Below are 56,610 nucleotides of genomic sequence, written 5' to 3' on the forward strand. Positions count from 1 at the left end.
GTCGGTTTGTATCAACGTTCGTATGTGCAACCTGGGAGCGGTTTCGGCCGTCTCCCTGTGTGCGGTGCGCCAGATCGTCCGGGGCGTCGCTTCCGTCGGTGAAAGGTACGCGCATGTCAGGTCAGTGGGGCGAGGGCCCGGCTCGGGGTGAGAACGAGCCCGGCGCGCTCACGACGGAGGGCGGCGGAGCCGTGCCGCCGCCGCGCACTGGCGGCCGGGCGGAGGCCCGGCGTGCCGCTCAGGGCAAGGGCGGCGGCCGGGGCGGCAAGGACGGCGGCCGGGACGGCGGCAAGAGCGGCAAGGACGGCAAGGACGGCGGCCGGTCGGAGGCGGCGGCCGGCGGCGGCCGGGCGGCGGCGCGCAACAGCCGCAAGCCGAAGCGGAACGTGAAGAAGATCGTGGCGTGGTCGGCGGCCGGTGTGCTGGTGCTGATCGCGGGCGCCGGCGGGGCGATCTACTTCAAGCTGAACGCCAACATCAAGTCCTTCGACGGCGACGCGATAGCCACCGACCGCCCGCCGGAGGCGCAGGCGGACGCGGACGGCAACAAGCCGGTCAACGTGCTGCTGATCGGCTCGGACAGCCGCGGCAAGAACAACGCCGACCTCGGCGGCGGCGAGGACGGCGGCGCCCGCTCGGACACCACGATCCTGCTGCACGTCTACGCCGACCACAAGCACGCGGTGGGCATCTCGATCCCGCGCAACGCGATGGTCCAGATACCGTCCTGCAAGCTCCCCAACGGCAAGTGGACCAAGGGCGGCACCGACCTGTTCAACGCGGCGTTCTCGACCGGCGGCAGCGACGACGGCAACCCGGCCTGCACCCAGAACACGATCGAGAAGCTCACCGGGATCCGGGTCGACCACACCATCGTGGTCGACTTCAACGGCTTCGCCTCGATGACCAAGGCCGTGAACGGCGTCGACGTCTGCCTCCCGAAGGCGATCTACGAGGGGGACATCAACCCCAACCTGAAGAAGAAGGGCGACCTCGTCCTGCCGCAGGGCAAGCAGACCGTGGAGGGCCAGAAGGCGCTCGACTACGTGCGCCTGCGGCACGGCATCGGCGACGGCTCCGACATCGGCCGGATGAAGCGCCAGCAGGCCTTCCTCAGCTCGCTCGCCACCAAGGTCAAGAAGGACGGGCTGAGCCCCACCAACCTGCTGCCGCTGGCCGACGCCGCCACCAAGTCGCTGACCGTGGACCCGGGGCTGGCCTCCGCGGACAAGCTGCTCTCGTTCGGCCTGTCGCTGAAGAACATCGACATGCACGACCTCAAGTTCGTGACGGCGCCCTGGCGTTACCGCACCCAGGACGCCAACATCGACCTGATCCAGCCGGACTCCAACAAGCTCTGGGAGACCCTCAAGGCGGACCGGACGATCGACGGGCAGAACGCCACCGGACAGCAGCCGGACGCCCCCGCCAGCCCGGACGCACAGACCGCGCCGCAGCAGGCCGCGCCCAGCACGCCCGCCGCACCGGCCTCGGACGCCGGCAACGCGTCGATCAAGGTGGCGGTCTACAACGGGACGCTCGGCAACGGCCTGGCCGGCAAGGCGACCGAGCAGCTGAAGGCCGCCAAGTTCGCCGCCACCACGGCGGGCCAGGCGGCGAGCACCAAGTACAGGACCACCATGGTCGAGTACGGGGCCGGGCAGAAGGCGAACGCCGAGAAGGTCGCCGCGCTGTTCCCGGGCGCCAGCGTCGAGGCCGGCAACTCGCCGGGCGTGACCCTGATCGTCGGCAAGGACTTCGCCGCGGCCAACGGCGTCACGGCCCCCGGCGCGGGCGGCACGACCGGCGCGGCGGCGAGCGGTACGGCCACGGGCGCCCCGACGCCCCCGGCGCCGCTGCCCACCACCGTCACCAACGACGCCCGCTCGGCGGACGACGACATCTGCGCGAACACCACCTACGGCAGCGGCGGCTGACCGCACCGTGACACGGGGACGACCCCCGGGCCGGCGCCCTCCAGGGCGCGGGGGCCCGGGGGTCGTGCCATGGTGGCCGGGAGGACCCGGGAGGGGCCCGACACGGGGACGAGGGGGCGCGCGCACCGAAAGGCGGACCCCATGCCCGAGATCGCCCTGCAGATCGACGTCGCCGCACCCCGGGACGTCGTCCTCGCCGCGCTCAACACGCACGACGGGCTGACCAGCTGGTGGACCACCGCCGTGGACCGGGAGGGCGACGTCCTGCTGTTCGACTTCCCCGACGTCCCGGAGCCGTTCCGGCTGCGCCGCGAGCGGGCCGACCAGGACCGGGTGGTGTGGACCAACGCCGGGGCCTTCCCGCCGCACTGGGCCGGCACCTGGATCAGCTGGGACCTCGCCGACCAGCCCGGCGAGCCCGGGCGCACCCGGCTGCTGTTCCGGCACGGCGGCTGGCAGCCGGGCAGCGAGGAGGGCGTCCCGATGGTCGCCGGCACCTGGGCCGAACTGCTGGTGCGGCTCAAGGACTACGCGCAGAGCGGCAAGGCGCAGCCGTACTTCGTCACGGCCCGGCGGCACGACGAGGCGTGAGCGGACGGTGACCGTCGCCCGCCAGGGCGCCGTCCGGTGGCGGGATCGCGGCGGCGGGCCGATGGTGGCGGTGTACCGCCGTTCGCGCCGACGGCGGGCACCGGACGCCCGGCACCGGGCGGCCCCGGATCCGCCCGCCCCGGCGGCCACGCCGGCGACCACTGCCTTCGGGAGGCCCAGCAATGCCCGTAGTGACCGCTCCGTACAAGCCCGGCACCCCGTGCTGGATCGATCTGATGGCGAGCGACCAGCAGGCCGCGCTCGACTTCTACCGCGACCTGTTCGGCTGGCAGGGCGAGGTCGGGCCGGCCGAGTTCGGCGGCTACGCCGTGTGCATGCTCAACGGCAGGCCGGTCGCCGGGATCATGGCGCGGTCCGCGCCCGAGGGCCAGCCGCTGCCGCCCGTCGGCTGGACCACCTACCTCGCCTCGGACGACGCCGAGGCGACCGGCGCCGCCATCGCCGAGCAGGGCGGCACGATCCTCTACCCGGCGATGGACGTCGGCGTGATCGGCCGGATGCTGGTCGCCGCCGACCCGACCGGCGCGGTGTTCGGCGTCTGGCAGGCGATGGACTTCATCGGCGCGGGCGTGGTGAACGAGCCCGGCGCGCTGGTCTGGAACGAGCTCAACACCGCCGACACCGACGCCGCCGGCCGTTTCTACCTGCCGGCGCTGGGGCTGCGCCCGGCGACCATCCAGGGCATGGACGGCTACTTCTCGCTCAACGTCGGCGACCGCACGGTGGGCGGCATGCAGCCGATCCCCGGGTACCTGCCGGCGGGCACGCCCTCGCACTGGATGCCGTACTTCTCGGTGGACGACACCGACTCCACCGTGGACGCCCTGGTCAAGGCGGGCGGCTCGGTGATCCAGCCGCCGTTCGACATGCAGTCCGGCCGGATGGCGGTCGTCCAGGACCCGCAGGGCGCCGTGTTCGCGGTGGCGGAGGCCGCCGAGGCGCAGATGCCCGACTCGCCCTGACACCGGGGGCACCCCGAGGGTGACCGGAAGCCGCCCTTCCCGCGACGCGCCGCCGGGAAATGGGCGGCTTCCCCGCGTTCGCGGGTAAGACTGCACCCATGCTGGGGCTACCGGACGACATCCGCGCTTTCCTCTTCGACCTCGACGGGGTCCTCACCCAGACCGCCAAGGTGCACGCCGCGGCCTGGAAGGACACCTTCGACACCTTCCTGCGCGCCGAAGCCGCCCGCACCGGCGGGCAGTTCGTCCCCTTCGACGCCGTCACCGAGTACGACGCCTACGTGGACGGCCGCCCGAGACTCGACGGCACCCGGGCGTTCCTGCACAGCCGGGGCGTCGACCTGCCCGAGGGCACCGAGGCCGATCCGCCCAACGCCCGTACCGTGCACGGGATCAGCCGTGCCAAGAACGACACCGTGCTGCGGATGATCCGCGAGCAGGGCGTCCAGCCGTACGACGGCTCGGTGGCGTACGTGCGCCGGCTGCGCGCGCTCGGGCTGCCCAGCGCCGTGGTGTCCTCCAGCGCCAACTGCCGGGACGTGCTGCGGGCGGCGGGCATCGCGGAGCTGTTCGACGTGATCGTGGACGGCATCGTCGCCCGGCGCGAGGGCCTGCCGGGCAAACCCGCCCCCGACACCTACCTGTACGCCGCCCGCACCCTCGGCGTGGAGCCCGCGCACGCCGCCGTGTTCGAGGACGCGCTCGCCGGGGTGGCGTCCGGCCGGGCCGGCGGCTTCGGGGCCGTCGTCGGGGTGAACCGCACCGGCCAGGCCGCCGAACTGCGCCGGGACGGCGCCACCGTGGTCGTCGACGACCTCGCCGAACTGCTGCAGGAGGACGACGTCCGATGACCGGCGTGGACAACTTCACCGTCGACCCCTGGCAGATCGCCGAGCACGGCCTGGACCTCACCTCGATGGCCCGCGCCGAGTCGGTGCTCGCGCTCTCCAACGGCCACATCGGGCTGCGCGCCAACCTGGACGAGGGCGAGCCGCACGGCCTGCCCGGCACCTACCTGAACGGCGTCTTCGAGCTCCGCCCGCTGCCGTACGGCGAGGGCGGCTACGGCTACCCGGAGTCCAGCCAGAGCGTCATCAACGTGACCAACGGCAAGATCATCCGGCTGCTGGTCGACGACGAGCCCTTCGACCTGCGCTACGGCGAACTCGTCCGCCACAAGCGCTGGTTGGACTTCCGGGACGGGCTGCTGCACCGGGAGGCCGAGTGGACCTCCCCGGCCGGCCGGACCATCCGGGTGCGCTCCACCCGGCTGGTCTCGCTCACCCAGCGCGCGATCTCCGCCGTCGAGTACAGCGTCGAGGCGGTGGACGGGCCGGTGCGGATCGTGCTCCAGTCCGAGCTGGTCGCCAACGAGCAGCTGCCCGGCGGCCCCGAGGGCGACCCGCGGGCCTCGGCAGTCCTGGAGGCGCCGCTGCTGCCCGAGGCGCACCACGCGAGCGGCAGCAAGGCCGTCCTGGTGCACCGCACCCGCTACAGCGGTATCCGGGTCGCCGCCGGGATGGACCACGTCATCGAGGGCCCGGAGGAGCTCGACACCGTCGCCGAGGCCGAGGCCGACCACTGCCGGATCAGCATCACCACCGTGCTCCGGCCCGGACAGCGGCTGCGGCTGGTCAAGCTGATGGCCTACGGCTGGTCCGCGACCCGCTCGCTGCCCGCCGTCCGGGACCAGGTGGAGGCCGCGCTGACCGCCGCCCGGTACACCGGCTGGGACGGCCTCGTCACCGAACAGGCCGACTACCTCAAGGAGTTCTGGGAGACCAGCGACATCGAGATCGAAGGCGACGTCGAGCTCCAGCAGGCCGTCCGGTTCGCCGTCTTCCACGTCCTGCAGGCCGGCGCCCGCAGTGAGGAACGGGCCATCCCCGCCAAGGGGTTGACCGGCCCGGGCTATGACGGGCACAGCTTCTGGGACACCGAGACCTTCGTCCTGCCGGTGCTCACCTACTGCCTGCCCGGCGCCGTCAACCAGGCCCTGCGCTGGCGGCACACCACGCTCCCGCTGGCCCGCGAGCGGGCCTCCCAACTCGGCCTGGCCGGTGCGGTGTTCCCCTGGCGGACCATCCGCGGCGAGGAGTGCTCCGGGTACTGGCCGGCCGGCACCGCCGCCTTCCACATCGGCGCCGACATCGCCGCCGCCGTCGTCCGCTACGTCAGGGCCACCGGGGACGCCGAGTTCGAGCGCGCGTACGGGCTCGAACTGCTCGTGGAGACCGCCCGGATGTGGCGTTCGCTCGGCCACCACGACGTCGCCGGGAAGTTCCGCATCGAGGGCGTCACCGGCCCGGACGAGTACAGCGCCGTCGCCGACAACAACGTGTACACCAACCTGATGGCGCAGGCGAACCTGCGAGCCGCCGCCGAGGCCGCCGCCCGCCACCCGCACGAGGCCGGCGAACTCGGCGTCGACACCGAGGAGACCGCCGCCTGGCGGGACGCCGCCGCCGCGATGTACGTCCCCTACGACGAGGACCTCGGCGTCCACCCGCAGGCCGACGGCTTCACCCACCACCAGGTCTGGGACTTCGAGCACACCCCGCCCGAGAAGTACCCGCTGCTGCTGCATTACCCGTACTTCGACCTGTACCGCAAGCAGGTGGTGAAGCAGGCGGACCTGGTACTCGCCATGCAGGTCCGCGGCGACGCCTTCACCGACGAGCAGAAGGCTCGCAACTTCACCTACTACGAGCGCCTCACCGTCCGCGACTCCTCGCTCTCCGCGTGCACCCAGGCGGTGATCGCCGCCGAGGTCGGCCAGCTCGACCTCGCGTACGACTACACGGCCGAGGCGGCGCTGATGGACCTGCAGGACCTGGGCGGCAACACCCGCGACGGGCTGCACATGGCCTCGCTCGCCGGTGCCTGCATCGCCCTGGTGGCCGGCTTCGGCGGGCTGCGCGACCACGGCGAGACGCTGTCCTTCCGGCCCCGGCTGCCGGCCGGGCTGATGAAGCTCGGCTTCTCGCTGATGGTCCACGGGCAGCTGCTCGGCGTCCAGATCACCCACGAGGGGACGACGTACACGCTGCGCCGCGGCGAGGTGCTCCACCTGCGGCACGACGGCGAGGAGGTGCAGGTGAAGGCCGGGGCGCCGGTCACCCTGCCGACCACGATGCCGCCGGCGCAGGAGCGGTGCGGCCAGCCGCCCGGCCGCGAGCCCGCGCGGCGGCAGGCGCAGGCGGGCCTGGTCAGCGGCAAGGTCGGGCAGGGGGCGGATCACCTGGCGGCGGAGTAGCCGTTCACCTGTTCGGGCCCGCTCCGGGTGCGGAGCGGGCCCGGGCGCCGGAGGGTGCAGGTGTCCTGCGGCAGCCGGCGGCCTCGGTCCTGAGCGCCCGGCGGCGAGCGGCGAGCGGCCGGCGAATGGAGAGCACCCGTGGCGAGCGTGGCCGAACAGATGGTGGAGGTGCTCCGGCAGGCCGGGGTCGAGCGGGTCTACGGGGTGGTCGGCGACAGCCTCAACCCGGTCGTGGACGCGATCCGGCGGGCCGAGGGCATCAGCTGGGTGCACGTGCGCAACGAGGAGGCCGGTGCCTTCGCGGCCGCCGCCGAGGCCGAACTCAGCGGTCGGCTCGCGGTCTGCGCCGGGTCCTGCGGGCCCGGCAACACCCACCTCATCCAGGGCCTGTACGACGCCCAGCGCAGTGGCCTGCCGGTGCTGGCGCTCGCCTCGCACATCCCGTCCGGGCAGATCGGCACCGGCTTCTTCCAGGAGACCCACCCGGAGCGGGTGTTCACCGACTGCAGCACCTGGTGCGAGATGCTCTCCACCCCCGCCCAACTGCCCCGGCTGCTGCGGATCGCCATCCAGCACGCGCTCGGCTCGCACGGCGTCTCGGTGTTCGCCTTCCCCGGGGACGTCGCCGCGCTCTCCGCCGCCGGGCCGACCGGAACGAGCCACTTCCTCACCGAGCAGGCCGTCGCCGCGCCGCCCTGGTCCCAGGTGCAGGAGCTGGCCCGGCTGCTCAACGCGGCCCGCAAGGTGGCACTGTTCTGCGGCGCGGGGGTGCGCGGGGCGCACACCGAGGTGATGGCGGCCGCGCAGGCGCTGAACGCGCCGGTCGGGCACTCGCTGCGCGGCAAGGAGTGGATCCAGTACGACAACCCGTACGACGTCGGCATGAGCGGCCTGCTCGGCTACGGCTCCTGCCACGAGGCCCTGCACTCCGCCGACCTGGTGCTGCTGCTCGGCACCGACTTCCCGTACGACTCCTTCCTGCCGCAGGTGCACACCGTCCAGGTCGACCACGACGCCACCCGGCTCGGCCGCCGCACCGCGCTGGAGCTGGCCGTCCACGGCGACGTCGCCGCCACCCTGCGGGCCGTCCTGCCGCTGCTGGACGCCCGGCAGGACCGCTCCTTCCTCGACGAGATGCTGCGCAAGCACTGCCGGGCACTGGAGGGCGTGGTCGGCGCCTACACCCGGGACATCGAGAAGCACCTGCCGATCCACCCCGAGTACGTCGCCTCGGTGCTCGACGAGGTGGCCGCCGACGACGCGGTGTTCACCGTGGACACCGGCATGAACAACGTCTGGGCCGCCCGCTACCTCCAGCCCAACGGCCGCCGCCGGGTGATCGGCTCCTTCCTGCACGGCTCGATGGCCAACGCCCTGCCGCACGCCATCGGTGCCCAACTGGCCTGCCCCGGTCGGCAGGTGATCGCGATGGCCGGTGACGGCGGGATCGGCATGCTGCTCGGCGAACTGCTGACGGTGGCCAAGCACCGGCTGCCGGTGAAGACCGTCGTCTTCAACAACGGGGCGCTCGGCATGATCAAGCTGGAGATGCTGGTCTCCGGCTACCCGGAGTTCGAGATCGACAACGGGGACGTCGACTACGCGGGGATCGCGCGGGCGATGGGCATCCCGGCCAAGCGGGTCACCGAGCCGGCGAGGGTCCGGGAGGTGCTGGCGGAGGCGCTGGAACAGCCCGGGCCCGCCCTGGTGGACGTGGTCACCGACCCCAACGCGCTGTCCATCCCGCCGCGCATCACGGCCGCCCAGCTGAAGGGCTTCGCGCTGGCGGCCGGGCGGACGGTGCTCTCCGGCGGGGTCGGGCGGATGGTCGATCTGGCCCGCAGCAACCTGCGCAACATCCCGCGCCCGTGAGGCCCGCTGACGGTTCTCTTGCCTCTGAGGCAAATTTCTTGCCCGAGCGGCACGGCGGGTGTCCACTGGTCACATGACCACCAGCCCGACCGGGGACGCCGCCCCGGGAGACCGCCTCGACGACCAGGAGGTGGCCGGCCTCGCCGCCCGCCTCCGGGAACACCGGCTCAGCAGTCGCCTGACTCTCGAAGTCGCCTCCGCGCGGGTCGGACTCTCCCCAGCCTATCTGTCCCGGCTGGAGACCGGCCGCCGCCAGCCCTCCCTGCCCGTCCTGCTCGGCCTCGCCCGGGCCTACGGCACCTCCGTCTCCGGCCTGCTCGGCGAGACCATGGCCGAACCCGACCCGGTCGTCCGCGGCGGCGCCATCGAGCCCGGCCGCGCCGGCGGCTGGGGCTACCGCCGCGCCGGCGCCCCCGGCCGCGCCATGCAGGCGCTGCGCGTCCACGTGCCCCCGGGCGTGCAGGACGCGGTGGTCCGGGTCCACCCCGGCGAGGAGTGGCTGTACGTCCTGCAGGGCCGGCTCAGGCTGACCCTCGGCGACCGGGTCCACCACCTCGACGTCGGAGACTCCGCCCACTTCGACTCGCTCACCCCGCACTGCATCGCCGCGGACGCGCCGGACGGCGTCGAACTGCTCTTCGTCCACACCCTGCTGCAGAGCCCCGGCGGTGAACTCTGCCTCGGCGGCCCCGCCGCGAACCACTGACCCGTCGTCAGAAACCTTGGAGGAGATCCCTCATGGCCGATCCCACCACCCCCGTCCAGGCCGCCGCCGTGGCCGCTGAGGCCGACGCCCCGGCCCCCGCCGCGAAGCCCGTCGCGAAGACCATCGACGCGGGCAAGTGGGCCAACCGCCGCGTCGGCATCCGCCTGGTCATCTACACCGCCGGCATCCACGCCTTCGCCGGCTTCATCATGCTGCTGTTCGAGCTGGGCAACCGCAACAAGTAGCCGCTCACCGCCCGGCGTTCACCTCTCGCCGCTCACCTCTCGCGCAGCAGCTCGCACAGGGCGTCCAGCGCGGCCTGGAAGGCGTGCTCGGGCGGGGTGGCGTAGCCGATCACCAGGGCCGGGGCGGCGTCCGGAGCGGGCGCGGACCGGTCCGCGAGGTGCCAGGACAGGCCGTTGACGGCCAGCCCGGCGGCCCCGGCGCGGGCCAGCAGCTCGGTCTCCGGCGTGGAGCCGGGCGGCAGTTGGAGCACGGCGTGCAGCCCGGCGGCGATACCGGTGACCCGGACGTGCGGGGCGTGCTCGGCGAGGGCGGCGACCAGCCGGTCGCGCCGGCGCCGGTAGTGCAGCCGGCAGCGGCGGACGTGCCGGTCGTACGTCCCGGACGTGATCAGCTCGGCGAGGGTCAGCTGGTCGAACACCGGGGACATCGTGTCGGCCAGCGACTTCAGCCGGGCCACCGGCTCGACCAGCGCGTCCGGCAGTGCCAGCCAGGCCAGCCGCAGGCCCGGCGCGAGGCTCTTGGCGGCCGTCCCCGCGTACACCACCCGCTCCGGGTCGAGCGCCTGCATCGCGCCGAGCGGCTGCCGGTCGTAGCGGAACTCGCCGTCGTAGTCGTCCTCGACGACGTACCGGTCCTGCTCGCGCGCCCAGCGCACGGCGGCGGCCCGGCGGTCGGCGGCCAGCGGCGCGCCGGTGGGGAACTGGTGGGCGGGGGTGAGCAGCACGGCGCCGCAGCGGGCGTCGAGCCGCTCGACCCGGGCACCCGCCCCGTCCAGCGGCAGCGGGACGGTGGTCAGCCCGGCCGCCCGGGCGACGTCGTGCTGCGGCGGCAGCCCGTACTCCTCGACCGCGAGGGCGTGGGCGCCGCGCTCCCGCAGGGCGGCGCAGAGCAGGCCCAGGCCCTGGGCGACGCCGGTGCAGATCAGCAGGTGGTCGGGGTCGGTGCGGACGCCGCGGACCCGCGCCAGGTAGTCGGTGAGTGCCTGCCGCAGCTCGATCCGGCCGAGCGGGTCGCCGTAGCCGAGGGCCTCGTGCGGCGCGGTGGCGAGGGCGCGCCGGGCGGCGGCGAGCCAGGCGGTGCGGGGGAAGAGCGAGAGGTCGGGCCGGCCGGCCATCAGGTCGTGCCGGACGGTCCGGCGCTCCGCCGCCGGACGGGCGGTCCGCCGCCCCGGGCCGGGCGCGGTCCGTTGGGCGACGGTGGTGCCGGAGCCCTGCCGGGAGGTGAGCCAGCCCTCCGCGGTGAGCTGCCCGTACGCCTCGACCACGGTGTTGCGGGCGATCCCGAGGTCCTCGCCGAGGGCCCGCGAGGACGGCAGCCGGGTGCCGGGCGCGAGCCGCCCGTCCTGGACGGCCTCGCGCAGCGCGTCCTCCAGGGCGGCCCGCAGCCCGGTACCGGCGGCGCGCCGCTCGGTGAGGTCCAGGTGCAGGTCGCCGCCGAAGGAGGTCCAGGAGCTGCTCATGGGGGCCGTTCTGTACGGGGGCGGTCGCGGGTCCGTCCCCCGGATTATCCCGCGGGCGGCGGTCCGGCCGCCGGGCGGTGGTCACGGTCCGCGCCGCTTCGTCGGCTAGCGTCCGTCACTGAACCGACGGATCCCGACGCGAGGATGTGACAGGTGAGCGAGGAAAGTCTTCTGGCCGAGCGCTTCGAGGCGGAACGGGCCCAACTGCGGGCGGTGGCCTACCGGATGCTGGGTTCACTCGCCGAGGCGGAGGACGCGGTGCAGGAGGCCTGGCTGAAGCTGAGCCGCACCGACGTGAGCGGGGTGCGGAACCTCGGGGCCTGGCTCACCACGGTCGTCGGCCGGGTCTGCCTGGACCAGCTGCGCTCCCGCACCTCGCGCCGGGAGGACCCGCTGCCCGAGCAGGAGGGGCAGGTCCGGCTGCCGGACCCGGTGGTCAGCGGGCTGTCGACGCTGGACCCGGTGCACGAGGTCCTGGTCGCGGACTCGGTCGGGATCGCGCTGATGGTCGTCCTGGACACCCTCGGCCCGGTCGAGCGACTGGCCTTCGTCCTGCACGACCTGTTCGAGGTGCCCTTCGACGAGATCGCGCCGATCCTCGGACGCACCTCCGCCGCCACCCGGCAGCTGGCCAGGCGCGCCCGCCGCCGGGTCCAGGGCGCGACCCCGGCCGCCGACTCCGACGTCGCCCGCAAGCGCGAGGTGGTGGACGCCTTCCTGCGCGCCGCGCGCGGCGGCGACTTCGAGGCGCTGCTCGCCGTCCTCGACCCCGAGGTGGTGGCCCGCTCCGACGGCGGGGCGCTCGTGCCGAGCGCGCTGCGCCGCGGCGCGGCCGAGGTGGCCGGCCAGGCGATCGCCTTCGCCCGCTTCGCCGCCGACGGCCGGCCGGTCCTGGTCAACGGCTCGCCCGGCGTGGTCTCCTTCGCCGACGGCCGCCCGCTCTCGGTCATGTCCTTCACGATCCACGACGGCCGCATCACCGCCCTGGACGTCCTCACCGACCCGACCCGGCTGGCCGCCCTGGGCCTCACCGGCTGACCGTCCGACCCGGGCTCCCGGCCCGGCCGTCCCGATCGGGCCCGTCCGGCACCCCGCCGGACGGGCCCGGTTGTCACGCCCGCGCGCTACCGTGCCGCCCATGGCGAACTTTGTACTGGTCGCAGGTGCGTGGCTCGGCGGGTGGGCGTGGGACGAGGTCGCGGCGGAGCTGCGGGCGGCGGGGCACGCGGTGCATCCGCTGACGCTGTCCGGGCTGGCGGAGAAGCGGGGAGGGCCGGCCGGGCAGCACACGCACGTGGCGGACATCGTGTCCGAGGTGGAGCGGCTCGACCTGCGGGACGTCGTCCTGGTCGGGCACAGCTACGCGGGCATCCCGGCGGGGCAGGCCGCGGAGCGGATCGGGGCCCGGCTGACCAGGGTGGTCTTCGTGGACGCCAACGTGCCGGTGGACGGCGAGTCCTTCGCCGACCAGGGGGCGGAGCCCACCGCGCTGGCGGCGGCGGTCGCGGCGAACGGCGGGTTCTGGGCGCCGCTGCCCGCCGCCGAGTTCGCCGACCAGGGGCTGACGACGGGGCAGATCGCCCGGATCGTCGCCGGGATGACCCCGCACCCGGGCGCCTCGCTGACCGAACCGGCCGCGCTGGCGCGCCCGTTGGGGGAGCTCCCGGCGACGTACGTGAAGTGCCTGCTGGACTGGCCGGAGCCGCCGCCGGTGGTGGTCGAGCTGCTCGGGAGCGAGCGGTGGCGGTTGGTGGAGCTCGCCACCGGGCACTGGCCGATGTTCTCGCAGCCGGTGGAGCTCGCCCGCGTCCTGGCGCAGTCGTGAGAGCCGGTCAGACCGACAGGTAGACCGCGCTGCCGACGCCGGCCAGGAAGCAGTAGACCGCGAACGGCGTCAGGCTGCGGGTCTCGAAGTACTTGGTGAGGAAGCGCACCGAGACGTAGCCGGCCACGAAGGCGGCGATGCTGCCGGCGACGACCGGGCCGAGGACGGTGGAGTTCTCCGGCTTGAACAGCTCGGGGACCTTCAGCACCGAGGCGGCCAGGATGACCGGGGTGGCGAGCAGGAAGGAGAACCGGGCGGCGTCCTCGTGGTGCAGGCCGCGCAGGATGCCGGCGCTCATGGTGACGCCGGAGCGGCTGATGCCGGGGAAGAGCGCGAGGATCTGGGCGGCGCCGATCCAGGCGCCCTGGACGAAGCTGAGCCGGGCCAGTCGGTGGTCGGAGGCGATCGCCGGGTCCAGTCCCGGTTCCTCGCCCGCCGGGGCGGCGCGCCCGGCGCGTCGGCGGCCGGTGCCGCCGCGCTTGAGCCGCTCGGCGCCGAGCAGCACCAGCCCGTTGAGGGCGAGGAAGATCGCGGCCGGGACGGGCTTGCCGAGCGCGGCCCGCAGCGCCTTCTCCAGGGCGAGGCCCGCCACGCCGACCGGGATGGTGGAGATCACGAGCAGCCAGGCCAGCTTCTCGTCCCGGCTCTGCACCCGGCGGTGGCGGAGCGAGCTGAGCAGGCCGCCGATCACCCGGACCCAGTCCTTGCGGAAGAACGCCACCAGCGCGAGCGCGGTGGCCAGGTGCAGGCCGACCAGGACGGCGAGGTACGAGGAGCCCTCGGCGGTCATGTCGAGGTCCTGCTGGATCTTCCCGCCGATGAGGGCGGGGAGCAGGATGCTGTGGCCCAGGCTGGAGACCGGGAAGAGTTCCGTCACACCCTGCAGCAGGCCGACGCCTATCGCTTCCGGGTAGGTCAGGGTGGACATCGCGCACCTTCGCTCGGGGGTCTGAATCCGGGGGGAGCCCCCGCGAAGCTACTACGGGCATGTAGACGCCCGGCAGCCCCGCCGCCAGAAGTTCATCGAGCGGACGTCTGGCCGCCACTGCCACCGCCACCGCCACCGGCCCCGGCACCGGCCCCGGCCAGTCGCCGTCAGCCGCCCGGCGCGTGCACGATCCGGGCGTACGCGATCAGCAGGTGCACCCCGGCGGCCAGCAGCGTCGTGGACGACACCGTCCAGTGCGCGGCGCCGCTGAGCAGCAGGACGGCGGTGGCGGCCAGCGCGGTGCCGATCACCGGCACGGCGGCCGACACCAGTACGGCCAGGCGGGAGCGGTTCATCATGGGCCTCCTCGGGCGTCGACGGATGCCCACGATGCCGCCTCCCGCTGCGTCAGGTTCAAGTGCTTCTACGACACCCCGCCGGCTCGGCCGAGCGCCACCCGCCGCCACGCCCCGCCGTCGGCGGGCACCGGCGCGGGGGTGAAGTCGTACCGCAGCCCCTCCGGTCCGAGGGCGAGCAGGGAGATCGAGGAGGAGCCCCAGATCCGCCCGTCGCCGAAGTCCCGCCGCTGGATCAGCGCCGCGTCGTGGTCCAGCGCCAGCCCGTCGCCCGCGACGATCGGCAGCCACGCGCCCCAGGCCTGCCCGGCCGGCCCGTCGCCGGTCGGCTCCGGCCGGGGCGCGGCCGCGAGGCGGGCCCGGAAGTGGTCGGCACGGGCGGCCATCAGCGAACGGACCCGCTCGGAGGCGGTCCGGTTCGCGGCCATGCCCTCCAGCCCGTCGTTGAGCACCACGCTGAGGCCGGGCGGCAGTTCGCGCTCCTCCAGCCGGCCGCCGTCCCAGCCGGCGACCCGGGCGCCGTCCGGCCGGACCAGGACGAGGTGGAAGGGGTCGTAGGGGGTGAGGTCGAGGTGGCCGATCCCGCCGTCCCGGACGGCGGTGAGCGGCAGTTCGCCGCGGGAGAGCCGGGCGTGGGCGGGGGCGGGCGGGCCGAAGCCGTTCAGCAGGCAGGCGGCGACCCGCCGGGCGGGGTCGGCGGCCAGCCAGGTGCCGCCGGCGGCGAGGTCCAGTCCGCCGACCAGGCCGGGCAGGTCCGGCCAGTGGTGCTCCGGCGGCAGCCAGGCCCGCCCGAGGTACTCGTCCCGGACGGAGAGGAGCAGCACCGGCACGGCCGCCCCCGGTTCGATGCTGACGAACGCCGTACACACGATCCTGGCCCCCTGAGCTCGCCCGGCGGGGACGCTCGCGGTGGTGCCCCCGCCGTCGATCCTCGCACTCCTGTTTGCGTGCCGGGAGTGCGGGTCCGCGCCCGGGGCCTCCCTTTTCCGCGCCCGCCGTGCCACACTCGGCGGACGGTCGGGCGCGGGCCGAAGTGGCCCAGGGTTTCGCGGCCCGAATGCACCAGGGCAGAGGTCCACCCGGCTCCTAGGCTGGTCTCATGACGACGAACGAGCATGTGACGACCGAAGCCACCGTCCCGGCCCCCGACCAGCGCCTCTCGCTGTTCAGCCTGGCCCCCGACTACTACCAGGCCATGGTCGCGGTGGACCGCACCTCCCGGCAGGGCATCGACCCCACGATCGCCGAGCTGGTCAAGGTGCACGCCTCCATGATCAACGGCTGCGCCTTCTGCATCGACATGCACTCCACCGACGCCGTGAAGAACGGCGAGCGGGACCACCGGCTGCTCTCCCTCCCGGCCTGGCGCGAGACCTCCTGGTTCACCGCCCGGGAGCGGGCCGCGCTGGCCCTCACCGAGTCGGTCACCCTGCTGACCCAGGGCCACGTGCCGGACGCCGTCTACGCCGAGGCGGCCGCCCAGTTCGACGAGACCGAGCTGGCCCAGCTGATCGCGCTGATCGCCACCATCAACGCCTGGAACCGGATCGGCGTGGCCTCCCGGCTCAGCCCGGCCGCGAAGTGAGGCGCGCGGACGTGGGCACCCAGCAGGAGCGGGCCCGGCTGCTCCGGGACCTGCACCGCCCGGGCGACCCGCTGGTGCTGGCGAACGTGTGGGACGCGGCGAGCGCCCGCCTGGTGGCGGCCGCCGGGGCCCGGGCGGTGGCGACGGCCAGCGCGAGCGTCTCCTGGTCGCTCGGCAGCCCGGACGGCGGCGGCGGCGACCGCGAACAGGTGCTGGCGCGGACCGCGCAGGTGGTCCGCGCGGTGGACCTGCCGGTCACCGCGGACCTGGAGAGCGGCTACGCGGCGACCGCCGCCGGGGTCGGCGAGACCGTCACCGCGCTGCTCGCCACCGGTGCGGTCGGGGTGAACCTGGAGGACGAGGAGCGCCCGCTGGAGGAGGCCGCCGAGCGGATCGCGGCGGCCCGGGCGGCGGCGGACGCCTTCGGCGTCCCGGCCTTCGTCAACGGCCGCACGGACGTGTTCCTGCGCGGGCTGGGCGCGCCGGAGGGCCGGCTGGACGAGGCCGTCCGCCGGCTGCGGGCGTACGTCGAGGCGGGCGCGGACGGCGTGTTCGTGCCCGGCGTGGCCGACCCGGAGACGATCGCCGCCCTGGTCGCGGCCGTCCCGGCGCCGCTGAACGTGCTGGCCGCCCCGGGCAGCCCGTCGGTCGCCGAGCTGGCCGAGCTCGGGGTGGCCCGGATCAGCCTCGGACCGGGTCTGGCCAAGGTGGCGTACGCGGCGGTCCGCCGGGCCGCCGAGGAGGTGTACGCGAGCGGCACGTACACCGCCCTCGACGGCGGGTTGACCTACCAGGAGCTGAACGGACTCTTCCCGGGCTGACCCGGGCCGACCTGGGACGGCCGGACGGCTGACCGTACGGGGGTCGGTCGGCCCGGTCCGGTCGCCCAGGCCCCGGCCTCAGCCGATCTGCCCGCTGAGGCCCGGGTGGCTCATCTGGTTGGTGCCGACGGCCTCCACCCCCTGGGCGGCGTGGCCGACCACCGGCAGCTCGCCGGCGGCGTGGATGGCGAGGTCGGCCGGGGAGAGGTTGAGGCCGTCGGTGAGGCCCCCGGTGGCGTCCGGGGAGCTCGCGGTCTGCGTGGTGGCGGACGCCGCCGGGGCGGCGAGCGCGAGGCCCGCCATGGTGAGGGCGGCCAGGGTGGCGAGTTTCTTCATGCACTGCCGAACGACCCGGGCCGCCTTCAGGTAACCGGACGGCTCAGACCGTCACCCGCAGGGTTCGCACGCTGTTGCTGATGAAGGAGCCGATCGGCTCCGGATTCTCGCCCTCGGCGAGGGCCAGCCCGGGGAACCGCCCGAACAGGTGCCGCAGCGCGGTCTCGGCCTCCAGTCGGGCCAGCCCGGAGCCGAGGCAGAAGTGCGGGCCGTGGCCGAGCGACAGGTGCCGGTTGGGCTGCCGGGTGATGTCGAAGCGGTCGGCGTCCGGGTAGTGCGCGGCGTCCCGGCCGACCGCCGCGTACGAGGCGAGCAGCGCCTCGCCGCGCCGGATCACCACGTCCCCGACCTCGATGTCCTCGGTCGCGTAGCGCAGCGGGAACTGGCCGACCGGCGAGTCGTAGCGCAGCGTCTCCTCGACGACCGCCGACCACGACTGCTCGCCGGACAGCACCAGCCGCAGCTGGTCGGGGTGGGCGAGCAGGGCCCGGACGGCGTTGGTGATCAGGTTGAGCGTGGTCTCGTGCCCGGCGACCAGCATCAGCAGCAGGGTGCCGACCAGTTCGGCCTCGCTGAGCCGGTCCCCGGCCTCGCGGGCGGAGATCAGGTCGGTGGTGAGGTCGTCCCCGGGCTCGGCCCGCTTGGCCGCCACCACGGAGGCCAGCAGCGCGTACAGGGCCTGCTGCGCGGCGGCGGCCGCGGCCGGCGTGGCCGAGCTGGAGACCAGGGTGTCGGACAGCTCGTGCAGTTCGTCCTGCTGCTCCAGCGCCAGGCCGAGCAGTTCGCCGATCACCTGCATCGGCAGCGGGTAGGCGAAGTGCTCGCGCAGGTCGAACTCGCCGTCCAGCTCGGCGACCTCGTCGAGCAGCGCGACGGTGCGGGCCTCGATCGCGGGCGCCAGGTCGGCTATGCGGCGCGGGGTGAAGGCCTGGCTGACCAGACCGCGCAGCCGCCGGTGGTCCTCGCCGTCGGCGGTGACCATGCCGGGCACGGTGACGAAGTTGAGCAGCGGCCAGCCCTCGGGCAGCCGGCCCTCCCGGAAGGCCGTCCACAACTGGGCGTTCTTGCCCACCCGGGGGTCGGCGAGCAGCGCCTGCAGGGTGTCGTGGTGGGTTATCGCCCAGACCACCACCCCGCCAGGGAGCTCCACCAGGACCGCGGGGCCGGCCGCCCGGAGGAGGGCGTTCTCGCGGTGCTGGTCGCGTCCGAAGGGGTCGAGTCTGACGGGCTCGGGTCGGGGGTCGACGGCGGTGTCCATGCGGGCCTCTCGGGGGCTGGCGGGCGGGGCGGGGTGAAGGCGCTGTACAGCACGGGCAGACCGAGCAGGGCCCGCGACCAGGGGGACGGACGCCAGCCCAGATCGTTCGGCGGGACGGCGAGTTGGAGGTCGGGCAGGCGGTGCAGCAGGGTCTCGACGGCGGTCTCGACGATGATCCGGGCCGGGTGCTGGGCCGGGCAGACGTGCCGTCCGGCACCCCAGGCGAGGTGGGCCCGGTTGCCGCCGAGCGAGCCCTGCGCGGCCGAGGCGAGGCCCTGGGCGGCCGGGTCGGCGTTGGCCGCGGCCAGGCCGAGGACGAGCATGTCGCCGGCGCTGATGTACTGGCCGCCGAGGACGGTGTCGCCGGTGGCCCAGCGGCCCGGGAAGTTCTGCGTCGGCGGGTCGCGCCAGAGCACCTCCTCCAGCGCGTCGGAGACGGTGAGCCGCCCGCCGGTGAGGGTGGCCCGGAACCGGCGGTCGGTGAGCAGCAGCCGCAGCGTGTTGCCGGTCCAGTTGATGGAGGTCTCGTTGCCCGCGACCAGCATCACCACCAGGTGGTGCACCGCCTCCTCGTCGGTGAGCGCGGCCGGGTGGGCGAGCAGCCAGGACGTGAGGTCGGCGCTGGGGGCGGCCCGGCGGCGCCGGACCAGGTCGACCAGGATCGCCTGGAACTCGGCGCTGGCGCGCACCGACTTCGGGCCGCTGTCCACGAAGTGGCTGATCAGCTCGACCAGGTGGGGCCCGGCCTCGCGGGGCAGGCCGACCAGCTGGGTGAAGACCAGCAGCGGCAGCGGGCGGGCGTACTGGGCGATCAGGTCGGCGGTGCCGTCCGGGCCCCAGCTGTCGATGAGGTCGTTGGCACAGGCCTCGGTGGTCTCGCGCAGCTGCCGGTGGTCGATCTGGGCGAGGGTGTCCGAGACGGCGGCACGCAGCCGCTGGTGCTCGGCGCCGTCCAGGCTGAGCAGCGTCGGCCGCCAGGAGGTCATCGGCAGCAGCCGGGAGTCGGCGGCCAGCCGGCCCTCGGCGGGCACCCGCCAGCGGCGCGAGTCCTTGGAGAACAGCGCCTCGTTGCGGGTGAGTTCGAGCAGTTCGGAGTAGCCGAGGACGAGCCAGGCCTCGACCCCGGGCTCCAGCTCGATCGGCGCGACCGGGCCGTAGCGCCGGCGCAGCTCGGCGTACAGGCCGTGCGGGTCCTCCGCCACGGCGGCGCCGTACAGCGGGGTCAGCGGGACGCCGACGGGCAGACCGCCGCCGTGCGGGACCGGGCAGCCGGGGGAGGCGGTGCCGGGTTCGGGCGCGGTCATCCCTGGAGCTCCAGGAGCGAGCTGCGGTGCAGGTGGTCCACGAAGTCGATCAGCAGGTCGTAGGACTGCCGCCGGTCGCGGGCGTCGCAGTGCAGGATCGGTACCTCCGGCAGCAGGTCGAGCGCCGAGCGCAGCTCGTCCTCGGGGTAACTCGGCGTGTCCGGGAAGGTGTTGACCGCCACGGCGAAGGGGATGCGCTGCTCCTCCAGGCGGCCGAGCACGTCGAAGCTCTCGTCCGGGCGGCGCAGGTCGACCATGGCGATGGCGCCGAGCGCGCCGCGCGACAGGTCGTCCCAGAGCGGCCGGAACCGCTGCTGCCCGGGCGTGCCGAACAGGTACAGCGCGAGCCGGGGGTTGAGCGTGATCCGGCCGAAGTCCAGCGCGACCGTGGTGGTGGTCTTGTCGCCGCGGCCGGTGAGGTCGTCGATGCCGCTGCTGGCGGCGGTCATCGTCTCCTCGGTGCGCAGCGGGGTGATCTCGCTGAGCGAGCCGACCAGCGTGGTCTTGCCGACCCCGAACGGGCCGGTGACCAGGATCTTCACCGCGCCCTGGACCGAGGACGGCAGGTACCTCGGCTCGGCGGGCAGGCCGGAGGTGGCCTCGGGGGCGGCTTCAGCGGAGTTGGCGGAGGCCAACGAGCACCTCTTCCAGAAGGGTTGCGGGCAGGCGTTCGGCCTGCGGAACGGGCGGGAGCACCTGGACGGCGCCGAGGTCCCAGAGGTCGCCGACCAGCACCTTGACGACGCCGAGCGGCAGCCCCAGGTGGGCGGCCACCTCGGCGATGGACAGCAGGCTGTGGCAGAGCGCGAGGATGCGCCGGTGCTCCCGGTTGAGCAGCGCGTGCTCGGGCAGTTCCGGTGCCTCGGCCAACGCGCTGACCAGGCTTTCGATGGCCAGCTCGGCTCGGGTGGACCGGCTGCGGCCGCCGGTGATGACGTAGGGCCGGACGGGCCCGCTCACCGGTGGCCCCCCGCCGCGTGGTCGACCCGCGGCGGGCTGGTGAGGTGGCTGCCGATCCGTTCGACCAGGACCTGCATCTGGTACGCGACCAGACCGGCGTCCACCGACTCGCTGGTCACCACGGCCAGGTGCGCGCCGGCCCCGGCGGCGACGATGAACAGGTAGCCGCCGCCGTACTCGATGATGATCTGGCGGGTGGCGCTGCCCGGGCCGCCGAAGCCGGTCGCGACGCCGCGGGCCAGCGACTGGAGTCCGGAGCAGGCGGCGGCGAGCCGTTCGGCGTCCTCGCGCGCGATGTTCGCGCTGCGGCCGATCTCCAGGCCGTCGTTGGAGACGACGACGGCGTGCTGGACCTGGGGGACGTTGACGATGTCTGCGAGCAGCCAGCCGAGATCAGGGGTGGTGGTCATGGAACTCTCCGGAGCGCTGGGGAAGTCGGGGGGAAGCGGGCAGGGAAGGGTCGGGCTGGGCCTGGGCCCGGGCGGCCGATCGGCCGCTGGCGGTCCCGGCCTGGAACATCGCCATGAACGCCTGCGCATCCTGGGCCGAGCGGTACGGCGGTTCGGGCGGCGGTGCGGGAGAGGCGTGCTGGGCGGGGCGGTTGGCGCGGTCGCGCCGGTGGCTCCGGCGGGGCAGCGGCGGCGGGGTGTCGGCGGCCGCAGGGGGTCGGCCGGTCGGCGGGGTCTCCACCAGGGGGTGTTCGGCGGCGTGTCCGGTCGGCCGGGGGCCGGCGCCGAACGCCCGGTCGTCCAGGCCGAAGCCGAGGCCGGGGACGGTCGGCGGCAGCGGTTCGGTGAGCAGGGCGTTCGGCAGCAGCACGACGACGCGGACGCCCCCGTACGGCGAGGGCGCCGAGCTGAGGGTGACCCGGAACCCGTACTGCTCGGCCAGCCGGCCGACCGCGGCCAGGCCCAACTGCGGCACCTCGCCGAGCCGGGAGACCTCCAGGCTGGTGCCGCCGGCCAGCGCGGCGGCGGCCTTGGCGACGGCCTGTTCCGGCATGCCGACGCCGCCGTCGTCGATCTCGATGACGGCGCCGTTGTGCACCGGCATCAGGGTGACGAACACCTGGGTGCTGGGCGGGGAGTAGCGGGTGGCGTTGTCCAGCAGCTCGGCGATGGCGTGGATCAGCGCCTCGGCGGCCGCGCCGACCACCGCGGTCTCGATCCGGCTGCGCACCACCACCCGCTGGAACGGCAGGATGCGGGACTGGGCGCCGCGCACGACGTCCTCCAGCGAGACCGGCTCGGGCCAGTGCCGTCCGGCCCGGGCGCCGCACAGGACGGCCAGGGTCTGGGCCAGCCGGGCCTGTTGGGCGGCGGCGTGGTCGGCCTTGAGCAGGCCCTCCAACAGCGCCGGGTCGTCGTGGGTGCGCTCCATCTCGTCGAGCAGGGCCTGCTGGTCGTGGGCCATGACGAGGATGCGGCGGGCGACGCTGAGGAAGGCCCGCTGGGTGGAGGCGGTGAGCTCCTGCTCCTGCTGGACGGCGGCCAGTTCGGCGCCGCGGCGGGAGAGTTCGGCGCCGAGCTGCTCCTGGAGTCGGGCGAGGTCGCGCTGCAGCCGGTCGGCGCGGCGGCGCTGGGTGACGGACACGGCGCGGTACCGCGCGGTGGCCACGAGGGCGAGGGCGGCGAGCACGCCGGTTGCCGTTGCGCACCACTGAGTCATCGTCACGCCGCGAATTCTAGGGTGATGATCCTACGAAGGTGTGAACGGATCTCGCCAAGTGACCGGATCTCGTCAATATCCAGTCAATACGGCGTCAAACCGGCGCCGTTCGACCGCGATCCGGACGGCCTGCGGGTCTTTGGTCCCGGTGGGGGCCCTGCGGCCCGAGGCCCGGGAGGGACGGGGGATGGTCGAGTCCCGTCCTGGGATGTGTGGGGCGCGTGTGCACCGTGTCACGGAAGGGGCGACGTCCGGTGCAGGAGCAGCAGCGCCACGTCGTCCGGCCGGGACCGCCGCTCGGTCACGTTCAGTGTGAGCAGGTCGGCCAGCCGCTCCAGCGCGGGCGCCGCACCGATCCGGGCCGGGCCGGTCTGCCGGGCCCACAGCTCCAGCCCGCCGAGCATCCGCTGCACCGACTCGTCGTAGTCCTCCTCGCGGTCCTCGACCAGGCCGTCGGTGTACACCAGCAGCGTCTCGCCGACCGCCAGCCGGTCGACCGCCAGCGGGTACGGCTGCCCCGGGTCCACGCCCAGCGGCGGCCCGCCCGGCAGGTCCAGCTCGGCGGCCTTGGCGTCCGCGATCCGCACCGGCGCCGGATGCCCGGCCCGGGCCGCGGTCAGCGCGCCGTCGGTCGGGTCCAGGGTCAGGTAGAGGCAGGTCGCGAACAGGTCGGTGTCCAGCTCGGTCAGCAGCCGGCTGGTCCGGGCCAGCGTGGCGGCCGGATCGTGCCCGTCCGTCGCGTACGCCCGCAGGCCGCTGCGCAGCTGGCCCATCACCGCCGTCGCCTCCGCGTTGTGGCCCTGGACGTCGCCGATCACCAGCCCGATCCGGTCGTCCGGCAGCTTCAGCAGGTCGTACCAGTCGCCGCCGATCTGCATGCCCTCGGTGCTCGGCAGGTAGCGGGCGGCGCTGGCGATGCCGGACAGCCGGGGCAGGGTGCGCGGCAGCATCGCGCGCTGCAGCTCGGTGGCGCGGTGCACGTGGGTGTCGTACAGCCGGGCCCGCTCCAGGGACTGCGCGAGGATCCCGGCGAAGGCCGAGTACAGGGTGCGGTCCTCCCGGCTGAACACCCGCTCGGTGGCGAAGGTGATCAGGCAGGAGCCCACCTGCCGCCCGGAGGCGACCAGCGGCAGCACCGCCCAGGCGGCCGGGGTGAGCGGGCCGTGCCGGCCCCGGCCCGCGCCGGGCTTGCTGAACAGCGGGGCGGAGCGGGTCAGCGCGTGCTGCATCACGTCCTCGGAGAGGTCCGCGAGGCGGGTCAGCTCGGTGCGGCGCGGCCCGCCGTACACGGTGTGCGAGACGGGCAGCAGCCGGCCCTCGTCCACCAGGTCCAGCACGATGCTGGCGGCGCCGAAGGTGGGGCGGGCGACGTCGGTGACGGCGGTGGTGACGTCCCGGACGGTCACCGCCCGCGACAGCGCCCGGGTGAGCGCGAGCAGCAGCGCCGTCCGGGCCCCGGCGGGGGTGCCGCGCCGCTCTCGGTTCTGCTCGTGGGCCTGCTCCCGGCCCTGCGCGCGGCTCTGTTCCCGGTCGGTGAGGAGCCCGGCGACCCGGACCGGCCGGTCGTGGACGTCCAGCATCACCTCGCCGGTCTCCTCGATCCGCGCCACCTTGCCGCCTCGGCGCAGCACCCGGTACTCGATCCGGTACCGCCCGCCGGTGGCGAGCGCCTCGGCGAGCGCGGCCTGGACGTCCGGCAGGTCCTCGGGGTGGACGATCCGGTCCAGCTCCGGGGCGGAGCCGTCGGCGGTGGCGGGCTGGCCGGTGACCTGGAACGCCGCGGCGTCCCAGTAGCTCTCCCCGGTGACCAGGTCGCGTTCGAAGGCACCGTGCCCGGCGGCCCGGACGGCGAGCGACAGCATCGGGTGGGCCAGCCCGGCGGGGCGGCTCCCGTCCCCGTCCTGCGGCGCCTCGGCCGGGCCCTGGGGTATTCGGGCGTCCGCGTGGTCGAGCAGGTGGGACAGCCGGTGGGCGCAGGCCTCGCCGATGGTCTCCAGGACGTCCAGGTCGCGGCGGGGGACGGTGCCCCGGTGGGCCAGCGCGAGGGAGAGGACGCCGACCGGCCGCTCGTCGACGATCATCGGCAGGGTGATCACGGCGACCATTCCGGTGCCCATGCCGGCGTTCTTGTTCGGGTAGTCGATGCTGGTGTGCTCGGGGCTGAGCAGGTACGGGCGGCGCAGCCGCAGGGCCATCGCGGCGGGCAGGTCACTGGCCGGATCGACGGTGCTGTAGCGCTCGTGGGCCCAGTCCGGAAGCCCGTGCGAGGCGGTCAGCCGGAGCATTCCGGCGGAATCCAGCAGGTAGAGCGCGGATCCCTCGCCGGTGATCCAGCCCGGGCCCTCGGCAAGGACGGTGCCGAGCAGTTCGGCGGCGGTGGTGCAGCCGAGTAATAAGCGCACACAACGCATGGCGGTGCGGGCGGTGGGACTGCTGCGCGGCGTCCGGCTCTCGTCCTCGGAGGAGGAGGCCCACGGCGAGGTCAGGTCCATCGGGATACCCGGCCTTTCCGCTCCGAGGGGGTGGGTGCCCTACGGGTGCCCGAACGGGCACTTAATTCTTAATACCTTATTTCTCAAGCGGGCGCTGAAGCGGCCGAACGGGGGCCCAGGCGTCTCACCAGCACCAGCGTCCGGTCGTCCGCCGAGTCCGGCGCCACCGTCCGGACCAGCCGCTCCGCGGCACCCCGGGTGAGCTGCTGCTGCGTCCGCCAGGTCCGCACCACCGGTTCGGCCGCGGCCAGCAGCCGGCCCACCCCCTCGTCCAGATCCCGGCCCGGCACCTCCACCAGGCCGTCGCTGAACAGCAGCAGCGAGTCGCCGCGCCGCAGCCGTCCCGACACCGCCGGATACGGCGCGCCCGACACCAGGCCCAGCGCCGGGCCGCCGTGGCCCGACCGCTCCCAGCCGCCGCCGTCCGCCCGGCAGTACTGCGCGGGCGCCGGATGGCCGGCGTTGAACAGCCGGTAGTCGCCCGTCGCCGGACGCAGCGCGAGGTGGACGGCCGTCGCGAAGTCGTCCTCCCAGCCCATCCGCATCAGGTGGTCGTTGGCCGCCGGCAGGAACGCCTCCGGCGGCACCCGGCCCAGCAGCATCGCGAACGCGCCCGACAGGTGCGTCGAGCGGGCCGCCGCCCGGCTGCCCTTGCCCGACACGTCCACCAGCACCAGCTCCAGCAGGTCCTCCTCCGGACGGTGGGCGCACAGCAGGAAGTCCCCCGAGAACGAGGTGCCGCCGGCCGGTGCCAGCGCACTGTCGAAGTGCCAGTCCAGCAGCCGCTCCGGAAGCCGGGCCAGTGCCCGGGTGTGCTCGGCCAGCTCCAGCAGCATCGAATCGCCCTGCGTCCCGCGCAGGCCCAGCTGGTGCCGGAACCGGTTCGCGGCCAGCACCGTCACCCCGGTCGCGGCCAGCACCAGGGTCACCCCGATCCGCACCCCGCGCGGGTCCTGCACCACCGCGCCCAGCGCACCACCCGCCAGCGCCACGCACACCAGCACCAGCAGCTGCCCGCGCCGCAGCAGCAGCCCGCCGACCACCAGCGGCAGCACCAGCGCGGACGGCGGCCAGCTGTACGGCAGCGCGATCGGCAGCAGGCCCAGCACCGCCGTCAGCCCGAGCAGCACACCCAGCGCGTTCCGTTCCGCCCGCGCGTCCCCGTCCAGCAGTCGCCGGTACCACCGCCGCGCCCTCGCCATCAGTGCGGGCACGTGGACCTCCGCCAAGGGGTCGGCGGTCCCCGGTCATGACCACCAGTCAGCCCGGCCACACTAACCCGTCCACCCCCACCACTCCCGACAACCAGTTCGACACCACCCCGCCATCCCACCCCCACCCGCCACCAGAAGTCGGCCGGTCCGACTTCCCGCGTGCGCGCCGCTTCCTCGCACTGCCGGTCTCGAAAGTCGGCCGCCTCGACTTCTCGTGCCGGCCCGATCGTGCGCGTGGGCCCGCCAGCCGTTTCAGGTGCGGTTCGCGCTTGCCTTGCGCGAGAAGTCGGCGAGTCCGACTTCCTACGCTCCGCTGGCGATCCTGCCTCGGGCGTGTCGGGCCGGGTCATCGGGGCCGCGTTCCTCGCGTGCTCCTCGCGTGCCCCGCGCAGGAAGTCGGTGGGTCCGACGTCTCGGTCTGTTGCGCCGGCCGGGGAAGTCGGTGGGTCAGGGGGTGGGCCAGGTGCGGAGGCCGGTGGTGAGGATGGTGATGAGGCGGTTCTGGGTGGTGGCCAGGTCTTCGGCGAGTTGGAAGCCGCCGCCGATGGAGAGGGAGGCGAAGCCGTGGGCGACGGAGCGGACGGTGCGGGCGGCGTGGATCGCCTCTGCGCCGTCGAGGCCGTACTCCCGCAGGACGGCGATGATCACCCCGACCAGCCGGGCCGCCGCGTGGGTGAGGTCGTCGTCGGGCTGCGGGGCCTGGGGGAGGGCGGTGTAGCGGTGCGGGTGCTCGGTGGCGTACGCGTGGTAGGCGCGCAGGACGGCGGCGACGGCGTCGTCCCCGCTGCGGCCGACGGCGGCCTCGGCGAGCCGGTCGGCCAGTTCCTCGGTGACCCGGACGGCGATCAGCCGCCGCAGTTCGGCGAGGCCGCCGCTGACGTGCTTGTACAGCGACGGGGTGGCGACCCCGGCCCGGGCGGCGACGGCGGCCAGGGTGAGGGCGTCGAGGCCCTGCTCGTCGATGAGGGCGAGGGCGTGGCCGACGACCTGTTCGGGGGTCAGTCCTACTCGGGGCATGGGTGCGGTCTCTCCGGTGGAAGGGGCGGCGGGGCCGGGCCGGCTCAGGCGAGTTCGGCGAGGAAGGACAGCAGGGCGTCGGCCGTGGCCTGCGGGTTGTCGGCCATCGGGTAGTGCCCGGACCCCTCGATCATCACCTTCCGTGCGCCCAGTGCGGCGGCCTGCCGGTCGGCGACGACCTCCGGCTTGGGGAAGTCGGGGTCCTTGCTGCCCATGACGACGAGCGCCGGGCAGCGGACGGCCTCGGTCCAGCCGACCGGTGCGGAGTCGCCGGCGACCTGCCCGCGGGTGGCGGTCTTGCGGCCGGGGGTGCGCAGCGCGGCGACGAGTCCGTCGACGTACGCGTCGAAGTCGGCGGGCTTGGCGCCGGGGAAGGCGAGCTTGCGGTGGTACAGGCCCCAGAAGGCGGGCCAGTGGACGAGTGCGGCGCCCATGGCACGGACGACGCCGCGCATCAGGGCGTTCGGCGGCGGGTTCTCGATGAAGGCGTCCAGCAGGGTGATGCCGGCGACGCGGTCGGGGGCGTCCCCGGCGACCTTGACGACCGTCGCGCCGGTGTAGGAGTTGCCGACCAGGACGGCGCGCTCGATGCCGAGGTGGTCGAGCAGGGCGAGGACGTCGGTGGCGATGGCGGCGGGGGAGTAGTCGTCCCAGACGATCGAGGATGCGCCGAAGCCGCGCAGGTCCATGGTGACGACCCGGTGGCCGGCGGCGGTCAGCAGGGGGTGGAGGTGCCGGTACGCGGCGCGGGTGTCGAGCATCCCGGGGAGCAGGACGACGGGGGTGCCGTCGCCGTGCCGGGTGTCGTCGTAGGCGATCCGGCCGCCGGGGACGTCGACGTACTGGGTGCTGGGGGCGCTGGTGGCGTTCATGGTGGGCCTCCTGGGACCGCCGGTGCGGGTCATCGACTGTTCTGCCGATAGCCATAAAGCTAAGGCTAATAGCCTTAGCCGTCAAGCTCTCGGCGGGCGGTCGGAGTGTCGACCCTCGGAGTCCGCCCCTCAGGCCCCCTCGACCTTGAACGGGTCGTGCTCGCTGAGCAGCTTCTCCAGCCGGGCCTGGTCCACCCGGGTGACGATCTCGTTCGTCTCCTGCCGGTCGCGGATCACCTTGGCCAGCGTGAAGGAGGAGGTGACGGTGTAGAGGAAGCCGATTCCGAGGAAGGCCCGGGTCCAGCCGCCGACCGGCAGGTAGGCGATCCCGACGGCGAGGGCGCTGCCGGACAGCGCGAAGGACAGCACGGCCTGGAGGTGGTACGCGGCCGTCGTGCGTGACTGCATCGGTGCGTTCATGGCGCCAGAATGCGGCGGCGCGGACGGGCCGCACATGAGTAGGAGTACTCAGATGGGGGGTCGTTCGTTGACGTCCGATCACGTTAGGTGGCGTCAATGGTGGCCAAGGGGCGCAAAACGCCCATCGTGTCCCAGATTGCCCCACCCGCCCCCGGTCGTCCCGAGCGAACGGCTTGGAATCAGGGCCTCCTAGGATTAACGTTTGATAACGCAGCGCGGTCGTCAACGCCGTACCCAGACGGCACCGTGCGCCGTCGCCTAATCCCGCCGGCCGGCCTCCGGGCAGGTCAGAGAGCCGGGGAACCACGTTCCTTGGGGTGAATCGGCAGGGCTCCGGCCCGGCCGTAGGAGACCTTCCTGCTCCGAACCCGTCAGCTAACCCGGTAGGCGCGAAGGAAGGAAAGGAGCGCGCCTCCGTGGCGTCGACGCACACCCCGGCACACCCGGCCGGCCCCGCAGCCGGTACCCAGCTCCTCGACCACCCCGGCCCGGACAGCCCCGAACACTCCGGCCCGGACGTCGAGACCAACCGGCACCGGATGCCGCGTCAGACCCGTGGGGCCTCCCCGCTGCTCGGCGTCACCGCCGTCGCCGCGACCCTTGGCGCCACCGGCTTCGCCTCCGCCACCCCGGCTGCCGCCCCCGCCATCGAGGCCCCGGACGAGACCCCGGTCGCGCTCTCCGCCGACCCCGGCCTCGCGCTCGCCGCCCGCATCCAGCAGCAGGCCGACAGCCAGCGCACCGCCGCCGAGGAGGGCGCCCGCGTGCAGGCCGCGAAGGAGGCGGAGGCCAAGGCCGCCGCCAAGGAGGCCGAGGCCAAGCGGGTCGCCGACGAGGCCGAGCGGGCCAAGGCCGCCGCCCTCACCCTGCCGGTGCGCGACTACAACCTCTCCGCCCACTACGGCCAGAGCGCCCGCTACTGGGCCCACCTGCACACCGGCCTGGACTTCGCCGCCGACACCGGCACCCCCGTCTACGCGGTCGGCCAGGGCACCATCACCTCGGCCGGCTGGTCCGGCTCGTACGGCTACCGGATCGTCGAGACGCTGCCCGACGGCACCGAGATCTGGTACTGCCACCTCTCCTCGATCATCAAGGGCTCCGGCAAGGTCGGCTCCGGCCAGCAGATCGGCAAGGTCGGTGCGACCGGCAACGTGACCGGCCCGCACCTGCACCTGGAGGTCCGCCCCGGCGGCGGCGCCCCGGTCGACCCGGAGACCTGGCTCCAGCAGCGCGGCCTCAACCCCTGACGCACCCGCGAAGCCCCGGCCGCACACCGCGCGGCCGGGGCTCCGTCACCTCACGCCCGGGCGCGCCGCGTCCGCCCGCGTCACTCCTGCGCCAGCCCCGCCAGGTACGCGTCGATCTCCTCCTGCCCTGGCTCCGGCGCGAGGTCCGGGAACTCCGTCACCAGCAGCCGCGGCAGCCCGGGCACCGTCCACTCCCCGTACAGGTCGAGCGCCGCCTCCGCCGCCGCGTCCTCGAACTCCCCGAAGTCCCCGGCGAGTTCGTCCGGCATCGGCCGGCCCAGTGCGGTCAGCTCGGCCAGGTTGCGGTAGCTGCGCCGCATCAGGCCCTGCTCCAGCAGCCGGCGCGCGCCATCGGTGGCCATGCCGACCGACAACACCCGGGCCGGGCCCCAGCCCTGCTCGTCCACCTCGTCCAGCCAGCCGGCCTGCCCCAGCGCGGCGAACGCGGCCAGCCGCTCGTCCTGCGTCAGCTCCCGGAATCCGGCCAGCCAGGCCCGGACCCCGGCCTCGTCCGCGACGTCCACCCCGTGCGCGTGCAGCAGCAGCGCGTACAGCCGGGGCCAGGTCACCAGGTCGGCGCGGCGCAGCAGCCCGGCCGCGACCTCGCCCTGCCACTCGGCCTCGGCGTGCAGCCGCTCCTGGCGCTTGGCGTTGAGGCGCTTGGCCGCCCGCTGGTGGTCGACCAGCAGCCGCACGGCGGCGCCGTACGCCAGCGGGTCCGCCTCCGGCTCGGGTTGGACGTACAGGTAGAGCCGCTCGTACAGCAGGTGTTCCATCGCGGTCGAGGTCAGTTCGGGCCAGCCGTCGTGCATCCTGCCCTCGCCCAGCTCCAGCAGGGCCAGCACCGCGCGCAGCGGCGCCTCGGCCACCGGGGCGCGGTCCTGCGCCGCCGCCCAGGCGAGCAGGTCGGCGGCCCTGGTGAGCGGGGCGAGTCGCAGGTCTTCGTCGTTCATAGCTCGAACGGTAGCCGCTGGTCGGGGGTAGGGTCGGCTGCCATGGTCCCCGTCCGACTCACCGGCCCCCGCCTGGCCATCCGCGAGTACCACCACACCCCCGGTGACGTGGACGCGCTGTACGCGCTGTTCGGCGACCCGGAGGTCACCCGGTACCTCCCCTTCGATCCGCGCGACCGCGAGACCTGCGCCGACCAGATCGAGCTCTACCTGGAGGAGGCGATGGCGCCGGAGCGGGACACCTACCGGCTCGCCGTCACCCGGCTCGCCGACGCCGAGGACCCGGCGGACGCCGCGCCGATCGCCCACGCCTCCCTCACCCTCGGCGGGTACCGCTCCGCCCACCTCGGCTACGTGCTGGACCGCGAGGTCTGGGGCCGCGGCTACGCGGGCGAGATCGCCGGGCTGCTCTGCGACCTCGCCTTCGGCCCCCTCGGGCTGCACCGGCTGGCCGCCCGGGTCGACGTGGACAACGCGGCCTCCACCAAGGTGCTCACCCGGCTCGGGTTCCAGTGGGAGGGGCGGGTCCGGCACGACCTGTGCAAGGGCGGCGTCTGGTCCGACTCCCACCTGTACTCGCTGCTCGCCGACGAGTGGCCCGGCGCGGACGGCTGACGACCCGCCCGAGGCGGACCCGGGACCGGCCCGGGGGTTAACCCCACCCCTGATCCGCCAGGCCTCCGGATCCTCCCCGGCTCGCCGTCCGGCCAGACTGGGAGCATCAGCCACCGAGAACGAGGGACCGAGGCCGGGACATGATCAGCAGCCGAAGCACGCTGGACCGCGAGTGGGACGTCCTCGGCGGTTACGGCGACGACCAGCGCTCCACCCGGGCCCACCGGACCGAGCAGCCGCCGGCCGTCTGGCGGGCGCCGTTCTCCGCCCTCTACTACCGCGAGATCGGCTACACGCTCACCGGTCTGCCGGTGGCGATCGTCGGCTTCGCCCTCGCGACCACCCTGTTCTGCCTGGGGATCGGCACCTTCGTCACCGTCCTCGGCGTGCCCGTGCTGGCCGCCCTGACCTCCGCCGCCCGCGGCATGGGCCGGCTGGAGCGTGCCCGGGCCCGCGGCATGCTGGCGCTGGACGTGCCCGGCCCGGCGCCGGTGCGCCGGGTCCGCCAGGGCGCCTGGGGGGCGGTCACCGCGCGTCTGGCGGACGCGGCCGGGTGGAAGGCCGTGCTGTACCAGGTGGTGATGCTCCCGTGGGCGATCTTCAGCTTCGCCCTGTCGCTGGTGTTCCTGGTGCTCGGCTGGGCGATGGCGCTGTACCCGCTCTACCACTGGGTGTTCCCGACCTTCACGCCCTGGCGCGGGTACCGGCTCTTCGACTTCTACGACAGCGACCACGTCCGGCACGTCTACTACGTCGAGGGGGCCTGGCAGATCGCCGCGTTCTCGCTGACCGGGATCCTGCTCGTGCTCTTCACCGCGCAGCTGGTCCGGGGCCTGACCAACGTGAACCGGGCCGCCGCCCGTGGCCTGCTCGGCCGCTGAACCCGCTGAACCCGCTGAACCCGAAGGCCTCACCGGCCCCACCGGCCCCACCGGCCCCGCCGGCTCCGCCCGCGCCCCGGACGTACTCCGGATGCGGGCGGGGCCGGCCCGTGTTCGGATGGCCGGGTGGTCGCCGTACACACCCCCGCCGACCCGAGCGCCGTGGGCCGGGACATCCTGGTCACCTCCCGTCCACTGGACGAGTACTGCGCCCTGTTCGACCTCACCCGCTCCCAACTCGCCGCGCTGCCAGGGCCGTTGCTGGACTGTCCGGGCGGCGCGGCCGGCCTGGCCGCCGAGGCGCGCCAACTCGGCTGCCGGGTCATAGCCGCCGACCCGGCGTACGCGCTCCCCGCGCCCGAGGTCGCGGTCCACGCGCTGGCCGCCCGGGCGTCGATGGCCGCCGCGCTGGCCGCCCGCCCGCACCTGTACCCGACGCCGCGCCCCTGCCGGTCGGACCGCTACCTGCGCAGCTGGGACCGCGCCCGCCGCCTGTTCGCCGCCGACTCGGCCGCGCACCCCCAGCAGTACGTGGCCGCCGCGCTGCCCCGACTGCCGTTCGCGGACGGCGCCTTCGCGCTCACCCTGAGCGGCTACCTGATCTTCGCCTACCCCGAAGTGTTCGGCCCCGAGAGGCAGTTGGAAGCCCTGCTGGAACTGGTCCGGGTCACCTCCCCGGACGGCGAGGTCCGCGTCCAGCCGCTGCACGACGGCCGTGGCCGCCGCTGCGGCCACCTCGACCCACTGCGGTACGCGCTCGGCGAGCGCTGTGTCACCAGCGAGATCCGCCGCTTCCCCCGCCCCGAGGACGGCCGCACCCGCTGCGTCCTGGTCCTGCGGGCAGCCGATCGCCGACGTCGGGACACCCTCGGAATGTAATGGCTGCTGGGGCATTTCACCCCTATACTCGAACGCATGATCGAGACGACTGTCGGGCGCGCCCGAGCGGCCGACGCCGACCGGCTCACCGCGCTGATCCAGGCCTCCACCACCTACCACGGTGACTACGCGGCGATGATCGACGGCTACCGGGTCACCCCCGAGTACATCGCCCGGCACGAGGTGTCCCTGGCCTCGGACCCGGCCACCGGCGACCTGCTCGGCTTCTACGCCCTGATCCGCGAACCGGCCGAACTCGACCTGATGTTCGTCGCCGACCCGGCCCAGGGGCGAGGCGTCGGGCAGCAGCTGATCGCGCACATGCTGGAGCGCGCCCGCGAGGCCGGCATCACCACCGTCAAGGTGGTCTCCCACCCGCCCGCCGAGCGCTTCTACCTGCGGATGGGCGCCGAGCGCGTCGGCACCTTCCCCGCCCGGGCCCGGATCACCTGGGACCGGCCCGAACTGCGCTTCACCGTCTAGCCGTTCGCCACCGGAGGCGCCGCCGAAGGCGTCTCCACCGGGGGCTTCTCCGTCGGAGGCACCGCCACCGGGGGCGTCTGCGCGGTGGCCGTCCCCGCAGGGTCCGGCGCCGTCGACTGCACCGGAACGAAGGCCGTCGCCTCCAGCCGGGACAGTATCTTCTCCGCCAGCCAGCTGCGGTCCGACCCGTACGGGATCCCCTCCGGCAGCATCAACTGCCTGGCCACGGCCTCCCGCAGCCGCTGCGCCTCGGCGCCGGGCAGCCGGGAGAGCAGACCCCGGGCGGCCAGCAGCGCGTGGTACTGCTCGAAGCCGGAGCGCGGCCGCTCGATCGCGTCCAGCACGCTCGGCAGGTCGGCCAGCGACGGGTCGCCCTGCATCAGCGCGAGCGCCTGGATCCGCCGGCCCTCGGAGCCGTCCGCGTAGAGTGCCCGCACCTGGTCGGCGTTCAGCGCCGAGCGGCGCGCGGTCGAGCGGACCTCGGCCACCACACCGTCCGGCCCGGACGACGGCGAGGACGCGGGCGGCAGCTGCGCGGCCAGCGCGCCCGGCTGCTCCGCGCTGCCGCCCAGCAGCCCGAGGTGCTGCATCGCCCGGACCCGCAGGTCGTCGGCGCCCACCTTGTCGCCCCGCCGGTCGCGGTCCTGCCCGGCGAGGAAGAGGTCCAGCGCCTGGTCGGCGTCGTTCAGCACCTGCGGCAGCGCGAGCCGGGTCACCAGCCAGCCGGCCAGGAAGCCGAAGACCAGGAAGTACAGCACCAGCGCCGCCGCGAACGGCACCGCGGGGCCCTCCCCGCCGAGCGCGGGCGCCAGCGCCGTACCGAGCTGGTGCAGCCGCTGGCCGAGCGAGCCCAGCTGGGTCAGCCCGACGCCCAGCAGCACCTTGGTCAGCCAGTCCGACACCTGCTCCAGGTTGGTGTTCGGCGCGTACGAGCCCTGCGGCTCCTCGGCACCACCGCGCACCCGGGGCACCCCGAACAGGAAGCCGAGCGCGCCGCCGAGCACCGCCGCGGCCCCGGCCACCACCAGCCCGCCGCCGAGCGCCTGCCAGGCCTGCTCCTGGCCGAGCGAGAACAGCAGCAGCCCGAGCAGGCCCGTCCCGGCCAGCACCCCGGCCGCAGCCCACTGCGCCGTCCGCTGCGCCGCCGTGCCGCCCCGCCGCCGCGCCTTCGCCATCGCCTACCCCCTGTGCCCGCACCGCTCCGCTCCGGAACCCGCGCCGACTCTAGCGCCGCGCTCCCACCACGGGAACGACTCGGGGCGGGCCCGGGTACGACGAGGAAGACGACGAAACCGGCGGAGAGCGCGGCGGGAGAACGCGGGCCGCTCCTCCGCGTCGGCCCTGCCCCGACCCGACCGGCCTCGCGCCGATGGGCGCACGCCCGTCGCCGGCACTGATCAGCACGGATGAATTACCGGTGGTCCCGGACCGCCTCCGGTATGTGCGGCCGACCGATCGGGTACCGCTGCCTCGTCCGTCTGCCAATCCGGCCCGCACAGCCCAGACCCGGAGGTCCACATGTCCACCGGCTCCAGCGCACGGAACTGCCCATTCGACTTCGCCGAGGCCCTCGAGTTCGACCCGACGCTCCGGCAGCTCATGAACGAAGCACCGGTCAGCCGCATCCGCCTCCCCTACGGCGAGGGGGAGGCCTGGCTCGTCACGGGGTACGACGACGTGCGCACCGTGACCACCGACCGGCGTTTCAGCCGGCACGCCATCGTCGGCCGGGACTTCCCGCGCATGACTCCCGAGCCGATCGTCCAGGCCGAGGCGATCAACGTCATGGACCCGCCTGCCAGCAGCCGCCTGCGCAGCCTGGTGTCCAAGGGCTTCACGCCCGACCGCATCGAGCGGATGCGGGACCGTACCCAGCACGTGGTGAACGAGCTGCTGGACCGCATGCGGGACCAGGGGCCCCAGGCCGACGTCATGGAGCACCTGGCCCACCCGCTCCCGCTGATCACGATCTGCGAGGTCCTGGAGATCCCCGAGGCCGATCGCGCACAGCTGCGCGCCCACGCCCGGACGATGATGGACGTCAGCCTGGACAACAAGCCGAACGCGGTGCAGGCCAAGGCCGACCTGCGGGCGTACTTCGCCCGGCTGACGGCCGAGCGGCGCAGGAACCCCGGCGAGGACCTGATCAGCGCACTGGCCACGGCCCGTGACGGCGACCAGGTCCTCGACGAGAAGGAACTGACCGTGATGGCCATGGTCCTCCTGATCACCGGCCAGGACACCACGACCTACCAGCTCGGCAACCTCTCGTACACCATCCTCACGCGGCCCGACGCGCTGGCCGTACTGCGCGAGCAGCCCGAGAGCCTCCCTCAGGTGATCCAGGAGATGCTCCGCTTCATCCCCTTCCGCAAGGGCGTCGGCATCCCCCGGGTGGCCCTTGAGGACGTGGAGTTGAGCGGGGTGATGATCCCGGCGGGGGACATCGTGCACGTCTCCTACCTGACCGCCAACCGGGACGGTGACAAGTTCGACCGGCCCGACGAGCTGGACCTGGCGCGGACCAGCCCGTCCCACATGACCTTCGGCTGGGGTGCGCACCACTGCCTCGGCGCGCCGCTCGCCATCACCGAGCTCGAAGTCGCCCTCGGGACACTGCTGGAGCGTTTCCCCGGGATCGCCCTGGCGAAGCCCGCCGCGGAAGTGCAGTGGAACACCACGTCGATCTGGCGCTATCCGCTCGCGCTGCCGGTCACCTGGTGACGGTGTTCCGCACGAGCGGATGACCAGGCTGCTGGTCGAGATGCCGGTCGGCCCGCACACCTCGGGGTGTGCGGGCCGACGTGCGTGATCGACCCGCCTCCCGTAGATTGAGTTGGCGTGGCCCGAACCGGCTCGCGGCCGGCGCCACTGCCCGCACGGCGAGCATCCGATCCTCAAACTGCCGGCCCGTCTGATCCTCCGGTGAGTCCCATTCGGTGACCCCCCGTCGCGCCACCTCCGCGCGTCCGGCCGGCAGCGGCTGCCGCCGAGTGGTGAATTCCCCGCCCCTTCCGGGTCGCACTGGGAACACCGCCCGTCAGGAGGAACCCCCATGGCAGTTCTGTGCAAACCGGCAATAGCCGTACCCGAGCACGTCATCACCAACGAGGAGACCCTCGACCTGGCTCGCATGCTTCACCACAACCACCCGCAGATCGACCTGGCATTACGTCTGATCAAGAACACCGGGGTGCAGAAGCGGCATCTGATCCAACCCATCGAGGCGGTGCTGGAACACCCCGGGCTGGACGCCCGCAGTGCCGTCTACGAGGCGGAGTCCAAGGCCCGCGTTCCGGCCGTGGTGTCCAAGGCCCTCGAAAACGCCGAAGTGGAGCCGTCGCAGATCGACTTGATCGTGTACGTGTCGTGCACCGGCTTCATGATGCCGTCGCTCACGGCGTGGCTGATCAACAAGATGGGCTTCCGGTCGGACACCCGGCAGCTGCCGATCGCCCAACTGGGCTGTGCGGCCGGCGGCGCGGCGGTGAACCGGGCCCACGACTTCTGCCTGGCCTACCCCGACGCCAACGTGCTGATCGTGGCCTGCGAGTTCTGCTCCCTCTGCTACCAGCCCACCGACCTGGGCGTGGGGTCGCTGCTGTCCAACGGCCTGTTCGGCGACGGGATCGCCGCCGCGGTGGTCCGGGGCGAGGGCGGCACCGGGATCCGGTTGGAGCGCAACAGCTCGTACCTCATCCCGAACACCGAGGACTGGATCTCCTACGCGGTCCGCTCCACCGGTTTCCACTTCCAACTGGACAAACGGGTGCCGGGGACGATGGAGCCCCTCAGCCCGGCTCTGCGCGCGCTGGCGGAGCAACACCAGTGGAACGTGGGCAAGCTGGACTTCTACATCGTCCACGCCGGCGGTCCGCGAATCCTGGACGACCTGAGCCACTTCCTGGAGGTGCCGCCCGTGGCGTTCCGCTTCAGCCGGGCCACCCTCACCGAGTACGGCAACATCGCCAGTGCGGTGGTGCTCGACGCCCTGGCCCGGATGTTCGACGAGCAGTCCGTGCTCGACGGCCACCACGGGCTGCTGGCCGGGTTCGGCCCGGGGATCACCGCCGAGATGTCCCTGGGGACCTGGGCGTCCCCCGAATCCTGACCCCGGGCCGCCGCCTCCCCGTGCCGCGGCCTCCCCCGATCGGCCGATCCGGACGGGAGAGGGCAGGGCTTCCGTGGTTGCATCGAGCTCTGGAGGTGATCCTGTGGAGACCGAGGACGGGACCCCGGGGAACCGCGCTCTGCCCGCCATAGCGCGGAGGCCCTTGCTGGCGGCGGCCGGTCTGATGTCGGTGTTGGCCGGCCTGGGAGCGGATTCCGCTACCGGGCGGGCCACCGCCCGTCATCCCGGCGCTATGGCGCACGGCGCCATGGAGCCCGGCACCATGGAGCCGGTCAAGCCGGTGCACACCACCGAGGACCACTGGGGCGACATCGTGCGCGCCCTCGGTCGGCCGGGCAACCTCATCCGCGGGACCTACCACCACACGCCCTTCCCGCGACACGACCTGAGCGTGCTCTGTCGCGGTGTCGCCGTCACCCCGGGGCTCGCGCTCGGCTCGCACGTCTCCTTCGTCCGCTACGACGACGGCAGCACGCTGATGATGGGCGATCTGGTGATGACCGAGGACGAACTTCCGGCGATGACCGACGCGTTCCAGGCCCATGGGATCGCCCAGACCGCCATCCACAAGCACCTGCCGTCGCACGAGCCCAACGTCTGGTGGACCCATGTCTGCGCCCACGGCCCCGACGCCGTGCAACTGGCCCGCGGGCTGCGGAGCGCGCTCGACCGCACCGGCACGCCGCCGCCGGCGCAGGGGCCTCGGCCGCAACAACCCCTCGATCTGGACACCGCCGGCATCGACGCCGCGCTGGGCGCCAAGGGCGCGGGCAGTGGCGAGGTCTATACCTGCCTCTTCGCCCGTCGCGAGACCATCATCGACGAGGGGCACGTCCTGCCGGCCGGCCTGGGCGCGACCTCGGCCTTCAACTTCCAACCGCTCGGCGGGGGGCGGGCCGCACTCAGCGGAGACCTCGCCATGATCGCCACCGAGGTCCAGGACGTGCTCGCGGCGCTGCGGCGGGGCGGCATCGAACTCGTCGAACTCCACAACCACGGTCTGACGGACGAACCGCGCCTCTTCTTCACCCACGTCTGGGCCGTGGGCGACGCCGTGGACCTGGCCAAGGCGGCCCGTCCCGCGGTCGCCGCCACCAATGCCGCGCCGGTCGCCGCGTGATCCGGCCGGCGGCCGGAACGAATCCTCCGGCGAAACCACGGGGGACATGCCGAACCCCCGGGGCCTCGCGTTGAGGGTGTCCCGGGGGCACGACAACTTCTGCGCGTTCCCGTCCGCAGGGCTACGACTAGGCCGTGAGCTCCACGGAGGCGCGCCCGAGCGAGTCAGACGCGCACGCGCGCGCAGTTGCGTTGGTACTCAACTCAGGATCACCTCCTTTCGATGTGTCTCCACGATAGGCAGCCGGTCGGACGGAGGGCAACGGATTATCGGCGGCCGCCGTTCAGGCCGCCGGTCGGGCCGCTATTCGGGCTGCTGCTCGGGCGATCGTCCAGGCCGCCGGTCGGGCCGTCGCGAGCTGGTCCTCGAGTCGGCGGCGCCGCGCTCGGAGTCGCCCGTGCCGGTCCCGGTGTCGGGGGAACGCGAAGGGCCCGGAGGACGAATCCTCCGGGCCCTTCGGCTACTGAGTAGCGGGGACAGGATTTGAACCTGCGACCTCTGGGTTATGAGCCCAGCGAGCTACCGAGCTGCTCCACCCCGCGTCGGTGAACACAACAATACGGGGAAGTCGCCGAGATGGGAAATCGGTTCTTCAGGCCACCACGGCGGAGCGCTCGGCGGCCCGTCTCCCGCGCCGGGTGGCGTGCCGGACGGACCGGGTTCTGGCCCAGGCGGCGAAGCAGACCAGCGCGGCGAAGCAGGGCACCATCAGCGCCCCGTAGACGACCAGGAAGCCGTCCGTGCCCAGGTCGGCGGCGGCGTTCCAGGTGCCGTGCAGCGCCATCGCCAGCAGCAGCCCGGTCGGCGCGGCCAGCCGGGCCAGCCAGCGCCGCCCGGTGGTCAGGGCGACGGCCAGGCCGATCCCGGTGAGCGCGGTGAACAGCGGGTGCGCGAAGGGGGAGAGCAGGGCGCGCAGCACGAAGGTCTGCACGGTGCTGTCGAAGTCGCGCAGGCTGGGCGGATCGCCGAGGCCGATGCTGTCCAGCCGCTGCCGCTGGTCGCTGGTGAACGCCCGGCCCAGGTAGAGGGCGTTCTCGGTGAAGGCGAAGCCGCAGGCGGTCATCCCGCCGAGCACCACGCCGGCGGTCAGGGTGCGCGGCCGGGAGCGGCGGTGCGGGCCGCCGCCGGACGGCGGGGCCGGGCACAGGTACGGCAGTGGGCGCAGGTACGGGCGCAACCGCAGCCGGCCACGGGCGTGCGGACCGGTCGGCCGGCGGGCGTACGTCCGGGGGCGGCGGGGGGTCGGGAGCCGGCGCAGCAGCGGTGCGCAGGGGCGGCCGGTGCGGCGGCCGTGGCAGCGCAGCCGCTGGCCGAGCGGCAGCAGCAGCACCAGCAGGGCGGTGGCCTTGGCGGTCTCCTCGATCACCGGGGTGGCGATGCCGGCGCCCAGCACTTCGCCGAGCGGGCCCTGGTGCGAGGTCAGGTAGCTGGCGGTCCAGTTGTTGGCGACGATGGCGACGGTGGTGGCCGCGCAGGCGCCCCAGCCGAGGCAGAACACGGTGTGCCGCAGTGGCACCCGGGCGGTCAGGTTGAGCCAGGCCAGGGCGCCGAGCACGAACGGCAGCGGCACCATCGCCAGGCCGATGCCGACCAGCAGCCCGACGGTGCCGGTCTGCCGCTGCACCAGGCGCAGGATCAGCACCCCGCAGCCGGCCAGGGTCAGCACGGCGGTGGCGGTGACCGAGGAGACCGCCACCGAGCGGCCGGGTCGGGCCGGCGCCGCGGTCGGAGCCGGCGGTGGTGACGCGACGCCAGGCCAGGGCACGAGGCGGTGGACCCGGCGCCTCCGGGGCCCCGGGATGGTCCGGGTGTCGCCGGTGCGCGGGACCGTCTCCGGTACGTCAGCGGCGGCCTGGACGGTGGCCCGGGACCCGCCGCCGGCCGGGCTGCCCATGCGGCACAGGGTAGGCCACCGCACCCGTCCATCGGGAGGTCTCGGGACGAACCGTCTCCCCCGGGCAGGACCGCTCGGTCATCGTGCGGTGGCCTGTTCGAACCGTCGTCGGCGGCTCAGCGGCGGCGGAACAGCAGGTCGTGGACGACGTGGCCCTTGGCCAGCCCGGCCCGCTCGAACTTGGTGACCGGACGCCAGTCCGGTCGCGGCGCGTAGCCGGGGATGCTGCCGTCCGGGTGGTCCGCGGGCTCCAGCCAGCCGCTGCCGTCACCCTCGGGGTGCAGGTTCTCCAGCTCCGGCGAGGCGGACAGCACGGTCAGCATCTGCTCCGCGTACGGCTCCCAGTCGGTCGCGCAGTGCACCAGGGCGCCGGGGGCGAGCCGGGGCAGCACGAGGTCCAGGAAGGACGGCTGGACCAGTCGCCGCTTGTGGTGCTTGGGCTTGGGCCACGGGTCGGCGAAGTAGACCCGCAGGCCGGCCAGCGAGGCGTCCGGCAGCATGTCGCGCAGCAGGATCACGGCGTCGCCGGCGGCCAGCCGCACGTTCCGCGAGCCGTCGCGCTCCAGCAGGCCGAGCAGGTTGCCGTGGCCGGGTGTGTGGACGTCGGCGGCGAGGATGCCGGTGGCCGGGTCGGCGGCGGCCATCGTGGCCGTGGTCTCGCCCATGCCGAAGCCGATCTCCAGGGTGACCGGCAGCTCGCCGAACAGCTCCCGCAGGTCGAGCGGGCTGCCGTCGATCGGTATGCCGTAGGTCTCCCAGCCCCGGTCCAGGGCACCCGCCTGGGCGTTGGTCATCCGACCCCGGCGCGGCTGGAAGCTGCGGATGCGCCGCTCGCGGTGCTGGGCGTCGGTGGCCTTGTGCGGGTACATCGGCGCGGGGTAGCCGGCCGGCGCGGCGGACAACCGGGCGGACGGCGAGGGCTGGGGGATCGGGGCGGTGGCAGTCACAATCACCCGAGTCTACGGGGACACCGGATGCCGCCCGAAGGTGCTGTGACCGGGCTCATCCGCCGGCCTCCAGCGCGGCCAGCGCCCGGCGGGCCACCTCGCGGCCGATCGGCAGCGAGGCCGTCGCGGCGGGGGACGGGGCGTTCAGCACGTGCACCGTGCGGCGCGGGGAACGCGGGTCCGCCGGGTCGAAGCCGGCGAAGGCGAAGTCGTCCAGCAGCGAGCCGTCCCGGGCGACGGCCTGGGCCCGGACCCCGGCGCCGGCCGGCACCAGGTCCTCGGCGGTGACGGCGGGCAGCAGCCGCCGCACGGCGGCGGTGAACGCCCGTTTGGACAGCGAGCGGTGCAACTCGCCGACCTCGTACCGCCAGTGCCGCCGGGCGATCCGCCAGGCGCCGGGGAAGGCCAGCGTCCCGGCCAGGTCGCGCGGGCGCACGGTGCGCCAGTCGTAGCCCTCGCGGGCCAGCGCGGGGACCGCGTTCGGGCCGACGTGCACGTCCCCGTGGACGCCCCGGGTCAGGTGCACGCCGAGGAACGGGAAGGCCGGGTCGGGCACCGGGTAGACCAGGCCGCGCACCAAGTCCCGGCGCCTCTCGGTCAGTTCGTAGTACTCGCCGCGGAACGGCACGATCCGCACGCCGGGCTCGTCCCCGGCCAGCCGGGCGATCCGGTCACTGTGCAGCCCGGCGCAGTTCACCAGTACCCGGCAGCGCAGCTCCCCGGTGGAGGTCTGCACCGTCACGCCGTCCGTACGCCGGGCCACCGCCAGCAGCTCGCTGCCGAGCCGAAGCTCCGCGCCGGCCTCCCCGGCCAGCCGGGCGTAGGCGGTGGCGACCGCCGGGAAGTCGCAGATTCCGGTGGTGCCGACGTGCAGCCCGGCCACCCCGGTGACCTGCGGCTCGTACCGGGCGATCCCGGCCCGGTCCACCTCCGTGACCGGGATGCCGTTCGCCCGCCCGCGCTCGGCGAGCGCCGCCAGCCGGGGCAGCTCCTCCGCGCCGGTGGCCACGATCAGCTTGCCGGTGACCTCGTACGGGACGCCCTGCTCGCGGCAGAACGCCACCAGCTCGGCGGCGCCCGCCACCGCGTACCGGGCCTTGTACGAGCCCGGCCGGTAGTACACGCCGCTGTGGATCACTCCGCTGTTGCGCCCGGTCTGGTGGGCGGCGAAACCGGGTTCCTTCTCCAGCACCGCGAGCCGCAGCCCCGGCCGGGTCCGGGTCAGCGCGTACGCGGTGGCCAGGCCGACGATCCCGCCGCCCACCACCAGCACGTCGAAGTCGTACGCCACCGTCCGCTCCTCGCAGTCCGCCCGGCTCCCCCGCCGCCGATGCTGCCACGACGGGCGGAGCCGGTCGAGGGCGTCCGCCCCGCGCCCCCGTGGTGCGGCTCGCGGTCCGGGGCCGCCGGGAGTCCCCTGCCGGGCGCTACGCCTCCTCCCAGAGCCAGCCGGCGTTGTGCGCTGCCTCCAGCAGCGGGACCAGCCGGAATGCGGCGTCGCTCAGACCGCCGAAGGTGTGCCGGTTGGCGACGCCGCTCGGGCCGTGGCCGGGCGCGTAGCCGGCCAGGTTCCAGGTGTAGACGGGCACGTGGGCCGGTACGGCGGCGAGCGGGTCGTCGCCCCGGTGGCCCGGGCCGGTCTGCTCGTCGGTGACGATCACCACCCGGTCGTGGCCGCGGAAGTGCGCGCGGACGGCCCCGGCGGTGTTGGTGCCGCCGAGGTCGGAGAAGCGCTCCAGCACTCGCAGCACCGCCTCTCCCGGGCCGACCTGCAGAACCCGGCTGGTGGTGCCGAACTCGACCAGGTCGGCGTCGGCGGCCCGGATCTTCAGCGCGGTGCCGAAGATCGCCGCCGAGTCGGCCCGGTTGAGCTGGCTCTGCGCGCTGGGCCGGTCGAACATCGAGCCGGAGCGGTCCACCAGGATCAGCGTCCGGCCGGGCAGCGCGGGCACGTTGGCGAGCGAGTGGGAGAGTGCGGTCTCCAGCGCGTGCCCCCAGCGCAGCGACGGCGCGTGCCGGTGCGCGGCCAGGTAGCGGAACGGGAACTGGCGCGAGCGCCGGACCTCGTCCGGGTCGGCGATCCGCCGGGCCACCTCGGCCGCGACCGCGTCCGACACCCCGGCCTGGTCGAAGTTGCGCAGGTTGCGCACCAGCGCCATCGGGCCCATCGACGGGATGACCGCCTCCCAGACGGCCGCGTCCAGCGGGCCCTGCAGCCAGCCGGCCAGCGCTTCCCAGGTCAGCCCGGCCGCGGCCAGCCGCTCGGCGCCGCCGGGCGCGGTCACGGCCGCCCGGCGCTCGCCGACGGGCAGTGCGAGCAGCTCCCGGTTGGCGGTCAGCAGCCGGTCGGACACGGGCGGGACGGCCTCCTCCGGCCGGTGCCGGCGGTCCAGCGCGTACGCGAACAGCGCGCCCTGCCACGGCTTCGCCGGATCCGGCGCGGGGTGGGTCAACTCCAGGACGTCGCCGAAGCGGTAGCCCTTGCCGGCGGTGTCGTACTTGAGCAGCGAACGGGCGTGGTAGAGCCGGCGGACGGCGTCCGCGACGCCGCGCTTGACCGGCTTGGGCAGCGCCCGGCCGTAGCGCGAGGTCCAGTACGCGAGCAGCTCGCCGGGCTCGTCCGGGCGCTGCAGCACCGCGTCGACGGCCTGCCGGGAGTAGCCGTGGGCCCCGACGTCCAGCCGGGCCCGGGTGAACTCGGCGGCGCCGACCAGCGCGGCGGTCCGCAACTGGGCGCCGTGGCGCAGCCAGCGCAGCAGCCCGAGGGTCCACTCCGGCTCGGCGACGGCGAGTTCGCGCACCAGCGCGGTGTAGCGGTCGTCGCGGTCGCCGCCGCGCTCGTAGAAGGTGTCCTGGCCGACCATGTTGGCGATCGCCAGCAGGAAGAGTTCGGACTTGCGGTCCCGGACGAAGCCGGGGCCGCCGTTGTGGTTGACCGTGCGCCGGCCGGTGGTGGCCACGGGCGAGGTCGAACCGGCCTTGGCCTTGCGGCTGTTGAATCGAGACATGGCGAAGCCCCCCTGGCCTGCTGGTGTCGAAGCGGGAGGGAGGCAAGGCGGAACGCGGGGTGCCCGAGATCGTGCCGACCCGGCGGCCGACGTCGGCGGAGGTGCACAGTCTTGTGCTCTACCGATTGAGCTAGCGGCCGCACTCGCGCACGGCACGCCCGGGACTCGAACCCGGAACCGCAAGAACCAGAAGTAACCCCCGCCTGCGCACCGGGCACACCGGCGCACTGCCTCCCGAGATCAAAGGTGGCCGCGGTGTTTCGCGGGCTCGAACCGCAGCGCCACTAAGGGCGCCTCACCAAGAAGTAACCGCTGCCGTCGCACCGGGAGGTGCGGAATTCCTATTCACGTATGGGTGTCCAGAGATCGAAGGCGGCTGAGGTGACATAGCTGCTCTGCCAACTGAGCTACACCGGCGAGTACCGGCGGCGGGACTCGAACCCGCGACACGCCCATTAAGAGTGGAAGTAACCTCTGCCTGCGCACCTGGACGAGAGAGACCATAGCGAGGCCGCTCCCGCCGGTGCATCCGAATTACCGTCAGGCGGCACGGGTCATGCCGGGGCGACGATCACCGCGCGGGCCCGTTCGGTCAACTCCCGGACGCGGCGCTCGCCCTGGAACGGTTCCAGGCGGCGCAGCATCTCCACCACGTACTCCCGGCTGCGTTGCGAGGAGATCCGGCCGGCCACCTCGACGGCGCGCTCGCCGGCGGCGACCGCGGCGTCCAGGTTGCCCGCCTCGGCCTCGGCCATCGCCGAGACCACCAGCCGCAGGCCGTGCGAGCGGACGTAGCCCTCGGTGGGTTTGGCCAGCGCCTCGCGGGTGAACTGCCGGACCTTGGAGGGCACTCCGAGGTCGCGGAAGCACTCGGCGGCGTCGGCGGCGAGCCGGTCGTAGGCGTAGAAGTCGATCCACGCCGGATCGGGATCCCCGGCGCGTGCGCGTTCGAGCGCGCTCTCCGCCGCGCCGAGCGCCGTCGCGCACGCCGCCGCGTTGCGGGCCTTGGCCTGGGCCCGTGCCTCGACCAGGTGGAAGAAGCTCATCGTCCGGGCGGTCGCCAGGCCCCGGTTGCGCTCCAGGGCGGCCTGGGCGAGGTCCACCGCCTCCTCGGCGAAGCCCCGGTAGCCGGCCTGCAGGCTCATCGAGGCGAGCACGTAGCCGCCGAGCGGCACGTCGGCGGCGGCCCGGGCGAGCCGCAGGGCCTGGATGTAGTAGCGCTGGGCGGCCTCGTGCTGCCCGGTGTCGAAGGCCATCCACCCGGCGAGCCGGGTCAGTTCGGCGGTCGCGCCGAACAGCGCCCGGCCGACGGTGTCGCTGTACGAGGCCAGCAGCAGCGGGGCCGCCTCCACCCGCAGGCACTCCGGCACCATCGACGAACGCCAGTCCCCGCCGCCGTACTTGGAGTCCCAGCGGCGGGCCTCCTGGGCGGCCTCGCGGAGCTTGGCGGCGTCCGAGTGGCCGACCCGGTAGGAGGAGGACTCGCTCGGGGCGCGCGGCGCCTCGCGGGCGACCGAACCGTCCGCCGGGGTGATCAGCCAGCGGGAGACGGGCGTCGCGTAGGCCGCGACCGAGAAGGTGCCGGTCAGGCTGTCGCTCCAGCGGCCGCCGCCGGGTCCGCGGCGCAGGTCGAGGTCGACCCGCCACAGGTCGGTGGCGGAGCGGACCGCCTCGGCGACGTCGCGCGGGAAGGCCAGGCCGAGTTCGGGGGCCGGGTCGGTGTCGCCGAGGCCGATCTCGTCCAGCGGTACCGGGCGGCCGAGCTTGCCGCCGATCGCGGTGGCGATCAGGTGCGGGACGGGCCCCTGCGGGACCATGCCCTTGCTGACCCAGCGGGCCACCGAGGTCTTGTCGTACCGCAGGGTCAGCCCGCGTTGGGCGCCGAGGTCGTTGACCCGGCGGGCCAGTCCGGCGTTGCTGATCTGGGCGAGGGTCAGGAGCGTGCCGAGCCGTTCGTTCGGTCCTCGTGGGCTGACGGTCATGGTGGCGGCGGCACCTCCTGCGGCCTTGTGCGCGGGGCCCGGGCGGCACCGGGCCGTAGCTGCTGTACCTAGAGTAGTCGGACGCGTTCCGACGGTTAAGAGGCTGCATTCCGGATGGCGGGATCGCGCACCAGGCGGTGCGGCGCCGGGTCCCCGCCGGGGTTGGTCCGGACCACTCGGTACGGACCGGGGGTACCGCGCGCCGGAGCGTCGTGCTCCGGTCCCGTGTTCACGTGCGCCCGGCCGTGCCCCCTGGCCCCACCGGCTGGTCGGCGATTCGCTGGTGGTCGTGGGTCGGCCCGCCGTCGAGGACCCGGCGGGCCGGGGGATACCGCCGCCTCAATCCCCGCGGGTGGCGGGCTGAGTCCGGGAGGGCATGCGGATGCCCTCCCGGGCCGAGCGACGCCTTTCGGCCATCTCGCGATGCCCATGCCAAAGGCGGCGTGGGGGGCGGTCCGGGCCAGGGAGGGGGAGGCCCGGCCCGCCCTGCGGAGCGCCCGGACACGTCAACACCCGGTGGCCGAACCGGGATCGGCGACGGAACCGGGCGCGGCAGCAGAGTCGGAAGCGGGAGCGGGACCGGCTACGAGAACGAGGCCGGAAGCGGGCCGGAACCGGAAACAGCACCAGAACCAGGAGCGAGGCCGGAACCGGGAGCGGGACCGGAACCGGGAGTGGCACCGGAACCGGGAGTGCAACCGGAACCGACAACACCGGCCACGGGAGCGCCGACCGGTGGCACGATGTCTCCTGACGGCGCGCCGGTACGCGGGGCGGTCGCCACGGCACGCCGCAGACCGGCGAGGAGCCGCCCGGCGGCGCGGACACGCCGCACGGGTGCAGGTCCTCGTCCGGTGGAGGCGCGATGCGGTGGCTGACGGGCTGGAGCACGGGCACGCCCCGGGCGGGCACGCCGGCGCACGAGGCACTCGGCACGGTCACGCCGATCGCCGCATGCCCCCTGTGGACCGGCCCCAACCAGCTCTGGGCCGTCGGCGACTGGCGACCCGAGGAGATCCGCCTCGCCACCCTCCGCCCCGGCGCCCCCGCCGCGGTCACCACCGGCCCCACCGCCCCCGACCCGGTCGAGGACACCCCCGCCACCCTGCGCCTCGCCGTCCTCGGCCACTGCGGTGCCACCGACGCCGAACTCGCCGCCGGCCTCGCCGCCGCCCGTGGCGGCGCCGTCCGCCACCTCACCGCCTGGCCCGGCAGCTACACCGTCGTGCTGCGCACCGGCACCCGCTCCACCCTGCTGCTCACCGACCTGGCCGGCGCCCAGCCGGTCTTCCACACCCCCTGGGCCGGTGGCACCGCGTACGCCACCGCCGCCCTCCCGCTCGCCGACCTGGTCGGCGCCCCACTGGACACCGGCCACCTCGCCGCCCGGCTCGCCTGCCCCGAATCGCCCGAGGCGCTCGGCTCCGGCACCCCGTACCTGGGCGTCCAGCGGGTGCCGCCCGGCCACGTGCTGGCCATCCGCGGCGGCCACCCGTACCTCTCCGCCTACGACGACCCCGCCGTCCGCGAGCAGCCGCGCGACGAGGCGCCCGCCGTCCGCGAACTCACCCGCGCGCTGCTGGAGTCCGTCCGCTCCCGGATCCGCACCAGCGGGCCCACCGCGCCCGTCGGAGGGCCCGGTCCGGCCGGCCGTGCCCGGCTCGGCGTCGACCTCTCCTACGGCACCGCCTCCGCCACCGTCGCCCTGCTCGCCGCCGCCGTACCGCTGCCGCCGGTGCCCGCGAGCGCCGCCCCGGAGCAACCGCCGGCCATCGGCGCCGGGGCCAGGAACGGCGCGGTCAAGGGCTCCTGGGCCCGAGCGGCCGCCCAGGGGCCCTCCGCCCCCGAGCAGTTGGCCGCCGTCACGCTCGGCGAGACCGAAGCCCCGACCACCCTCGCGCTCGCCCCCGACACCCCCCGACTGCGGCACACCGTGCTCGACCCCGGCCCCGAGACCCTCCCGTACGCCGGACTGCGCCCCGACGCGCCCGTCGGCCGGCTCACCGACGAGCCCGGCCCCGAACTCGTCGCCTCCGCCCGTGCCGAGGCCCGCTTCGACGCCGGCGGCACCGACCACCTCACCGGCTACGGCGCCCGCCAGGTCCTCGACGGGCATCCGGCCCGGCTCGCCGACCTCATCCGGGCCGGCCGCCCGCGCGAACTGCTGCCCCCGGTCGCGGCGCTGGCCGGCGTCGACCGGGCCGTCGCGGGCGTGCTGGCCGGCGCACTGCGCACCCCGCTCACCGTGCTCCGGGCCGCCCACCGGCTGTCCCGGGTCCGGTACGCCGAGGCGCTGGACGACGCCGCCGCCAAGCTGACGGCCCGGCACGCCCCGGGCGACGGTGGCACGGCGGGCGACCGCTCGGCCGGCGACCTCGCCTGGTGCGTCCCCGGCCCGGCCGCCCGCTGGCTCTCCGACGAGGCGCTCTCCGCCGTCGCCCTCCGGCTGCGGCTGGCGGCGCGCAGACCGGCGCCCGACGAACACCCGGGCGCACACCGGGCCCGGCACGCCCTCTACCGGCAGGCGCGCTCCTACCGCACCCTCGTCCACGCCGCCGAACAGCCCGGCCAGCGGCTGCACGCGCCGTTCCTCGACAACCAGGTGGTCCGCGCCGCCCGCCTGCTCCCCGACGACGTCCGCCTCCAGCCCGGCGCCCGGCATGCCCTCCTGCACGCCGTCCTCACCGGTGCCGGCCGTACCGACCTGCCCCCCGACTGGGGCCGCGGCCCCCGCCCCGACCGCACCGCCCCCGCCCGGGCGGGCCTGCGCCTGGCCGCCGACGGGCTCGCCGAACTCTTCGACGCCCCCCTCCTCGCCGAAGCCGGCCTCATCGACCTCCCCGCCGTCCGCGCCGGCCTCGCCGACCCCGCCACCCCGCTCTCCCCGGCGGCCCTCGCCGGCCTCGCCGACCTGGTCTCCACCGAACTCTGGCTCCGCCGCATCCGCGCCCGCCGCCACGGCGCCTGCTGGACCGGCCTCCCCCTGGCCCAACCTCCCGCCCTTGCTCCCGTTCACCCGGCCTGACCCCTGCCCGTCGGGGCCGGTGCGGGTCGGCCGGCCCGACTTCGCCGCACCCGGCCCGCCGCCGCGGCGTCCGTGGGCCGGGCTCGCCCTGGCCGGCTCACCCCCTCCACCCGCCTCCTCCCATCCCCTGCGGCGCGCCCGGGTCGGCCCGGCGGGGGCTCGGGGGCGGGGGCGGGTGATGATGGCGGGCAGTGAGTCCGTCGGTGAGGAGGGCCGTGGTGGCCAGCGTGAGCCCGGAGCAGTCCGTTCCCGTCGTGCTGTCGGTGCTGGGGCAGCCGCCGACGGGGCGCCCGCCGGGGGTGCTGGCGGCCTGCGACGGGTCGGACGGGTCGCTGTGGGCGCTGGACCGGGCGATGACCGAGGCGGAGTTGTTCGGCCTGCCGCTGTACGTGCTGGCTGTGGTGAATCCGGCCCCGGCCGGCTATCCGCCGGGGATGGCGGAGCTGGTGCAGGAGAGCGTGGAGACGCTGGTGGAGAGCATGGCGGACGGGCTGCGCCGGGCCGTGGTGGCCGTGCAGGGGCAGCGGGCCCGGCCGTACGCGGGGGAGCTGTCGCTGCACGTGGTGCTGGGGAACGTGATCGAGGTGCTGCTGGAGGCCTCGACCCGACAGCACACGCTGGTGGTCGGCACGCGCGGGAACGGGGGGTTCGCCCGGTTGCTGCTGGGTTCGGTGAGTTCGGCGGCGGTGCACCACGCGGTGTGCCCGGTGCTGGTGGTCCCGGCGCCCGCGGCGGGCTGACCAGGGCAGACCGGGGATGACCCGGGGCCGATCCGGGATGGCCGGGGTGTCGGGGCGGCCGGGGTGTCGGGAATGTACCGAGATGGTTCACCGTTCACCTAATCCGACACCCGTCCCGTCCCCATCCCCTGGAGTGCCCCGCATGAAGGTCGAGATCTGGTCCGACATCGCCTGCCCCTGGTGCTACATCGGTAAGCGCCGCTTCGAGCAGGCCCTGGAGGACTTCCCGGGCAAGGAGGGCGTCGAGGTGGTCTACCGGCCGTACCAGCTGGTCCCGGACGCGCCGGCGACGGCGAGCCCGCACCGCGCCTGGCTGGCCGACCGCTACGGTCCGCAGTCGGTGGCGATGGACGCGCGGGTGGCCGAGCTGGGCCGCGCCGAGGGCATCGCGTACGACTTCGACGCCGCGCTGCACGCCAACACCTTCCTGGGCCACCGCCTGCTGCACCTCGCCGAGGTCGAGTACGGTCCGGCCGTCCAGGGGCGGCTGAAGGAGGCGCTGCTGAAGGCGCACTTCACCGACGGCGTCGACGTCGGCGACCGCGCCGCGCTGACCGACGTCGCGGTGGCCGCCGGCCTGGACCGGGAGCGGGTGACCGCCTACCTGGCGGGCGACGAGGGCGTCGCCGAGGTGCGCGCGCAGCTGGCCGAGGCCCGGGAGCTGGGGATCACCGCCGTGCCCACGTTCGTGTTCGAGGGCAAGTGGGCGGTGCAGGGCGGCCAGGAGGCCGAGACCTTCCGCAAGGTGCTGGAGCAGGTCGCCGCCGAGATAGGCGAGCGCCGACCGGCCCCGGTCGAGGTCGCCCCGGCGGGGGAGGCCTGTGCGGACGGCTCCTGCGCCATCTGACCCCTAGGGCCTGTCTGACACACAGTCCCCCGCCGAGGCCCGCTTCAGGAGCACCTGAAGCGGGCCTCGGCCCAGTCCGCCACGTTGAGCGCCGACCAGATCCCGTGCACCGGGGTGACCACCAGCCGGATCGACTTCTGCCCGGCCAGCGGCACGTGCACCGGCACCGCGTCGTCCCCGGCGGCGAGCGGGTGGGAGCGCCACAGGGTGCTGCCGTCGCCGCTCTGGACGGAGAAGACCACACCGCCGGGCGTGAGTGTGGCGTCGTCCACCCCGGCGACCGCGTCGAAGGACGTGCAGCTGCGGTTGAGGTCGATCAGGGTGGTCGCCGGGGCGTGCACGGTGATGGCGTGCGGGTGGCGCTCGCCGCCGATCCAGGCGCTGTCGTGCTGCCAGAACCAGTCGCTGCCCTTCTGCCGGATGCTGGGCCCGGGCGGCGGCACCCGATTGTTGCCGGGCTTGACCACGGGCAGCGAGTCGGCCCAGAAGTCGGTGGGTGCGGGCGGCGACGGCGGGGTGATCGTCGGGGTGGGCACCGGCGGCGTGGTCGGCGCGGGGACGACCGGCGGCTCGGGTGTGGGCATCGGCGGCACCGTGGGCGTCGGCACGACGGGGACGACCGGAGTCGGCGACATGGGGGTCGACTTGGGCGCGGGCGGGCCCGAGGTGACCGGTGGCGCGGCCTTCGGCGTGGTCGGGGCGGCCGTCGGGGCGTGCGTCGGCTGGGCCGCGGGCTCCGCGCTGGGGCTCGGCGCGGGCGGAGCCGGGACGTCGGCGCTGCTGGGCGCCGTGGCGGGGGCGGGAGCAGGGGCCGGGGCGGGCGGCACGGGGGTGGGGGCCTGCGGGCTGGGCGCGGCCGGGGCACTGGTGGCCGGGGGAGCGGCCGCCGGGGGCTTGGGTTCGGGCGAGCCGGTGAGCGCGTAAGCGGCGACGGCGGCCGCAGCCACCGCGATGGCGGCGGCGATTCCGGCCTTGGCCGCGGTGCCCAGGCCCTCACCGGCCGCGGCGCCGACACCGGCCCCGCTCCCGCCGGAGGCCGCGCCGGCACCAGCACCGGCCGCGCCCGCGCCCGTGGCACCGGCACCCGCGGTCCCGGAGCCGGCCGCCGCGGTGCCCGCAGCCGCACCGCCGACCGCGGCGACGCCGCCGACGGCGGCCGCGGCCGTGCTGAACCCGCCGACCCCGATCCAGACGAGCACGCCGCCGGGCAGCAGCGCGCGCAGGCCGGTGTTGATCTCGGTGAGTTCGAGGCAGGCGGCCGTGCAGCGGTCGCACTCCCTGAGATGCCGTCCGACCTCCGCCGAGGCCCGCTTGCGCAGCGACCCGCGCGCGTACGCGCCGAGCCGGTTGGCGTACGACTCACAGGTGCTGTCCTGGCTGCCGGACACGTGCGCCTGCAGGAAGGCGGCGGCGAGTCGGTCGCGGGCCCGGTGGGCCTGGACGGCGGTGGCGTTGGCGGTCTTGCCGAGCATCACGGCGACGGTCTTCGGGGACTCCCGCTCGACCTCGGTGTGCCAGAGCACCACCCGGTCGTCCTCGGGCAGTTCGGCGTAGGCCTGCATGACCATGCGCTGGTCGGCCATGGCCATCGCCCAGGCGTCGGCGCCCGGATCGGCCAGGTCGAGGTCGACGACGGCGGCCGAGGTCTGGGCGAACACGCTGAAGTCGTCGACGAGTTGCTCGCGCCGTTCGCTGCGGGTCCAGGCGGCGGCGACGTTGCGGACGGCGGTCAGCAGGTAGGCGCGGACGGCGAACTCCGGGCCCTTGCCCGCCCGCAGGGCCTGCAGGGTGCGGGCGAAGACCTCGCCGGCGAGGTCCTCGGCGGTGAAGCTGTCGCGGCAGCAGGTGCGGGCGTAGCGGCGCACCGAGTCGGCGTGCCGACGGTAGATCTCCTCGTACGCGCTGTCGTCGCCGGCCCGGACCAGGGCGGTCAACTCGGCGTCGGAGGGCGGGCGCTCGCCGTCGACCGGATCGGCGGGGGCGGGCACGGTGGGGCGGACCGGGCGGTGGTCGCCGACGAACGCCTCGGGGGCGACGCCGCCCCGGCCCGCCGGGGCCTGACCGGGCACCCGCCCGGGGGGCAGCGCGGCGTCGGAGGCGGCGAGGGACTCGCGGCTGGGCATGCCGGCCTGGTCGGGGACGTGTCCGGCGGTCGGGCCGGTGGCCGAACCCGGTGCGGCGCCGGGTACTTGGGCGGGGCCGCCGGAGGCCATGGCGGGACCGTCAGGCGCACCGCCGGTCAGGCCGCCGGCCAGCCCGCCGGCTCCACCGGCCAGTCCCCCGGTTCCCCCGGCCAGGCCTCCGGACGGGCCGAAGTCGAGGCCGTACCCGTAGTCGTTCTGTTCCTCGGCGCTCACAACGGACCCCAGATTCCACGACAGCCCCCGTAGTGTGGCAAGGCGCGCGGGAGTGCGTAGGCGCACGGTTCCCCGCTGTACGGCGCCGACGGCGCGCGAAGGGCGCGCATCGGGACATTGGCTCCAACCACGGGCAAAGGATGGCATAGCGCAGGGACGGGCGGTAGCCGGACCGGCCGGGACCCACTCTTCCGAGGGGCCGTCGCGGATGTGTTCGCCCAGCGCACGGCGGCAGGTTGCGTGCCGCCCGCACCCGGCGCGCGTGCCTGGTCCGCGCGCCGGTCCCCCGTCCAAGTCCCGTTTCCGTCAAGCGCTCCCGCCGGGCGCGGCGGCCGCCCCGGCGGTGGAGCGTCAGCGCGCCCGCAGGCCGTCCAGCAGTATCTCCAGCAACCGGTCCGAGGGCCCGGAGGACGGCTGCCCCTCCGCCTGCGGGACACCGGCCGAGAACCCGGCCGTCGCCGGCACGGTGCGGGCCGCGTGCACCGGCACCGAGGCGGTCAGCACCAGCACGACGTCCGACACCGTGACGCCCGGCCGCAGTTCGCCCGCCGCGCCGGCCCGGGCCACCAGGGCGGCCAGCAGCTGCAGCAGCAGCCGGGGATCCGCGTCGGCCGCCGACGGCTCGACGCCGGCACCGCCCTGGGCGTCTTCACCGCGCAGGTCGAACCGGACGGCGGCCGGCTCGGGCACCCGCGGTTCGGGCACCCGTCCGAGCTCCTCCGCGTACCGGAACGCCTCCGGCGGCAGCAGCCGTCCGGCGCCGGTGCCGACCGCCCGGGCCAGGTAGCCGGCCAGCGCCTCCCAGGCACCGCCGCCGCCGTACAGCGACTCCCGCGCCTGTGCGGTCAGCCACGCCACCTCCTCGGCGGCGATCCGCTGGACCAGCACCTCCTTGCTCGGGAAGCGCCGGTAGACCGTCCCGACGCCGACCCCGGCCCGGCGCGCGACCTCCTCCATCGGCGCGCCGTAGCCGAACTCGCCGAACACCTCGCGGGCGGCCCGCAGCACGCTTTCCAGATTCCGCCGGGCGTCCACCCGTAGCCGGGCCCCGGGGACGGGCGCGGCGGCCTGTGGCGGCTCCGCCCGGTAGGGGACGCCGGGGTAGGCCGCCCCGGACTGCGGCGGCAGGTCCACCGGGCCGCGCTGTTCCGGCACCATGCCCTGGCCGGCGTGCGGTGCTCCCGCCCGCCCCAACACCTGCTCCTGCTCCATCATCCCAACTCTCCCCCGCAGGCGCCCGAACCCGGACCCTGTCGTCGCCCGCCCCTGCACCCCCCGGTGCAGCTCAGCCCGTCAGACATGACCTGATGACCCATCGCTCGTGCCGCCCGTCCGGTTCCGTGACCACGGTTCGTGCCTCCGCGCCGGTTCGCGTCCGGCTCGGCGCGTCGGCACCGTCCGGGGCCTTGTCCGGGAACTACCCTTCCCCGGATGACTGTCCCGCAGTCGGGTTGTCGAGCCAACGCTGGAACTGGCCGTAGTGGCCGCTCCACGGTGCGTCGCCGCCGATTGTCATGGCGGTGGCCGCTCCGGCACACAATCCGACCATAGTTCACGGCTCTTCGCGTCCGAAAGTCCGTCAGAAAGTCGCCCGGGGAGCACAACTGGCCACACCAGTCGACTCCCGTCGCATCCGGCGCGGTGCGGACTGTGGACAAGACCACCCCTGCCGGTCCTTCATAGGGGGGCGTGAGGGGGGACACCCACGGCCGCGAGGCCGGGACGAAGCGTCGATCGGCTGGAGGTGCACCATCAGAATCCTGATCGCCGGCGGAGGCTGCGCCGGTATGGCCACCGCGCTGCACCTCCAGCGCGGCCTGCGGGAACGGCTGCGACGCGGCGAGGTGGAGATCACCGTCGTCGAGCCCCAGGCCTACTTCACCTACCACCCGCTGCTGGCGGAGGTCGCGGCCGGATCGATCGATCCCCGGCACGTGGTGGTCCCACTCCGTCGCGCCCTGCCGGACTGCCGGGTGCTGACCGCCCGGATCACCCGGATCGAGCACGCCGCCCGTCGCGCCTTCGCCGACGCGGCGAACCCCGGCGAGACCCCCGCACCGATCGAACTCCCCTACGACGTCCTGGTGGTGGCGCCCGGCTCGGTATCCCGGACGGCTCCGGTGCCGGGCCTGGCCGAGCACGGCCTCGGCTTCTCCACCGTCGGCGAGGCCGTGGGCCTGCGCAACCACGTCCTGGAGCAACTCGACCTCGCCTCCGCCACCCGCGACCCGGCCCTGCGCCAGTCCGCGCTCACCTTCGTCTTCGTCGGCGCCGGCTACGCGGGCGTCGGCGCGCTCGCCGAACTGGAGGACATGGCCCGGTCCGCGGTGCGCGGCTACCACAACGTCGGCACCGAGGACCTGCGCTGGGTCCTGGTCGAGGCCACCGGGCGGATCCTGGCCGAGGAGTCGCCGGAGCTCGCCGAACACACCCTCGGCCAACTCCGCGAACGCGGCGTCGACATCCGGCTGCGCACCACCCTGGCGTCGGTCGCCGGCCGGGTCGTCGCCCTCTCCGACGGCAGCCGCTTCGGCGCCCGCACCCTGGTCTGGACGGCCGGGGTCCGCCCGGCCCCGCTGCTGCGCGACACCGACCTGCCGCTGGACACCCTCGGCCGGGTCCGCTGCCTCGCCACCCTGCAGGCCGTCGGCCCGGACGGGCGTGCGCTGCCCGGGGTCTGGGCGGCCGGCGACTGTGCGGCCGTACCGGATCCGAACGCGGACGGGGCGCCCTGCGCGCCCAACGCCCAGCACGCCTTCGCGCAGGCCGAACTGCTCGCCCGGAACATCGCGGTCGCCCTGGACTACGGACCGCACTCCCCGGACCTCGCCGAGTACCGGCCGGGGCCCGCCGCCTGCTCGACCTCGCTGGGCCTGCGCCGGGCCGTCGCCCACACCCGGCGCGGTCGCCGGATCACCGGGCGGCGGGCCTGGTGGCTGCACCGGGCCCGGCACCTGCGGCGGCTGCCGAGCGCGGAGCGCCGGGTGCGGGTGCTGATGGACTGGGTGCTGGGCGGCCTGTTCTCCCGCGAGGTGGTCTCGCTGGGGGCGGCGGGGCACCCGCGTCCGGAGTCCGGGACCGGGCTCGGCCCGTCCTTCGACGGAGGGTCGGAGGCCCCTCGGTGAGCGCCCCCGGTGCTACGAACCGGGGCGGATCGGACGGCCACGCCGGGCGGGCGACTTCCGGAATCGGGCCCTTGCCTGACAGGATCAGCCCACCCTAGTCATTACCCCGTGTGTTGATGTGCACACAAAAAGTGATGATATGCCTGGAAAACGAGGAAGCGGCCGTCGTTTGAACCTCATGCGCTGGAGCGCCCGGCTCACCGGAGTCCCTTGGCGTGCCGCCCCGCCGACCGGGGCCGGCACCGACGAGGGCGCGCCCTCCGCCG

At 74.6% G+C, this 56,610-nt stretch carries 49 protein-coding genes, 2 tRNA genes, 1 pseudogene and 1 riboswitch (1 of these 53 cut by a window edge); of the genes and pseudogenes, 25 read left to right on the forward strand and 27 right to left on the reverse strand.

The genetic code is table 11. The features are described from left to right. The first annotated feature begins 113 nt into the window (after positions 1-113). From ACIO5E_RS09095 to ACIO5E_RS09130, 8 genes are all read left to right on the forward strand, one after another. Entirely contained in the window at positions 114-1,937 is a 1,824-nt protein-coding gene (locus ACIO5E_RS09095) for an LCP family protein (RefSeq protein WP_400665245.1), read from the forward strand. Positions 1,938-2,078: 141 nt separating this feature from the next. Next, positions 2,079-2,528, forward strand: a complete 450-nt coding sequence (locus ACIO5E_RS09100; protein WP_400665247.1) for an SRPBCC domain-containing protein — start codon at positions 2,079-2,081, stop codon at positions 2,526-2,528. Positions 2,529-2,710: 182 nt separating this feature from the next. Beyond that, complete coding sequence (locus ACIO5E_RS09105) at positions 2,711-3,511, forward strand: VOC family protein (RefSeq protein ID WP_400665249.1); 801 nt, start codon at positions 2,711-2,713, stop codon at positions 3,509-3,511. Positions 3,512-3,609: 98 nt separating this feature from the next. Further along, positions 3,610-4,362, forward strand: a complete 753-nt coding sequence (locus ACIO5E_RS09110; protein ID WP_400665251.1) for an HAD family hydrolase — start codon at positions 3,610-3,612, stop codon at positions 4,360-4,362. Continuing rightward, entirely contained in the window at positions 4,359-6,767 is a 2,409-nt protein-coding gene (locus ACIO5E_RS09115) for a glycoside hydrolase family 65 protein (RefSeq protein WP_400665253.1), read from the forward strand. Before ACIO5E_RS09110 ends, ACIO5E_RS09115 begins: the two co-directional genes overlap by 4 nt. Before the next feature lie 159 nt (positions 6,768-6,926). Beyond that, positions 6,927-8,639 (forward strand): pyruvate dehydrogenase, encoded by a 1,713-nt coding sequence (locus ACIO5E_RS09120; protein ID WP_400665368.1) that lies wholly within the window; start codon positions 6,927-6,929, stop codon positions 8,637-8,639. A 73-nt stretch (positions 8,640-8,712) separates the two neighbouring features. Further along, entirely contained in the window at positions 8,713-9,345 is a 633-nt protein-coding gene (locus ACIO5E_RS09125) for an XRE family transcriptional regulator (RefSeq protein WP_280674068.1), read from the forward strand. Positions 9,346-9,377: 32 nt separating this feature from the next. Beyond that, on the forward strand, positions 9,378-9,590 hold the full coding sequence (locus tag ACIO5E_RS09130; protein WP_400665255.1) for a DUF6126 family protein: 213 nt from the start codon (positions 9,378-9,380) through the stop codon (positions 9,588-9,590). Positions 9,591-9,622: 32 nt separating this feature from the next. Here ACIO5E_RS09130 and ACIO5E_RS09135 read toward each other — a convergent pair whose 3' ends face one another. Then, a complete protein-coding gene (locus ACIO5E_RS09135; RefSeq protein WP_400665257.1) occupies positions 9,623-11,050 on the reverse strand; it encodes a PLP-dependent aminotransferase family protein in 1,428 nt (475 codons plus the stop codon). 153 nt (positions 11,051-11,203) lie between these two features. Between ACIO5E_RS09135 and ACIO5E_RS09140 the strand changes: the two genes are divergently transcribed. Together ACIO5E_RS09140 and ACIO5E_RS09145 are read left to right on the forward strand one after the other, a co-directional pair. Next, positions 11,204-12,088: a sigma-70 family RNA polymerase sigma factor gene (locus ACIO5E_RS09140; protein ID WP_400665259.1), complete on the forward strand. Its 885-nt coding sequence runs from the start codon at positions 11,204-11,206 to the stop codon at positions 12,086-12,088. 100 nt (positions 12,089-12,188) lie between these two features. Continuing rightward, entirely contained in the window at positions 12,189-12,875 is a 687-nt protein-coding gene (locus ACIO5E_RS09145) for an alpha/beta fold hydrolase (protein ID WP_400665261.1), read from the forward strand. Between the two features lie 7 nt (positions 12,876-12,882). On the opposite strand, the gene ACIO5E_RS09150 is transcribed toward ACIO5E_RS09145, so the two are convergent. The 3 genes from ACIO5E_RS09150 to ACIO5E_RS09160 form a co-directional block, all read right to left on the reverse strand. Further along, positions 12,883-13,803 (reverse strand): undecaprenyl-diphosphate phosphatase, encoded by a 921-nt coding sequence (locus ACIO5E_RS09150; protein ID WP_400665263.1) that lies wholly within the window; start codon positions 13,801-13,803, stop codon positions 12,883-12,885. A gap of 167 nt (positions 13,804-13,970) precedes the next feature. Then, positions 13,971-14,159, reverse strand: a complete 189-nt coding sequence (locus tag ACIO5E_RS09155; protein ID WP_400665265.1) for a hypothetical protein — start codon at positions 14,157-14,159, stop codon at positions 13,971-13,973. Positions 14,160-14,227: 68 nt separating this feature from the next. Further along, positions 14,228-15,028 carry an NRDE family protein gene (locus ACIO5E_RS09160; protein WP_400665267.1) on the reverse strand — a complete coding sequence of 267 codons (801 nt, stop codon included), beginning with the start codon at positions 15,026-15,028 and terminating at the stop codon, positions 14,228-14,230. 230 nt (positions 15,029-15,258) lie between these two features. On the opposite strand from ACIO5E_RS09160, the gene ACIO5E_RS09165 reads away from it, so the two are divergent. Beyond that, positions 15,259-15,744, forward strand: coding sequence for a carboxymuconolactone decarboxylase family protein (locus ACIO5E_RS09165; RefSeq protein WP_400665269.1), 486 nt, complete (start codon positions 15,259-15,261; stop codon positions 15,742-15,744). An 11-nt stretch (positions 15,745-15,755) separates the two neighbouring features. After that, positions 15,756-16,565 (forward strand): isocitrate lyase/phosphoenolpyruvate mutase family protein, encoded by an 810-nt coding sequence (locus ACIO5E_RS09170; RefSeq protein ID WP_400665271.1) that lies wholly within the window; start codon positions 15,756-15,758, stop codon positions 16,563-16,565. A 78-nt stretch (positions 16,566-16,643) separates the two neighbouring features. Here ACIO5E_RS09170 and ACIO5E_RS09175 read toward each other — a convergent pair whose 3' ends face one another. The 12 genes from ACIO5E_RS09175 to ACIO5E_RS09230 form a co-directional block, all read right to left on the reverse strand. After that, entirely contained in the window at positions 16,644-16,901 is a 258-nt protein-coding gene (locus tag ACIO5E_RS09175; RefSeq protein WP_400665273.1) for a hypothetical protein, read from the reverse strand. A gap of 43 nt (positions 16,902-16,944) precedes the next feature. Then, positions 16,945-18,051, reverse strand: a complete 1,107-nt coding sequence (locus tag ACIO5E_RS09180; RefSeq protein ID WP_400665275.1) for a cytochrome P450 — start codon at positions 18,049-18,051, stop codon at positions 16,945-16,947. Continuing rightward, on the reverse strand, positions 18,015-19,463 hold the full coding sequence (locus ACIO5E_RS09185; RefSeq protein WP_400665276.1) for a cytochrome P450: 1,449 nt from the start codon (positions 19,461-19,463) through the stop codon (positions 18,015-18,017). The genes ACIO5E_RS09180 and ACIO5E_RS09185 overlap by 37 nt, the downstream gene beginning before the upstream one ends. After that, on the reverse strand, positions 19,460-20,050 hold the full coding sequence (locus ACIO5E_RS09190) for an ATP/GTP-binding protein (protein ID WP_280674120.1): 591 nt from the start codon (positions 20,048-20,050) through the stop codon (positions 19,460-19,462). Before ACIO5E_RS09190 ends, ACIO5E_RS09185 begins: the two co-directional genes overlap by 4 nt. Before the next feature lie 25 nt (positions 20,051-20,075). Then, positions 20,076-20,423: a DUF742 domain-containing protein gene (locus ACIO5E_RS09195; protein ID WP_400665278.1), complete on the reverse strand. Its 348-nt coding sequence runs from the start codon at positions 20,421-20,423 to the stop codon at positions 20,076-20,078. Then, positions 20,420-20,833, reverse strand: a complete 414-nt coding sequence (locus tag ACIO5E_RS09200; protein ID WP_400665279.1) for a roadblock/LC7 domain-containing protein — start codon at positions 20,831-20,833, stop codon at positions 20,420-20,422. Before ACIO5E_RS09200 ends, ACIO5E_RS09195 begins: the two co-directional genes overlap by 4 nt. Then, complete coding sequence (locus ACIO5E_RS09205) at positions 20,817-22,091, reverse strand: sensor histidine kinase (RefSeq protein WP_400665370.1); 1,275 nt, start codon at positions 22,089-22,091, stop codon at positions 20,817-20,819. Before ACIO5E_RS09205 ends, ACIO5E_RS09200 begins: the two co-directional genes overlap by 17 nt. A gap of 233 nt (positions 22,092-22,324) precedes the next feature. After that, positions 22,325-24,583, reverse strand: coding sequence for a SpoIIE family protein phosphatase (locus ACIO5E_RS09210; RefSeq protein ID WP_400665281.1), 2,259 nt, complete (start codon positions 24,581-24,583; stop codon positions 22,325-22,327). 83 nt (positions 24,584-24,666) lie between these two features. Continuing rightward, complete coding sequence (locus ACIO5E_RS09215; protein WP_400665283.1) at positions 24,667-25,797, reverse strand: PP2C family protein-serine/threonine phosphatase; 1,131 nt, start codon at positions 25,795-25,797, stop codon at positions 24,667-24,669. A gap of 447 nt (positions 25,798-26,244) precedes the next feature. After that, complete coding sequence (locus ACIO5E_RS09220) at positions 26,245-26,814, reverse strand: TetR/AcrR family transcriptional regulator (RefSeq protein WP_400665285.1); 570 nt, start codon at positions 26,812-26,814, stop codon at positions 26,245-26,247. Between the two features lie 44 nt (positions 26,815-26,858). Beyond that, positions 26,859-27,686, reverse strand: a complete 828-nt coding sequence (locus tag ACIO5E_RS09225; RefSeq protein WP_400665287.1) for an alpha/beta fold hydrolase — start codon at positions 27,684-27,686, stop codon at positions 26,859-26,861. A gap of 129 nt (positions 27,687-27,815) precedes the next feature. After that, positions 27,816-28,106, reverse strand: coding sequence for a YiaA/YiaB family inner membrane protein (locus ACIO5E_RS09230; RefSeq protein ID WP_400665289.1), 291 nt, complete (start codon positions 28,104-28,106; stop codon positions 27,816-27,818). Positions 28,107-28,351: 245 nt separating this feature from the next. Further along, positions 28,352-28,510: riboswitch (cyclic di-AMP (ydaO/yuaA leader) on the forward strand. 12 nt (positions 28,511-28,522) lie between these two features. Between ACIO5E_RS09230 and ACIO5E_RS09235 the strand changes: the two genes are divergently transcribed. Then, positions 28,523-29,356: a M23 family metallopeptidase gene (locus ACIO5E_RS09235; RefSeq protein WP_400665291.1), complete on the forward strand. Its 834-nt coding sequence runs from the start codon at positions 28,523-28,525 to the stop codon at positions 29,354-29,356. Positions 29,357-29,436: 80 nt separating this feature from the next. On the opposite strand, the gene ACIO5E_RS09240 is transcribed toward ACIO5E_RS09235, so the two are convergent. Continuing rightward, entirely contained in the window at positions 29,437-30,309 is an 873-nt protein-coding gene (locus tag ACIO5E_RS09240; RefSeq protein ID WP_400665293.1) for a hypothetical protein, read from the reverse strand. A gap of 42 nt (positions 30,310-30,351) precedes the next feature. Between ACIO5E_RS09240 and ACIO5E_RS09245 the strand changes: the two genes are divergently transcribed. The 4 genes from ACIO5E_RS09245 (at position 30,352) to ACIO5E_RS09260 (ending at position 33,167) form a co-directional block, all read left to right on the forward strand. Continuing rightward, positions 30,352-30,924: a GNAT family N-acetyltransferase gene (locus ACIO5E_RS09245; protein WP_400665296.1), complete on the forward strand. Its 573-nt coding sequence runs from the start codon at positions 30,352-30,354 to the stop codon at positions 30,922-30,924. Positions 30,925-31,064: 140 nt separating this feature from the next. Then, positions 31,065-31,805, forward strand: a complete 741-nt coding sequence (locus ACIO5E_RS09250; RefSeq protein ID WP_400665298.1) for a sensor domain-containing protein — start codon at positions 31,065-31,067, stop codon at positions 31,803-31,805. A 126-nt stretch (positions 31,806-31,931) separates the two neighbouring features. Continuing rightward, on the forward strand, positions 31,932-32,684 hold the full coding sequence (locus ACIO5E_RS09255) for a hypothetical protein (protein ID WP_400665300.1): 753 nt from the start codon (positions 31,932-31,934) through the stop codon (positions 32,682-32,684). A gap of 36 nt (positions 32,685-32,720) precedes the next feature. Next, positions 32,721-33,167 carry a GNAT family N-acetyltransferase gene (locus ACIO5E_RS09260; protein WP_400665302.1) on the forward strand — a complete coding sequence of 149 codons (447 nt, stop codon included), beginning with the start codon at positions 32,721-32,723 and terminating at the stop codon, positions 33,165-33,167. Here the strand turns inward: ACIO5E_RS09260 and ACIO5E_RS09265 are convergent. Beyond that, positions 33,164-34,342: a hypothetical protein gene (locus tag ACIO5E_RS09265; protein ID WP_400665304.1), complete on the reverse strand. Its 1,179-nt coding sequence runs from the start codon at positions 34,340-34,342 to the stop codon at positions 33,164-33,166. The genes ACIO5E_RS09260 and ACIO5E_RS09265 overlap by 4 nt on opposite strands. Positions 34,343-34,685: 343 nt before the next feature. Here ACIO5E_RS09265 and ACIO5E_RS09270 point away from each other — a divergent pair, with 343 nt between their 5' ends. The 3 genes from ACIO5E_RS09270 to ACIO5E_RS09280 all read left to right on the forward strand — a co-directional run bounded on the left by ACIO5E_RS09270 (position 34,686) and on the right by ACIO5E_RS09280 (position 38,419). Then, the gene (locus ACIO5E_RS09270) at positions 34,686-35,891 is read left to right on the forward strand and encodes a cytochrome P450 (RefSeq protein WP_400665306.1); all 1,206 of its coding nucleotides are present in this window, start codon (positions 34,686-34,688) and stop codon (positions 35,889-35,891) included. Between the two features lie 331 nt (positions 35,892-36,222). Continuing rightward, complete coding sequence (locus ACIO5E_RS09275) at positions 36,223-37,278, forward strand: type III polyketide synthase (RefSeq protein WP_400665308.1); 1,056 nt, start codon at positions 36,223-36,225, stop codon at positions 37,276-37,278. Between the two features lie 253 nt (positions 37,279-37,531). Beyond that, the gene (locus ACIO5E_RS09280) at positions 37,532-38,419 is read left to right on the forward strand and encodes a DUF1259 domain-containing protein (protein ID WP_400665310.1); all 888 of its coding nucleotides are present in this window, start codon (positions 37,532-37,534) and stop codon (positions 38,417-38,419) included. A 468-nt stretch (positions 38,420-38,887) separates the two neighbouring features. On the opposite strand, the gene ACIO5E_RS09285 is transcribed toward ACIO5E_RS09280, so the two are convergent. The 7 genes from ACIO5E_RS09285 to ACIO5E_RS09315 all read right to left on the reverse strand — a co-directional run bounded on the left by ACIO5E_RS09285 (position 38,888) and on the right by ACIO5E_RS09315 (position 46,250). After that, positions 38,888-38,961, reverse strand: a tRNA-Met gene (locus ACIO5E_RS09285). 50 nt (positions 38,962-39,011) lie between these two features. Continuing rightward, entirely contained in the window at positions 39,012-40,313 is a 1,302-nt protein-coding gene (locus ACIO5E_RS09290; protein ID WP_400665312.1) for a PrsW family intramembrane metalloprotease, read from the reverse strand. Between the two features lie 116 nt (positions 40,314-40,429). Beyond that, positions 40,430-41,260 carry a tRNA (guanosine(46)-N7)-methyltransferase TrmB gene (gene trmB, locus ACIO5E_RS09295; RefSeq protein ID WP_400665314.1) on the reverse strand — a complete coding sequence of 277 codons (831 nt, stop codon included), beginning with the start codon at positions 41,258-41,260 and terminating at the stop codon, positions 40,430-40,432. Positions 41,261-41,315: 55 nt separating this feature from the next. Then, the gene (gene lhgO, locus ACIO5E_RS09300; RefSeq protein WP_400665317.1) at positions 41,316-42,551 is read right to left on the reverse strand and encodes an L-2-hydroxyglutarate oxidase; all 1,236 of its coding nucleotides are present in this window, start codon (positions 42,549-42,551) and stop codon (positions 41,316-41,318) included. 136 nt (positions 42,552-42,687) lie between these two features. Next, positions 42,688-44,268 carry a TROVE domain-containing protein gene (locus tag ACIO5E_RS09305; RefSeq protein WP_400665319.1) on the reverse strand — a complete coding sequence of 527 codons (1,581 nt, stop codon included), beginning with the start codon at positions 44,266-44,268 and terminating at the stop codon, positions 42,688-42,690. A gap of 420 nt (positions 44,269-44,688) precedes the next feature. Further along, positions 44,689-44,750, reverse strand: a tRNA-Ser gene (locus tag ACIO5E_RS09310). 72 nt (positions 44,751-44,822) lie between these two features. Then, positions 44,823-46,250, reverse strand: a complete 1,428-nt coding sequence (locus ACIO5E_RS09315; protein WP_400665321.1) for an MFS transporter — start codon at positions 46,248-46,250, stop codon at positions 44,823-44,825. Between the two features lie 865 nt (positions 46,251-47,115). On the opposite strand from ACIO5E_RS09315, the gene ACIO5E_RS09320 reads away from it, so the two are divergent. The 3 genes from ACIO5E_RS09320 (at position 47,116) to ACIO5E_RS09330 (ending at position 50,862) form a co-directional block, all read left to right on the forward strand. Beyond that, positions 47,116-49,275, forward strand: coding sequence for an asparagine synthase-related protein (locus ACIO5E_RS09320; RefSeq protein WP_400665323.1), 2,160 nt, complete (start codon positions 47,116-47,118; stop codon positions 49,273-49,275). A 218-nt stretch (positions 49,276-49,493) separates the two neighbouring features. Next, positions 49,494-50,015, forward strand: a complete 522-nt coding sequence (locus ACIO5E_RS09325) for a universal stress protein (protein WP_400665325.1) — start codon at positions 49,494-49,496, stop codon at positions 50,013-50,015. A 142-nt stretch (positions 50,016-50,157) separates the two neighbouring features. Then, positions 50,158-50,862: a DsbA family protein gene (locus ACIO5E_RS09330; protein ID WP_400665327.1), complete on the forward strand. Its 705-nt coding sequence runs from the start codon at positions 50,158-50,160 to the stop codon at positions 50,860-50,862. A 44-nt stretch (positions 50,863-50,906) separates the two neighbouring features. On the opposite strand, the gene ACIO5E_RS09335 is transcribed toward ACIO5E_RS09330, so the two are convergent. Beyond that, complete coding sequence (locus ACIO5E_RS09335; RefSeq protein ID WP_400665328.1) at positions 50,907-53,219, reverse strand: sigma-70 family RNA polymerase sigma factor; 2,313 nt, start codon at positions 53,217-53,219, stop codon at positions 50,907-50,909. A gap of 351 nt (positions 53,220-53,570) precedes the next feature. Further along, positions 53,571-54,434 carry a TetR/AcrR family transcriptional regulator gene (locus ACIO5E_RS09340; RefSeq protein ID WP_400665330.1) on the reverse strand — a complete coding sequence of 288 codons (864 nt, stop codon included), beginning with the start codon at positions 54,432-54,434 and terminating at the stop codon, positions 53,571-53,573. A gap of 572 nt (positions 54,435-55,006) precedes the next feature. On the opposite strand from ACIO5E_RS09340, the gene ACIO5E_RS09345 reads away from it, so the two are divergent. Next, the gene (locus ACIO5E_RS09345; protein ID WP_400665332.1) at positions 55,007-56,344 is read left to right on the forward strand and encodes an NAD(P)/FAD-dependent oxidoreductase; all 1,338 of its coding nucleotides are present in this window, start codon (positions 55,007-55,009) and stop codon (positions 56,342-56,344) included. Positions 56,345-56,513: 169 nt separating this feature from the next. After that, positions 56,514-56,610, forward strand: a pseudogene (locus ACIO5E_RS09350) (SpoIIE family protein phosphatase); its annotated part runs 1,190 nt beyond the window's last position; the annotation flags it as partial.

This window comes from Kitasatospora sp. NPDC087314, from assembly GCF_044744365.1.
Classification (GTDB): Bacteria; Actinomycetota; Actinomycetes; order Streptomycetales; family Streptomycetaceae; genus Kitasatospora.

Coding starts and splice junctions, on each gene's coding strand:
- ACIO5E_RS09095 (WP_400665245.1), top strand. CDS start 114: ATGTCAGGTCAGTGGGGCGAGGGCCCGGCTCGGGGTGAGAACGAGCCC.
- ACIO5E_RS09100 (WP_400665247.1), top strand. CDS start 2,079: ATGCCCGAGATCGCCCTGCAGATCGACGTCGCCGCACCCCGGGACGTC.
- ACIO5E_RS09105 (WP_400665249.1), top strand. CDS start 2,711: ATGCCCGTAGTGACCGCTCCGTACAAGCCCGGCACCCCGTGCTGGATC.
- ACIO5E_RS09110 (WP_400665251.1), top strand. CDS start 3,610: ATGCTGGGGCTACCGGACGACATCCGCGCTTTCCTCTTCGACCTCGAC.
- ACIO5E_RS09115 (WP_400665253.1), top strand. CDS start 4,359: ATGACCGGCGTGGACAACTTCACCGTCGACCCCTGGCAGATCGCCGAG.
- ACIO5E_RS09120 (WP_400665368.1), top strand. CDS start 6,927: ATGGTGGAGGTGCTCCGGCAGGCCGGGGTCGAGCGGGTCTACGGGGTG.
- ACIO5E_RS09125 (WP_280674068.1), top strand. CDS start 8,713: ATGACCACCAGCCCGACCGGGGACGCCGCCCCGGGAGACCGCCTCGAC.
- ACIO5E_RS09130 (WP_400665255.1), top strand. CDS start 9,378: ATGGCCGATCCCACCACCCCCGTCCAGGCCGCCGCCGTGGCCGCTGAG.
- ACIO5E_RS09135 (WP_400665257.1), bottom strand. CDS start 11,050: ATGAGCAGCTCCTGGACCTCCTTCGGCGGCGACCTGCACCTGGACCTC.
- ACIO5E_RS09145 (WP_400665261.1), top strand. CDS start 12,189: ATGGCGAACTTTGTACTGGTCGCAGGTGCGTGGCTCGGCGGGTGGGCG.
- ACIO5E_RS09150 (WP_400665263.1), bottom strand. CDS start 13,803: ATGTCCACCCTGACCTACCCGGAAGCGATAGGCGTCGGCCTGCTGCAG.
- ACIO5E_RS09155 (WP_400665265.1), bottom strand. CDS start 14,159: ATGAACCGCTCCCGCCTGGCCGTACTGGTGTCGGCCGCCGTGCCGGTG.
- ACIO5E_RS09165 (WP_400665269.1), top strand. CDS start 15,259: ATGACGACGAACGAGCATGTGACGACCGAAGCCACCGTCCCGGCCCCC.
- ACIO5E_RS09175 (WP_400665273.1), bottom strand. CDS start 16,901: ATGAAGAAACTCGCCACCCTGGCCGCCCTCACCATGGCGGGCCTCGCG.
- ACIO5E_RS09185 (WP_400665276.1), bottom strand. CDS start 19,463: ATGACCGCGCCCGAACCCGGCACCGCCTCCCCCGGCTGCCCGGTCCCG.
- ACIO5E_RS09200 (WP_400665279.1), bottom strand. CDS start 20,833: ATGACCACCACCCCTGATCTCGGCTGGCTGCTCGCAGACATCGTCAAC.
- ACIO5E_RS09205 (WP_400665370.1), bottom strand. CDS start 22,091: ATGACTCAGTGGTGCGCAACGGCAACCGGCGTGCTCGCCGCCCTCGCC.
- ACIO5E_RS09210 (WP_400665281.1), bottom strand. CDS start 24,583: ATGGACCTGACCTCGCCGTGGGCCTCCTCCTCCGAGGACGAGAGCCGG.
- ACIO5E_RS09220 (WP_400665285.1), bottom strand. CDS start 26,814: ATGCCCCGAGTAGGACTGACCCCCGAACAGGTCGTCGGCCACGCCCTC.
- ACIO5E_RS09225 (WP_400665287.1), bottom strand. CDS start 27,686: ATGAACGCCACCAGCGCCCCCAGCACCCAGTACGTCGACGTCCCCGGC.
- ACIO5E_RS09230 (WP_400665289.1), bottom strand. CDS start 28,106: ATGAACGCACCGATGCAGTCACGCACGACGGCCGCGTACCACCTCCAG.
- ACIO5E_RS09240 (WP_400665293.1), bottom strand. CDS start 30,309: ATGAACGACGAAGACCTGCGACTCGCCCCGCTCACCAGGGCCGCCGAC.
- ACIO5E_RS09245 (WP_400665296.1), top strand. CDS start 30,352: ATGGTCCCCGTCCGACTCACCGGCCCCCGCCTGGCCATCCGCGAGTAC.
- ACIO5E_RS09250 (WP_400665298.1), top strand. CDS start 31,065: ATGATCAGCAGCCGAAGCACGCTGGACCGCGAGTGGGACGTCCTCGGC.
- ACIO5E_RS09260 (WP_400665302.1), top strand. CDS start 32,721: ATGATCGAGACGACTGTCGGGCGCGCCCGAGCGGCCGACGCCGACCGG.
- ACIO5E_RS09265 (WP_400665304.1), bottom strand. CDS start 34,342: ATGGCGAAGGCGCGGCGGCGGGGCGGCACGGCGGCGCAGCGGACGGCG.
- ACIO5E_RS09270 (WP_400665306.1), top strand. CDS start 34,686: ATGTCCACCGGCTCCAGCGCACGGAACTGCCCATTCGACTTCGCCGAG.
- ACIO5E_RS09275 (WP_400665308.1), top strand. CDS start 36,223: ATGGCAGTTCTGTGCAAACCGGCAATAGCCGTACCCGAGCACGTCATC.
- ACIO5E_RS09280 (WP_400665310.1), top strand. CDS start 37,532: ATGGCGCACGGCGCCATGGAGCCCGGCACCATGGAGCCGGTCAAGCCG.
- ACIO5E_RS09290 (WP_400665312.1), bottom strand. CDS start 40,313: ATGGGCAGCCCGGCCGGCGGCGGGTCCCGGGCCACCGTCCAGGCCGCC.
- ACIO5E_RS09305 (WP_400665319.1), bottom strand. CDS start 44,268: ATGTCTCGATTCAACAGCCGCAAGGCCAAGGCCGGTTCGACCTCGCCC.
- ACIO5E_RS09315 (WP_400665321.1), bottom strand. CDS start 46,250: ATGACCGTCAGCCCACGAGGACCGAACGAACGGCTCGGCACGCTCCTG.
- ACIO5E_RS09320 (WP_400665323.1), top strand. CDS start 47,116: ATGCGGTGGCTGACGGGCTGGAGCACGGGCACGCCCCGGGCGGGCACG.
- ACIO5E_RS09330 (WP_400665327.1), top strand. CDS start 50,158: ATGAAGGTCGAGATCTGGTCCGACATCGCCTGCCCCTGGTGCTACATC.
- ACIO5E_RS09340 (WP_400665330.1), bottom strand. CDS start 54,434: ATGATGGAGCAGGAGCAGGTGTTGGGGCGGGCGGGAGCACCGCACGCC.
- ACIO5E_RS09345 (WP_400665332.1), top strand. CDS start 55,007: ATGGCCACCGCGCTGCACCTCCAGCGCGGCCTGCGGGAACGGCTGCGA.